Here is a 43,633-nt window from a genome sequence, read left to right as displayed (position 1 = left end):
CGCCGGAGCCGCTTTCCTCCTCGTCTCCGCCGCTCTCTTCCTCGTCGCCGGAGCCGCTTTCCTCCTCGTCTCCGCCACTCTCTTCCTCGTCGCCGGAGCCGCTTTCCTCCTCGTCTCCGCCGCTCTCTTCCTCGTCGCCGGAGCCGCTTTCCTCTTCGTCTCCGCCGCTCTCTTCCTCTTCGCCCGCGCCGCTCTCGTCCTCCTCGCCGAACTCGTCGTCGCTGAGTTCGCTCTCGTCCTCTTCGAGCGCATTGCCGCTGGCGTTGCGCTCGGGCCCGGGGTCTTCCTCGTCCTCGCCGCCGCCCGCGCCCTCCTCGTCCTGGCGGTTGGCGTTGATACGGAGCCGGGCGGCCTCGGTCTGGATCTGGGTGGCGAATTCGGCGTTCACGCCGCCGAAGATCTTCAGCTGGGTCAGGACAGCGCTGGTGGAGGTGGTGTTGTTGCTGACGCTGCGGGCGGTCAAACCCATGTCCACGCCGCGCAGGGCAATGCTGGCCTTGGTGTTCGACAGCCCGATATTGGCGATGTTCACATTGAGCATCGCACCGCCGAGGACATCGGTGGTGTAGATCGCGCCGACATAGGCCCAGGCGATCAGGCCGGTGTCGAGATAGACGTTCGTGTCGTAGTAGTAGGTATAGGCAGCTTCCACCGCGATGCCGAAATACATCGTCGCGGTGACGCCATAGCTGTCTTTTTCGGTCGTCCAGGTGACGAGTGAATTTGGATCGGCCATTGCATGCCCTGCCCGGGTGACGTCGGCGACGGTTTCGGCGGAAGCCGCGGCCTCATGCGGAGATATCGATACCCGGTATCAGCGAGGCCATGGCGGCCTTGTTCTGCGCCGTCAGGACGAGGACGTTCTTGCTGGCGATCGCTTCGGTTCCGGCCGCGCCTTCGCTGGCGCTGCTGAGCGTGCAGCCCACCCCGACACCCGTCGCCCCCAGGCTTGTGGTGCCCCAGGACCAGGAGGCGTTGATGTTGGTGCTGGCGGTGCAGATCGCGGAGGTCGTCGGGAACAGCGCCAGGCCGCCCAGGGTCACGTTCACAACCGGCCCGGCGGTATAGACGCTGAAGGCTTCCTGCACCTGGGAGATCATGCCGACATTGGCCTTGAATCCCGCCCCCAGGGCGATCGCCTTGGAAGACTGGTAGCTGCTGTCCTGCGGCTTCTCGACCGTGGCGAAATGCTGGCCGAACCAGTCGCCGATATCGTCCTTCGCGTTATCCCACCACTCGGTCAGGGCCTTGAAGCTGCTGTTGTCCGACGCCATGCCACGTCTCCATCCTGACAGATATCCCGCGCAGGCCGCCCGGACACGCGAAACCGATCGCGCGCAGCGTAGCGCAGTCCGGGTCCGGCGCAAGCCTGGACCGGTGCGGGGGCCGCGCGCCTGTATCGCTCTGCAGGGCGAGCCGCTGACTGTAGGAATGGCGGTCGAATGAAGTGCTGCGGCGGCGCCCTCATGTCGGCATGTGACGATCATGTGACATGCGCCCGCGCGCCGGATCGCGGCGGGCCCGGCTTCGCCGGTGCCGGTTCAGGAGATGCTGGGTGCGGCGAGGCGCGTGCCGGTGATCTCCGCCCTGTCGAGGACGTTGTCTTTCAGGACCGCTTTCAGGGTGTTGGCGCCGTAAAGATTCGCCGCCCGCAGGTTGGTCCGCACCAGGACCGCGCGCAGCAGGTTGCCGTCCATCAGGTCGGTGCCTTCCAGGACGGCGTCGGTCAGGTTGCTGTGCATCAGCAGGCCGCCGCGCAGGAAGCTGCCGGACAGGTTCGCCCCGGTCAGGTCGGACTGCCAGAAATTGGCCCCCGGCATCTGCGCATCGGTGATATGGGCCCGCACCAGAGATGCGAAGCTCAGGTTGCAGGCGGGCAGGCTGGTGCCGCAGAAATCCGCCCTGTCCAGGACGGTCTTTCCCGCCACCGACAGGCGGTCGACTTTCGCGCCATGGAACTTCGCGCCGGCGGCCTGGCAGTTGATCAGCATCAGCCGTGCGCCGGAGATGCGCCGGAAGTCGGCATTGTCCAGCCGGCAGAAGACGAAGGCGGTCATCGCCACCGTGGCGCTGCGCAGGTCGACATGCTCGAAGCTGCACTGGTTGAAGGAGGCCTCGCTGAGGTCGGCACGGACGAAGCTGACCTTGCTCATGCGGCAGCCGCTGAACCGGGCGCCGACCAGTCTTGCCTGGCTGAAGGTCAGTCCGTGCGCCTGGATGTCGGCCAGCTGCATGCCGCTGAGGTCCGCCATGGCGAGGGAGGTGTCGTGCAGCACCGCGCGGTTGAGATTGGCGCCCTTCAGGTTGGCGCCGTTCAGGTTCGCGCGGGTCAGGTCGGCATGGGCAAGCCCGGCATCCTCCAGGTTCGTGCCCATCAGGGAGGCGCCGACCAGCTGTGCCCCGGTCAGGTCGACGCCGGAGAGGTCCATGCCGTCCAGCCTGCGGCCGGTCAGGTCGAGCCCGGCCAATGCCTTGTCCGGGGGCGCCTCGCCCGCCGCCAGCGCCTGGGCCAGCGCGCGGGCCTTTGACAATTGCCTGGAGCCGGGAAGCAGTTCCGGCTTCGGGAACAGGTGCGCGGCCTCTTTCTCGCACCGGGCCTGCGCCGTGGCCGTCTCCTGCATCATGCCCGCCAGCCGGCCTTCCAGGTCCTTCGGCATGCCGGCCTCCAGGCGTGCCTTCACATCGGGCGCCAGGCCTTCCTTCGATCGTTCGGCCAGGGCGGCGAGGCGGCTGGCCATCGCGTTGGGTTCGCCGCCCGCTTCGGCGCGGGACTGCGCGGTGAGTATCTCATAGTCATAGCCGAAGCGGTCGGCGAGGCGCCGTGCCTCGGCCTCCGTATCCGCCCATTTGCCGCGTCCCAGGCTCTCGATCCGGTCGGCGACGACCTGCATCTTCGCGCGGAATTCCTCCGCCTCGGCGAAGCTGGCGGGACGCATGTCCTTGACCTGGTCGATCGCGGCCAGGACCGCCTTCACCTCCGGCGGCTCGTCACTCCCCGCGGCCTCGCTGAGCGGGGTGGCCGCCGGCAGGCCCGCGGCCTTGCGTGCCTGCGCCGCCTCGCCCTTGACCCTGGCGATCAGGCCGGTCATGCGCGGCGGCAGGGCCGCGTCGTCACGCGGTGCGAACGGCTTGATCGTGGTCGCCGGCTCCAGGGTCGGTTCCACCCAGCCGATCGGGCAGAGATCCGCGGTTTCTACGACGGCGCGGGCCACCCTGGCCGGATCCAGCCGCTTTTCCATGGCCGCCTGCCAGTAGGCGGACGGGCGCGGTTTGTCCTCGAGCCATTCGAACCCGGCCACGAGATAGTTCAGGTCCAGCCCGTCGATCTCCTGCAGGGCGACGCTGCCATGGTGGATCAGGATCGCGCGCTCCAGGTCCGGGAACAGCAGCAATGTGTCGGGCCGCACGGGCACCTCGATGAAGCGGCCGCCCTCGGTCGTTCCGACCGGCCGGTCGGGTCGCTTCTGGTGGACGAAGCAGCGCGCCCGCAGGCCGGGAAGCTGGCCCGTCTGCTGCCTGTTGCGGGGATGCATGTTCTCGATGCGGAACACTTCCCCGCCATGGAAATAGCCCGGCAGGACCTGGTCCCGCGCCGCGGTCAGGAAGAAGTCCGGCTGGATGTCGCGGGCATAGCCGGGTTCGTGATGCTGCGCCCAATAGGCGTCGTGGGTACCCACCAGCTTCAGCCGCTCGGGATGGTCGACCGGGCGCGGCGCGAAGGCGGCCGGCGGCGGCCGGTCGTCCGGCAGGCGGATCCGCCGTTCGGGATATTCCAGATTCGGCAGCGGATAGCGGGCGGCGCCGTTCCGCCTCGGCCAGCCGCCGATCCCGGCCGGGTTCTCCGGATAGTCGGCGCCGCCGAAGGCGCGCTCCCATTCCAGCGGCATCGCCTGGAAGGGCAGGGGCGCCGTGGCCCGCAGCCGGCCGTGCCGGGACCGCACCCATTCCCGGTCGCCGGTCACCTGCAGAATCTTGTCGACGGCGCTGCCCAGCCGCAGGCGGACCGTGCCATGGCGGACCGTCTCGCCTTCGGGCGCATGAAAGGCGCCGTAGATGATCACCTCCCCCCGCGGCTTCGGATCGCAGGGGTCCAGGATCCGGTCGCCCAGAACGGGCATCACCTCGGTCCAGAGCTCCTGTTCCAGGCCGATCCGCCGCGGATCGTCGAAGGGGAAGTAGTGCAGCAGCGCCACCGACAGGCGGGGCCGGCCGGCATGGATCACGATGCGGCCCAGATAGCCGGTGCGCAGCGGCTTGAACAGCTTCATCGCGGCGCACCCGCGGCTGCCACCGGTCCGGCGCCCGGCATGTCAGGCCGTGGACTGCATGGTGGCGCCGTTGATCTTCACCGCGCCGGTGCGCGCCTTCAGCGCCTTGGTCAGGGTCTTGACCACATTGGCCTGGGTCTCGTTGATCTTGATGTCGATGCGCCAGCCCGTGCCGTGGGTTCGGGTCTTGATCGCGTTGTTGTCATAGATGACGACATTGGCCACCAGGCCGGAGAGCTCCAGGGCGACGGAGGCTGCCGACCAGTAAGTGACATTGGCGGTAAGGGAATTGCCGCTGATGTAGACCGATTTCTGCTGCGAATAGCTCTTCAGAAGCATGTAGAGGTCGAGTTCACCGGAACAATTGAATGAATACTGATAGCCGTAATATTTCGCTGTCGATGATTCGACAGTGATGAAATGATAGTCCTTGTTGAATGATTTATTCCATTCCGCCATCAGGTCATCCCGGTTGTCGCCGCATTGCCCCTTGCCCGTGTCTGCTGCGCCCTCCCGGGCCCCCCTAGTCCGACCGGTCGGTGATCTGGTCGCTGCCGACCTTGTTGCTGGTCTCGCTGCCAGCGGTGCTGGCACCGCCGCCACCTGCGCCGCCGCCGATACCGGACTTGGTGGGGGCCTCCATGCCGGACTTCGCCTTGTTCCAGGTACTGTCACCGCTGCCGGACCCCGAGCCGCTGGCCTCGGGCTCGCTGCCGGACCCGCTGGCTTCGGGCTCGCTGCCGGACCCGCTGGCTTCGGGCTCGCTGCCGGATCCGCTGGCTTCGGGCTCGCTGCCGGACCCGCTGGCTTCGGGCTCGCTGCCGGACCCGCTGGCTTCGGGCTCGCCGCCGGACCCGCTGGCTTCGGGCTCGCTGCCGGATCCGCTGGCCTCGGGCTCGCTGCCGGACCCGCTGGCTTCGGGCTCGCTGCCGGACCCGCTGGCTTCGGGCTCGCTGCCGGATCCGCTGGCTTCGGGCTCGCCGCCGGATCCGCTGGCCTCGGGCTCGCCGCCGGATCCGCTGGCCTCGGGCTCGGCGTCGGCGCCTTCGCCGGTCTCGCCGGCCTCTTCCAGTTCCGGCATGTCGCCGACCTCCAGGTCGCCCATGCTGTCGCCGGCGGCACCGGTGCCGCCGCCGCCGCTGGGGCCGGGGGCCCCGGTATCCGGGCCCGCCGCGACGGCGCTGCTGGTGGTCTGCTGGTGGCTGGCATCGGCATTGGCGACCGCGCCGTTGACCTCCGCCCGGGCGGGTTCGACCTTCGTCATGCCCATATGCACGTCGGTCCGCATGAGGAAGGTCTCCGCCTTCACGTCATTGCCGTCCTTGCCATACACCTTGAACTCGACCTCGACGCCGCGCGCCTTCAACTGAATCTTGTAGTACTTGTAGACGAAGGCAAGTATGTCCGGCTTTATGTAGGCGCCGGCCAGGACATCTGTCGAATAGATCGATGCCACATAGACCGATGCCAGAAGTCCTCCCGCCCCCTTGATGTATGTGTCATAGTAGTATTTGTACGAGGCGCCGACAGTGATGCCGAAATAGGCATTGGCGGTGACGGAATAGTCGTCGCAGGTCGACGCCCATTGGACGATCTGGTAGGCCTTCTGTGCCATTGTGCCGTGCGCCGTTCCGGCCTGCCCGGCTGTGGCCTAGACCTGGACCTGGATGGCTGGAATCGCGGCCTTCACGCCGGAGGTGTCCTGGCGGGTCAGCAGCACCGCATTGTGGATGCCGATCACGCCGGTCTTGCTGGCAATCTCCTCCTTGCCGCCCAGCTTGCACTTCACCGCCACGCCGCTGACCTGCATTTCGGCAACGCCGCGGGCGTATTGCAGGCCGGCCGACAGCTTTGCCACGCAAAGCAGGGTCACGTCGGACTTCAGCGCCAGCGCCGACAGGGTGCCGTAGAACAGGGGACCGTAGAACTTGATAAAGGTCGCTTCGTTCACTTGTGAACTGATTCCTACCGCGCCCTTGAACCCCGCCGTCAGGGCGATCGACTTGGAGGCCTGCTTGGTTGAGGATTCGGGCTTGTTGTAAGTCGCGAAATGATCGGACACCCAATCGGTCCAGGAGGAGTTGGAACTGGAAGCGGCACTGTTGCCGGACTGCTCCGTCAGGCTCTTGAACCCGGTCGTGTCTGACGATGTCATGGCCCGTTACTCCGATGCCGGAAGGCTTGAGGGCCGCCGGGGTGGTCGAGATGTTTATAACTACTCAAAAAATTTGATGTTTTTGTTGCAGGGAAAACGTTTCCTCGCCCGGTCGGTGCCCTGGTGCCGCGGTCGCCGGGCGCACCGTGCCCCGGCCTGCGCCGTGCCCCGGGGGCGCGGCGATGCGCCTTTTGTCAAATCCCGGCGCTTTTGCCATAACCGGCGTCCCAGGCGCTGTACGCCCGAACTCCGACACCGTGCCGCAGCCCGCATTTCGATCTGAGGTTCATGCTCGACTGGCTCTTTCTGCTCGCCAAGGGAACGGCGGTGGGTTTCGCGATTGCCGCTCCCGTCGGCCCGGTGGGCGTCCTCTGCGTGCGGCGCACCCTGATGTTCGGCCGGGTGTCGGGGCTGGTCTCCGGCTTCGGGGCGGCGGTCGCGGACGCACTCTACGGCTGTGTCGCCGCCTTCGGTCTGACCCTGATCTCCGGCTGGCTGCTGGACCACCGAGTGGCGATCCAGTTGATCGGCGGTACCTTCCTGCTGTTCCTGGCCTGGCGCATCCTGGCGATGGGGCAGGGGGAGCGCGGCGGCGCGGCGGCGGCGACCGACAACGACAGCTCGGTGCTGCATTCCTTCGGCTCCACCTTCGCGCTGACCCTGACGAATCCGATCACGATCCTGGCCTTCCTCGGCATCTTCACGGCTGTCGGCATCGCCGAGGTCTCGCACGACCGCTGGCTGGCGGCGGCGCTGGTGGCGGGGGTGTTCATCGGCTCGATGGCCTGGTGGCTGTTCCTGGCGGCCGGCGCCGGCTATTTCCGGCGCCACCTGCAGGGCGGCGGCCTGCGCTGGGTCAACCGGATCTCCGGCTTCCTGATGCTCGCCTTCGGCCTCTATGCGCTGGTGGAACTGGCGATCAACCTGACGAAGGGGCCATGATCGCAGGGCCGTCGGCAACGATCCTGGTGGTGGCCGCGGACCCCCGCATCGGGGCCGCCGCTGCGGGCTTCCTGGAGCCGGCGGGCCATCCGGTCCGCAGCATCGGCCCCGCGGACGACCCCGCTGCCATACTCCCAGCGGGCGCGGCGGCGGTGCTGCTGGTCGACTGGTCCCTGACCGGCGCGGGCGGCCTGCATCTGGGCACGGGGTTGCGCCGGGCCATGCCGTCGGCCTGGATTGTCGCGCTGGTACCGGTGGACAGCCGGCAGGCGGAGCCGGCCGGCTGGGATGCGGTCGCCACCCTGCCCCTGGCACGGGATTCGCTTGTGCGGGCCCTGGAAGGCCGGCTGCCCCGCAATGGGACGTCGCCGGCGGCTATGTGAACGGCTGTGTCAACGAACTGGGGGGCGGCGGCGCCGGGGGCGATGCGATGGCCCGGCGGCACCGGAAAGGCTGCAATGGGCGAAATCGATGCGGAGGTGCTGGACATCTCCCAACTGCGTCAGTTCACCGCCGGGGAACCGGCCCTGGAACTGGAGATTGCCGAACTGTTCGCCGAGACCAGCGCCGGCTATGTCGCGGCGATGGTGCCGGACGCCAGCGACAAGGCATGGCACGAGGCCGCCCACTCGCTGAAAGGCTCTGCGCGCGGTATCGGTGCGGGCCGGGTGGCGCAGCTGGCCGCGTCGGCAGAGAATCTGGTCGGCGCCGAGGCGGTGCCCGAGCGGCGTGCGGAAGCCCAGGCGGCACTGTCGCAGGCGGTGGCGGATGTCGTTGCGGCATTAGGCCGCTTGACCGAAGGCGCCCGCGGCTGATCCTCTTTTACCCGCTGGGCGCGTATGCCGGTACCGTCCCGGATGGGGGCGCGTGCCGCAGGACAGGCGCCATAGGGAGGAGGCAGTCATGAAAGACATTCTTCTGCATGTCGCAGACGATCGCCGGGTAGAGGAGCGGGCGAAGATCGCCATCCGCCTTGCCCAGAAGTTCGACGCCCACATCACCGCCCTGTTCACCATCCCGCAGGCGCAGGTACCCGCCTACGTGATGGGCTATGTCCCGGTCGAGGTGACGCAGCGGATCGAAAAGGAAGCCGAAGAGCGCGGCCGCCAGGCCCAGGCGGTGTTCGAGGAGCGCTGCCGCAAGGAAGGCGTCGCCGCGGAATGGCGGATGGCCCGCGGCATGCCCGGCAATGCCGTCACCCTGCACGGCCGCTATGCGGACATGACGGTGCTGGCGCAGCCCGACGAGAGCGAGAGCGACCTGCCGGCGGAGATCCTGGAACTGCCGCACGACGTGGTGATGGAGGTCGGCGGCCCGGTGCTCTGCGTGCCCTATGCCGGCCGCTTCGACAGCATGGGCAAGACCGTGATGATCGGCTGGAACGGCACCAGGGAGGCGGTGCGCGCGGTGCGCGACGCGATGCCGTTCCTGCAGCAGGCCGAGAAGGTGTACGTGTTCAGCGTCAATGCCGAGGGCGGCCATCACTATCCCGGCGCGGACCTGGCCACCCATCTGGCGCGTCACAATGTGCGGGCCGAGGCGAGCTCGACCGTCGCGCGCGACATCGAGGTGGGCGACGCGATCCTGGCCGCCCTGTCCGACAACAGCTGCGACATGCTGGTGATGGGCGCCTACGGCCATTCCCGCATGCGCGAATGGGCGTTCGGCGGCGTCACCCGCAAGATCTTCAACGAGATGACCGTCCCGGTCCTGATGAGTCACTGACGGACGGTCCGGCCGGCATTGCCGCGGCGGCGGTCGTCCGACCGCTGCCGCCAAAGGTATACGGTCGCCGCCGCACGGTGTGCATTCCGCGCCGGGCTGGTTACTCTGTCGGCTCGGGCCAACCGGCAGCCGCGTCCCGCCACCCACATGCTCTGGCACAGGCTCTGGCACAGGCTCTGGCACAGGCACCGGCCGACAGGCCGGCCGCCGGTGGGGAATGGGCGCGCGCGGGAGCGACTGCATGAGTTTCAAGGTCAAGTTCTGGGGTGTGCGCGGCAGCATCGCCACCCCGTCGCCGCGCCATATCGCCTTCGGCGGCAACACCTCCTGCGTGGAGGTGTCGGTGGGCGGACGCCGGATCGTGCTGGATGCGGGCACCGGCATCCGCAATCTCGGCCACTGGTTCCTGCGCAAGGATGTCCACCACGCCTATCTGCTGCTGTCCCATACCCACTGGGACCATATCAACGGCTTCCCGTTCTTCTCCCCCGCCTTCCGCAAGGACCGGCATTTCCAGATCATGGCCGGGCATCTGACCGAGTGCGGCGGGATCCGGCCGATCCTGTCCAACCAGATGACCCAGCCCTGGTTTCCGGTGCCGATCGACGTGATGTCGGCGCGGCTGGAATATGAGGATTTTCGCCAGGGCGACAGCTTCACCCTGGGGCGCGGCATCCAGATCCGCACCGCCGCCCTGAACCATCCCAACGGCGCCACCGGCTATCGCATCGAACATGCCGGCAAGTCGCTCTGCTATGTCACCGATACCGAGCATGTGCCCGGCCGGCCGGACCAGAACGTCCTGGGACTGATCGAGGGCGCCGACCTGGTGATCTACGACTGCACCTATACCGACAAGGAGTTCGAGGGAAAGATCGGCTGGGGCCATTCGACCTGGCAGGAAGGCATCCGCCTGTGCCAGCAGGCCAACGTGAAGACCCTCGCGATCTTCCACCACGATCCCGACCATGAGGACCATTTCATGGAACGGCTGGAGGCCGATGCCCGCAGCCTGTGGACCGGCGCGATCGTCGCGCGGGAGAACATGCGCATCAACCTGGCCTGAGCAACGTCGAACCACCCCATACGCCGAGGCGGCAATCCCATGACCCATCTCTATCTCGTCCGCCACGGCAGGGCGGCCGCCGGCTTCGACGCCCACCTGGACCCGGGCCTGGACGCGACCGGGCAGGCGCAGGCCGATCGCTTCGCCCGCGACTTCGCCGCCGCGCGGCAGGCCGCCGGCGCCGCGGCGCTGCCGATCCTGACCTCGCCCCTGCGGCGCACGCAGGAGACCGCGGCGCCGCTGGCGGCGCTCTGGTCCGCAGCCCCGCGCATCGAGCCGCGGGTGGCGGAACTGCCGAGCCCGGAGGGGATCGGCCTGGCGGCGCGCGGCCCCTGGATCCGCGACTTCCTGCAAGGGCGCTGGAGCGACGCCGATGCCGGCCTGCTGGCCTGGCGCGACGCGCTGCTCGCGGCATTGGCCGCGATGCCGGAGGACAGCGTGATCTTCACCCATTTCATCGCCATCAACGTGGCGGTCGGTGCGGCCGCCGGCGCCGCGGAGGTCATGGTCAGCCAACCGGACCATTGCTCCTGCACCGAGATCGCCGTCGACGGCGGCAGGCTGACCCTGCTGGCGGAGGGGCGGCAGCTGGAAACGCAGGTGCTCTGAGCCCATAGCCGCATTTGCAGGGCGGGGCCTTTGCAGAGTGGCGGCCGGGCTGTTGCCCGGCGCAGGATCGGAACATATAACGAACATATGTCCTCCGTTCCGCCCACCGCCGCCGTCGCGGCACTGCGCCAGACATTGCGCATCCAGGAAGCGCGGCGGCTTCTCGCTGCCGTCACCGACCCCACGCGCGCCTCCGGCGGCCCTGCCGCCATGGCGCAGCAGCCCGGGGCGCAGCAGCCCAGGGCGCAGCAGTCCGGGGCGGTCGCCCTCGGCCTGCCGGCCGTCGATGCGGCCCTGCCCTGGCACGGCCTGCCGGCCGGCGGGCTGCACGAGATCTGTGCCGTCTCTGCCGGCGGCAGCGGCGGGGAGACGGCGGCGATCGCCTTTGCCGCCTTCCTGGCCGGCCGCTTCCAGCAGGCGGCCGGCCAGCAGGCAGCCAGGGGGGCGGGGGCACCGGTGATCTGGTGCCGCCTGCTGCCGCGGCGGCAGGAGGACGGGCTGCCCTACGGCCCGGGGCTGCGGGCCTGCGGCCTGGCGACCGAGAGCCTGGTCCTGGCGGAGGCGCGGCGGGAGGAGGACCTGTTCTGGGCGCTGGAGGAGGCGCTGCGGGACAGCCCTGCCGCCGCCGTCGTGGGAGAGGTCGCGCGCGTCGGCGCGGCCCTGCCGGATGTCGCGTTGCGGCGCCTGCAGCTGGCGGCGGAACGCTCCGGGCGGCCGCTGCTCCTGCTGCGGCCGGATCCCGGTGCGGCGGGGCGCAGCTGCCCCTCGCTCACCCGCTGGCGGATCGCGGCCCGGCCGTCGGTTCGGCAGGCCGGCGAAGGCACGGGAGCTGGCCGGGAAACGGCGGAAATCGAGGCGGCGGAAATCGAGGCCCCGGAAATCGAGGTGGCGGGCATCCTGCCGCCCCCCTGCTGGGACCTGGACCTGCTGCGTTGCCGGGGCGGACGGCCCGGCCGCTGGCGGCTGCACGGCACCTTCGATGCCGCAAGCGGGGCTTCGACAGTCCCGGATGCGGGCCCGGATGCGGACGACGGGCCGGCGGATGACGGGCCGGCGGATGACGGAAAAATGGCGGGTGACCGGAACGACGGTCATCCAGGCCGCGGCGCATAAAAGGAGGCAGTCCATAGTGCCGCTGCCTCTTCGTCGGAGCTTGCGGCACCATGGCTCCTGCCGATCCCGCGCCGAAAGTGTCGGGCGAGGGACCAGGGGATCGGTCGGGCCCGGCCGGCGGTTCGCCGGCCGCTGCTGTCGGCCCTACTGCCAGCCCCGGGGTCAGCGCTTGCCGAGGGAATCCTTCAGCGCCTTCGCCGGCCGGAAACGGACCGACTTGCTGGCCTTGATCTTGATCTTTTCGCCGGTCTGCGGATTGCGGCCGGTACGGGCGGCGCGCTTGGTGACCTTGAAGCCGCCGAAGCCGGCGATGCTGAGGGCACCGTCCTTCTTCAGGTTCTTCGCCATGGAATCGAACAGCGCATCGACGGCACTGGTGGCCGCGGCCTTCGTCGAATTCGTCTGCTCACGCACGATGTTGATCATGTCGGCCTTGTTCAAGTTGCTCTCCCTTGTCGCGGAACATCGGAAGTCCCCGAAGGAAGCACCCCGAAGGTAGCCCCCGGAAATCCTTCCCTGGGAAAACCCTCTCCCGGAACCCGTCCGGAAGCGGCCCGATGACCGATGGCCATTTGGGCGTCAGCCCGGTTGCGACGCGCCGCAGCTCCGCACGTCACGATCAGCTGCATACCATATTTTGTGGTTGCCAAAAATCGGAGGCGGATATATGAGCCCGAAAATCCGCGAAAAAACGCGCTTTTTGCTCCTCCGGCATCCTGCCGGGCCTGTCGCGACGGGGTTCCGGGGCCCTCTGCGACGAAAAACCCCTTTCATCCGGGGCGAATCGGACGATATGGTGGGGATACGGGCGGCCGATGCCGCCACAGGCAGAATGCTGACACGACGGAAGCCGATATGAATATCGCCAGCACCGCAAACGCCACCCAGGCGGCCCTGAAGGCCCTGAGCCAGGCGCAGCAGGGTGCGGCCCGTGCCGCCGAGCGTATCGTGACCGGGCGGACCGTGCAGGCCGCCGATGTCGTCGACCTGATCGCCGCGCAGACCCAGTTCGAGGCCGGTGCCGCCACCCTGAAGACGGCGGACCAGATGACCGGCGCGCTGCTCGACATCAAGACCTGAGCCGCTCCAGCTCCATCCCCTTCGAACACGGCCCGGCCACCGGCGCCTGAACCGTCCCGGCGTGCCTGCACTGCCCGCGCAAACCTGTTCTGCGGGCCTGATTTGCAGGCGCCTCGCTTTACACCCCTCCTGACAGACCGCATTCTTCCCGCGCGCATCACTGTGCCAACGGACCTGCGGCTTGACCGCAGACCGCCTGCCGCACCGGGCCGGTCCTCACCGGACCGGCCTGGAAACGGGGCAGGCAAGTGCTAGGGAGGAATGAAGAATGACCGCAGATCGCAGGATCACTGCGTTTGCCGCCGCCGGCATCCTGGCCATCGGGCTGGGCCTTGCCGCATCCGCAGACGCCCCCGCGCAGGCCGCTGACGGCGTCCCCAACCAGATGATGTGGTCGGCCTACGATGTCGGCTCCACCGGCCATGCGGAAGCCTCCGCCGTGGCCGACGCGCTGATGAAGAACCACGACACGCGGATCCGCATCCTGCCCTCGGGCACCTCCATCGGCCGCCTGCTGCCGCTGAAGACCGGCCGGGTCAGCCAGGGCTGGCTGGCCAACGAGGTGTTCTTCGCGACCGAGGCGATCCACGACTTCGCCGCCCAGGAATGGGGGCCGCAGGACCTGCGGGTGGTGATGGGCCGGCCGGCCAGCTACGGCCTGGCCACCGCCAAGGATGCCAACATCAAGACCCTGGCCGACCTGAAGGGCAAGCGGATCGCCTATATCAAGGCGAACCCGTCGATCAACACCAAGAACGACGCGATCCTGGCCTTCGCCGGCCTGACCCGCGACGATGTCGAGGTGGTGGAGACGCCGTCCTACGCCGCCGCGGTGCGCTCGGTGATCGAAGGCCGCGCCGATGCTGCCGGCGGGGTGCCGACCTCCGCCCTGTTCCGCGAGCTGGAGGCCAGCCCGCACGGCATCTTCTGGCCCGACATCCCGGCCGACGACGCCAAGGGCTGGGAAAATCTGCGCGCCATCGCGCCGTTCTTCGCGCCGAATACCGAGACCCTGGGCGCCGGCCTGTCGGAGGAGCAGCCGGCGGAGCTGATCGCCTATCGCTATCCGATGGTCACGGTCTATGCCGACCAGTCCGAGGACGAGGTCTATGCCCTGACCAAGGCGATCGCGGAAAGCTTCGACGACTATAAGGGCGCCACCAAGGTGATGCCGCTCTGGTCGGTGAACCAGGCCGGCGTGCCGCCGGCCGACGCGCCCTTCCATCCCGGCGCCGTCCGCTACCTGAAGGAAGCCGGCGTCTGGACCGATGCCCATGACACCTGGAACGCCAAGCGGCTGGAGCGGATGAAGGCGGTGCAGGCCGCCTGGGACGCCGCCACCGACGAGGCGCTGGACAAGGGCCTGCCCGGCAAGGAATGGGAAGCCTTCTGGGAGCAGTACCGCAAGGACCATCTGGGCGGCTGAGGCAAAGGCGCTTCGCCCAGCCCATTCACTTTTTCCGTCATCCTCGGGCTTGACCCGAGGATCCATTCCGCAATCGGTGACGTCCGGCAAGGCCGGCGGAATGGGTTCCCGGGTCAAGCCCGGGAACGACGGCAGGGGTGAATGAACGGGCAGGGCGGCTCCGACCATGCCCCCGTCGAACATGACCCAGACCGATCAGGACCAGCCGCCCGCCGCCGACGCGCCCGCCCGCGGCGGCCCCGTCGTGCGCCTCATCGTCGGCCTGCTCTGCGGCATCGGCCTCGCCATGGCGCTGAACCAGGTGATGAACCTGGGCGCCTTCGGCTTCAGGCCGATCTCCACCGGCTACTACTACTGGATTGCGGCGGCCTTTTTCCCGATCGCCTTCCTGATGCTGCCGGCGCGCGCCGCCGACCGGTACCGGCTGCCCTGGTACGACATCGTCCTGAGCGTCCTGTCGCTGGCCGTCGGTGTCTGGCTGGCCCTGAACGCGGAAGAGATCATCACCCGCGGCTGGGACCTGCAGGCGCCGGCTTTGCCGACCCTGGTGGCGGCGGTTCTGGTGGTGCTGTCCCTGGAGGGGCTGCGCCGCGCCGGCGGCCTGTCGCTGTTCCTGATCTGCCTGTTCTTCGCCACCTATCCGCTCTATGCCGGGTCCATGCCCGGCGTCTTCTTCGGCTTCCAGTTCACGCCGGAGGAACTGGTCCGCGCCCATGCGCTGGGCAGCGAGAGCATCATCGGCATCCCGATGCGGGTGGTGACGGAGCTACTGATCGGCTTCCTGCTGTTCGGCGTGGCGCTGACCCAGTTCGGCGGCGGCGCCTTCTTCATGAACCTGGCCACCGCCCTGATGGGCCGCTATCGCGGCGGCCCGGCGAAGGTGGCGATCCTGTCCTCGGGCTTCTTCGGCTCGCTGTCGGGCTCGGTGATCTCCAACGTGATCTCCACCGGCGCGATGACGATCCCGACCATGAAGCGCTGCGGCTATCCCGCCCGCTATGCCGGCGCGATCGAGGCCTGCGCCTCCACCGGCGGCGCGCTGATGCCGCCGGTGATGGGGGTGGTCGCCTTCATCATGGCCAACTTCCTGAACGTGTCCTATGCGGAGGTGATGCTGGCCGCCGCCGCGCCGGCGGTCCTGTTCTATGCCGCTTTGCTGTTCCAGGCCGACGCCTATGCCGCGCGCGCCGGCCTCGCCACCTTGCCGAAGGAGGAGGTGCCGTCGGTCTGGCGCATCCTGCTGGGCGGGTGGAGCTTCCTGGCCAGCTTCGTGGTGCTGATCTGGCTGATCGTCGCGGAGCGGATGGAGGGGCTGGCCCCCTTCGTCGCCACCGCCCTGGTGGTCGCGGTCGGCGCGGCGACGACCCTGCTGAAGGAGGGGCCCGTCGCGATGCTGCGGCAGCTGGGCGGCCTGTTCTTCGCCGGCGGCCGCAACATCGCGCAGCTGGTGGTGCTGCTGGCCGGCATCGGCCTGATCATCGGCGCGCTGTCGATCACCGGGGTCGGCACCGCCTTCAGCCGCGAGCTGCTGCAATATGCCGGGCAGAGCATCGTCCTGCTGCTGCTGCTGGGCGCGCTGACCAGCTTCATCCTGGGCATGGGGATGACCGCCAGCGCCTGCTACATCTTCCTGGCGATCATCCTGGGGCCGCCGCTGGAGGAGGCGGGGCTGAACCCGATGGCCAGCCACCTGTTCATCCTCTACTGGGGCATGCTGTCCTTCATCACCCCGCCGGTGGCGCTGGCGGCCGTGGCCGCGGCCGGCATCGCCGGCTCCAGCCCGGTGGCGACCGGCGTGGTGGCGGTGCGATTCGGCCTGGTGCTGTTCTTCCTGCCCTTCCTGTTCGTGCTGAACCCGGCCCTGATCCTGCATGGCACGGTGGCGGAGGTGGTGCTGGCCTGCGGCACGGCCCTCGCCTCCGTCTGGCTGTTCTCCGCCGGGGTGGAGCGCTGGCTCTACGGCGTCGGGCGGATCTCCTGGCCGCTGGCGGTGCTGGCGCTCGCCGCCTCCGTCACCCTGCTGATCCCGGAGCACAACACCGACCTGATCGGTGCCGCCCTGGTGGCCGTGCTGTACGGTGCCGCCTTCCTGCTGCGGCGCAGGCCGGCCAGCGCGTGAGCGCCAAGTCTGGACTACGCCGGTAACGGCGCCATCATCATGCGGGCCCCTGGGTGGGCAGCTTGAAAGCACGGAAACGGGAGTGGGCGATGAGCCTGGACGCAGGCGAAAGCCGCCGGCTGGCGGCGCTGCAGCGCAAGGTGCTGTGGCTGGCGACCTGGATGATCCACAACGCCAACCATCTGCGCGACACCGGCGACGGGCTGAAGGTGGGTGGCCACCAGGCTTCCTCCGCCTCCCTGGCGACGATCATGACGGCGCTCTATTTCGCCGTGCTGCGGCCACAGGACCGGGTCGCGGTGAAGCCCCATGCCAGCCCGGTCTTCCATGCCATCCAGTACCTGTTGGGCCATCAGGATCGCGCGAAGATGGAAGCGTTCCGCGGCTTCGGCGGCGCGCAGTCCTATCCGTCGCGCACCAAGGACGGCGACGATGTCGACTTCTCCACCGGCTCCGTCGGCCTGGGCGCCGGCGTGACTGTGTTCGCCAGCCTGGTGCAGGACTATCTGGCCGCCCATGGCCGGCTCGACCGGCCGGAGGGGCGGATGATCGCGCTCGTCGGCGATGCGGAGCTGGACGAGGGCAATATCTTCGAATGCCTGCTGGAGGGCTGGAAGCACGGCCTGCGGAACTGCTGGTGGGTGATCGACTATAACCGCCAGAGCCTGGACGCGGTGGTGCGCGAGGGGCTGTACGACCGCATCTCCGCCCTGTTCACCGCGATGGACTGGGAGGTCCGTGTGCTGAAATACGGCCGCCTGCTGGAGGCGGCCTTCGCCGAGCCCGGCGGCGACGCGCTTCGCGACTGGATCGACCGCTGCCCGAACCAGCTCTACTCCGCGCTGACCTTCCAGGGCGGCGCCGCCTGGCGGAAGCGGCTGATGGACGAGATCGGCGACCAGGGCGATGTCACCGCGCTGCTGGAGCGCCGCTCCGACGACCAGCTGGCCGCCCTGATGACCAACCTGGCCGGCCACGACCTGGAGAGCCTGGTCGACGCCTTCGAGAGCGCGCCGACCGACCGGCCGGTCTGCTTCCTGGCCTATACGGTGAAGGGCTACGGCCTGCCTCTGGCCGGGCACAAGGACAATCATGCCGGCCTGATGACCCCGGACCAGATGTCCGCCTTCCGCCAGGCGATGAAGGTGCGGGAAGGGCATGAATGGGAGCCGTTCGAGGGGCTGGACCTGCCGGCGGGCGAGCTGCGCGATTTCCTCGACGGCGTGCCGTTCAATGCCGAGGGCACCCGCCGCCATGCCGCGCCGGCGGTGCCGGTGCCCGACACCCTGCCGGCCGACGTGCCGGCGGTGACCTCCACCCAGTTCGGCTTCGGCAAGATCCTGGACAACCTGGCGAAGTCCGGCGGGCCGCTGGCCGACGCGATCCTCACCACCTCGCCCGACGTCACCGTCTCCACCAACCTGGGCCCCTGGGTGAACCGCCGCGGCCTGTTCGCGCGCCAGGCGATGGCCGACCTGTTCCGCGAGGAACGCATCGCCTCGGCGCAGAAATGGGCGGCCGGGCCGAAGGGCCAGCACCTGGAACTGGGCATCGCGGAGATGAACCTGTTCCTGACCCTGGCCGCGGCTGGCCTGTCGCATTCCCTGTTCGGGGCGCGGGTCCTGCCGGTCGGCACCCTCTACGACCCGTTCATCGCCCGCGGCCTGGATGCGCTGAACTATGCCTGCTACCAGGATGCCCGCTTCCTGCTGGTGGCGACCCCGTCCGGCGTCACCCTGGCGCCGGAGGGCGGCGCCCACCAGTCGATCGGCACGCCGCTGATCGGCATGGCACAGGACGGGCTGGCGGCGTTCGAACCCGCCTTCGTCGACGAGCTGGCGGTGATCCTGCGCTTCGCCTTCGACTATCTGCAGCGCGACGGCGAGGGCCAGCCGGCGGAACGCACCTGGCTGCGCGACGAGACCGGGGGTTCGGTCTACCTGCGGCTCTCCACCCGGCCGGTGGAGCAGATCCGGCGCGAGATGACGCCCGACCTGGCGCGCGACATCGTCGACGGCGCCTACTGGCTCCGCCGGCCCGGCCCGAATGCCGAGGCCATCGTCGCCTTCACCGGCGCGGTGGCGCCGGAGGCAATCGCGGCCACCGGGCTGATGGCGGAGGACCGCCGCGATGTCGGCCTGCTGGCGGTGACCTCGGCCGACCGGCTGAACGCCGGCTGGACCGCGGCGGCCCGCGCCCGCGAACGCGGCCTGGTGCATGCCCGGTCGCATGTGGAGCGGCTGCTGGCGGAGGCGCCGGCCCATTGCGGCCTGGTTACCGTGCTGGACGGCCATCCCGCCACCCTGGGCTGGCTGGGCGCCGTGCAGGGCCATCGCACCCGCGCGCTGGGGGTGGAGCATTTCGGCCAGACCGGCACCATCGCCGAGCTCTACCGCCACCACGGCATTGACGCCCAGGCGATCCTGGCGGCGGCACAGGGCCTGTCGCCCGGCCGGCCGATCCGGCACCTGCGCGGTTTGGGTTAGGGGAGGAAGCGCAATGTCCGGCCAGCGTTCGATCGACCATCCGGTGCTCGCAGTGCGCAACCTGGATGAAGCGGCGGCGGCGTGGGAGGGGCTCGGCTTCACCCTGACGCCGCGCGCCAGTCATCCCGACCATATGGGCACCGCCAACCGGCTGGTGCAGTTCGCCAACCGGGTGTTCCTGGAATTGCTGGAGGTCGACCGGCCGGCGACGGTCGCCCCGCATGGGCCGGAGGAGGTGCCGCCGCGCTTCAGCTTCGGCGCGCATAACCGCGACGTCCTGCAGGACGGGCCGGGCCTGTCCATGCTGGCGTTGACCACCGCCGATGCCCACGCCGACCTGGAGGCGCTGGCGGCACGCGGGGTGCGGACCTTCGCTCCGTTCGCGTTCGAGCGCCAGACGACCCTGCCGGACGGCAGTCAGGCGTTGGTCGGCTTCAGCCTGGGCTTCGCGACCCTGCCGGGCTTTCCCGGCAGCATCTTCTTCCTGTGCCAGCACAAGGCGCCGCAGCATTTCTGGAAGGAGCGGTTCCAGACCCATGCCAACGGCGCCGTGGCGCTGGAGGCGGTCTATCTGCGCTCGGCGCAGCCGGCGGAGGATGCCGCCGCACTGGCGGTCCTCACCGGCGGCGTGGTGCGTGCGGTCGAGGACGGGGTCGAGGTCGGCTGCGGCGGTCAGGCCCTGGTCGTCGCCACGCCGGCGCAGCTGGCCCGCCTGGCCCCCAACGCGGAGCAGGGGCCGCCGGGCCTGGCCGGCATCGCGATCGCGGCGCGGAACCCGCCGGTGGCGCCGGCAACGGTGCTGGACGGGATATTCATCGCCTGGCGACAGGCCGCCTGACCCGCCATATCCGCCAGTCATCGAGCTGCGGCGCTACGCCGCCCGCTCTCTGCCTGGCGCGGTCTGGTTGAACCTGGGGCGGCGCTGCTACGATCCCGGTCATAAAGGTTCGATCCGGGAGGTGAGCATGCGCTTTCCGCGAAGCCCGATCCGCCGCGCAGCCCTCGCCTGTGCCGCCGCGGCCGTTATGTCCGGTCCCGCCGTCGCGCAGGACGCGCAGGGCGACCCCGTGGCCGGGGCCGCCATCGCGCGCGATGTCTGCGCGTCCTGCCATGCCGTGGCGCCGGGGGAAATGGACGCCCCGATGGTGGAGGCACCGCCGTTCCAGGCGGTCGCCGATGCCCCCGGCATGACGGAGATGGCGCTCTATGCCTGGATGACCTCGTCGCATCCGACGATGCCCAACATCATGCTGGACCGCGGGGCATTGCGCGATGTCGTCGCCTATGTCCTGAGCCTGCGCACGGAAGGAGAGGGAGGATGATCGAACTGCGGCTCCGCTGCCAGGGACCGGCCGCGGTCCTGTCCGCTGCCGTCTTCGCTGCGGGCGTCCTGCTGGGCGCCGCGTCGGCGCCGGCCGCGGCCCAGCAACTGCAGCCCGGCGATTCCGATATCGGCCGCGGCATCGCGATGCGCTGGTGCGCGGCCTGCCATGTGGTGCGCGGGGCGCAGGCCAGCGGCGGCGATGTCGGCCCGACCTTCGATCAGATCGCCGGCAAGGGGCAGGGGCTGGACTGGCTGGACGCCTTCCTGGCCGACCCGCATCCGCCGATGCCGGACATGAGCCTGACCCGCCAGGAGATCCGCGACCTGCGCGCCTATATCGAGAGCCTGCGGGCCGCGCGGTAGCGGCTGCCTAAGCCGCCTTTTGGGGCGCCTTACGGGCCGTCATGGCATAGCTCAGCGGCATGTTGGCGCCGTTCGGGCTCTCGTAAATGGCGAACTGCGCCGAGGAGATGTTGATCGGGTATTCCTGCAGGCTCTCCAGCCGCAGGCCGGCATCGAGGGCGGCGGTGACCACCGCGGACAGCGGGTGGGTGAACCAGTAGTTCACCGGCACCTTTGCCGGCGCCGCGCCGTCATAGACGATCGCCGCTTCGCCGGCATAGGGCCGATCCGCGAAATACGGATCGGCGATTTCGAACGGCCTGTCGGCGTCCGGCAGGAACATGTCCAGCACCGGATGCTGCTCCGCCACCAGCAGGGCGCCGCCGGGCCGCAGCAGCCGGGCGGCGGTGCGCGCGAAGGCCGGCAGGTCCGGCATCCAGCCCAGCGCGCCGCAGGTCACCAGGACGATGTCGTAGGCCCCGTCATAGGCGCTGGGCAGGGCATAGACATCGCCGGCCACCAGTTCGACCTCCTGTCCGGCAATGCGGGCCAGCTCCCGGCCCTGGCCGAGGAAGGCCGCCGACTGGTCGAAGCCGGTGCAGCGCGCGGCGCCCATGTTCCGCAGCGACAGAAGCTCGCAGGCATTGTTGCAGCACAGATGCGCGATATCCCGCCCGGCCACCCCACCGCTCCGTTCCACCAGACCGGCAAGCACGGGGTCCAGGCAGGTGAAACCGGGCCGCGAAAAGCCCTCGCTCAGCTCCTGCCAGCGCGCCGCCTCCAGGTGCTGCGGCGCAGTGGCGTCCCAGGCGGCCCTGTTGGCTGCCACATACGCATCGCGATTCATGTCCCGCGCTCCCCGCCCGATGCACCCGGGCCCGGCCCCGGATGACGATCCCGACACCGATACCAGACGCCGCTCAGCTGTGCGGCAGCAGCTGCCTCGTCTCGATCAGGCGGCTGTCCGCCAGGGCCGCGGCGCGGATCGGCGCGATCGCCTGGTAGTCCGGGTCGTTGAGCATCTCGACGAACTGCCGCCTGGTCGGATAGCGGACGAGGATGACCAGGTCCCAGGCCTCGCCACCGATGAGGGACCGGCTGGGCCGGCCCATCCAGACCGGCTCGCCGCCGAAACGCGGATGCAGGCACGCGAACCGTCGGCCGTAGACCTCGTAGGCCTGGCGGCCGCTCAGGCCGTCTACCCCGTGGCCCGGTTGCGCGGTCTCCCGGTAGCGCAGCAGGTTGAGCATGACCACCGGTTCGTCCGGGTCGCCGCCCGCCATCGCCTCCAGTGCGTCCGCATCGACATCGATCGGTGCCATTGCCTGCTCCCCCATGTCCGTCACCTCGGCCCGGCCGGCGCCAGGATATCAGGTTTGTCGGGACCTCGACCCGGTGTCAGCGCTCTGCCTGTGCCGGCGGGTTCAGGAGCCGGTCGATCTCCGCCGCCAGTTCGGACTGCTGGTAGGGCTTCGACAGGCGCGGCAGGTCGGCCTCGGCGTCGGTCAGGGCATCGGCATAGCCGGTGGCGAGCAGGATCGGCAGAAGCGGATGGCTGCGGTGGACGACCTCCGCCAGTTCCATGCCGGTCATGCCGGGCATCGCATGGTCGGTCATGATCATGTCGACCTGTGCCCCGGCCTCGAGGATCTCCAGCGCGCGGGTGGCGGACTCCGCCTCGATCACCTGGTGGCCCAGATCCTCCAGCATGTCGACCGTGCTCATGGCGATCAGCGGATCGTCGTCGACCACCAGGATCCGGGCGACCGCCTGGCGGGAGGCCGGGGCGGGCGCCGGCGCTGCCGGCAGGACCACGGGTTCGGTGGCCACGGGCAGCCAGAGGGTCGCGGTGGTGCCGCGCCCGACCTCGCTGGACAGCTCCAGCAGCCCGCCCAGCTGCACCGCCAGGCCATGCACCATGGACAGGCCCAGGCCGGTACCCTTTCCGGTCGGCTTGGTGGAGAAGAACGGTTCGACCGCGCGGGCCAGGGTGGCGGCATCCATGCCCGCCCCGTCGTCGGTGACGGTCACGCAGAGATAGTCGCGGTCGGGCAGCCCCTTGCCGGGCTCGTGCGCGCGCCGGTCGACGGCGATGGCGATCCGGCCGCGCTCGGGCATCGCGTCGCGGGCGTTGATCGCCAGGTTCAGGATCGCCAGCTCGACCTGGTTGGCGTCGACCCGGGCCGGCGGCAGACCCTCCGCGACGTCGATCTGCAGCGCCACCTGCGGTCCCAGGGTGCGCTTCAGCATGTCGCGCATGCCTTCCAGCAGCTCGGCGAGGTCGGCGGAGGTGGTCCGCAGGTCCTGTTGCCGGGCGAAGGCCAGCATTCTCTGCGTCAGCGCCGCGCCGCGCCTTGCGCCCTGCATCGCGCCGTCGATCAGGCGCTGCGCCCGCGCATCGTCCGGCAGCCGCTTGCCCAGCAGTTCCAGGTTGCTGATCACGGCGGTGAGCAGGTTGTTGAAATCGTGCGCGACGCCGCCGGTCAGCTGGCCGATGCTCTCCATCTTCTGCGCCTGCACCAGCTGTTCCTGCGCCTTCTCCTTCGCCGCGACCTCCGCCATCAGCTCGCCGCTGCGCTGCCGCACCCGCTCCTCCAGAGTGGCGGTCAGGTCCGACAATGCGGCCCGTTCCGCGGCAAGCGCCTCCAGCAGGCGCTCGCGCTCAAGCTCCGCGCGCTTCCGGAAGCTGATGTCCGACGAGACGCCGACGAACTGCGCGACCCTCTGGTCCGCGCTGCGCACCGCACGGGCCCGCAGGTCGACCCAGTGGGTGCTGCCGTCGGGCCAGAGAATGCGATATTCGATGGCCAGGTCGCTGCCGCTGCGCTGGCTGGCGGCGAAGGCGGCGCGCAGGCGCGCCCGGTCCTGCGGATGGGCGGCGCCGCGGAAGGCGGCGAAATCCAGTTCCTCTTCCGGGGCGCGGCCGAAATGGGCGCGGCAGGTCTCGGAAGTCCAGAAGGCGCCGCCCTTCAGGTCGAGCATCCAGGAACCCAGATGGCCGGCCCAGAGGGCGGTCTGCAGCCGCTGCTCGCCCTCCTGCAGGGCTTCCAGCTGGCTGCGCGCCTGGTACTGGCGGCGGCGGCCGCGCAGCGCGGTGCGGACCACGCTGGCCAGGGTGGTGGGATGGAAGGGGCGCTCCAGGAAGGTGACATTGCCCAGCACCTCCGCCAGGCGCGCCGCCGCCGGGTTGCGCTCCAGGCCGCCGCCGCGATGGGTGAGCAGGACGACCGGCAGGTCCGACCAGGACGGCTGCCCGGCCAGGAAAGCCGCCAGCGGCCGCAGGTCGGCATGGCGCACCGCCTCGTCGGTCACGATCGCCAGGCCGGCGCCCTTCTCCAGTTCCTGCGACAGCTCGGCCAGGGTGGAACGGATATCGGCGCTGAAGCCGGCCTCGTGCAGGATCATCGCCGCGATCTGCGCGTCCCGGCCCTGCGGTGCCAGGATCAGCACCCGCTCGGACAGCGGATCGGCCGCGCTCACGCGCCGGGATCCGTGAGCAGCGGCGTTTCCGTCCCGGCATAGGTCGGCACGCCGCGCAGGACGCCCTGGAAGCTGTGCAGCGGTTCCCCCACCGACAGGCCGCCAGGGTCGATGCGGAACTCGCGGATCGCCGTCTCGTGCGTGCCGGAGCGCTTCTTGATCACCGAGATCGCGCGCCGGACCTTCCCCGCCGCCTCGAAATAGCGGAGCAGGATGACGGAATCCGCCATGTAGGTGATGTCGACCGGGGCGGCCATGTCGCCCACCAGGCCGTGCTGCGCGACGGTCATGAAGGTCGCCGCCCCCTGCCGGTTCAGGTATTGCAGCAACTCGTGCATGTGGAGGATCAGGGCATTCTCCGCCGGCATCGCCGCCTGGTAGCCGTTCAGGCTGTCGATCACCACGGTCTTGATGTCCCGCGCGTCGACGGCGCTGCGGACCCGGTGCGCGAACTCGCCCGGCGACAGCTCGGCGGCATCGACCTGGTCGAGGAACAGGGTCCCGTCGCGCTGCAGGGCCTGCAGGTCGATGCCCATGCCCTGCATCCGGTCGATCAGCAGGCCCAGCTCCTCGTCGAAGACGAACATCGCCGCCTTCTCGCCGCGGGCGATTGCGGCCAGCGCGAAGGTCAGCGAGATCAGGGTCTTGCCGGTGCCGGCCGGGCCGAGGACCAGGGTGCTGGAGCCGCCCTCCAGCCCGCCGCCCAGCAGGGCGTCGAGCGCGGCGATGCCGGAGGTGATGCGGCCGCGCCGCCGGCCGCCCCGATACTCTGCGGCGACCAGTCGGGGAAAGACGTTGATCCCGCCGGTGGTGATGGTGAAGTCGTGATAGCCGCCGCGATACTTGCGGCCGCGATACTTCAGGATCCGCACCCGGCGCCGTTCGGCGCCGTAGTCGGGCGCCATCTCCTCCAGCCGGATCACGCCCTGGGTGACGCTGTGCACGGTCTTGTCCGCGGCCTCCGCCGTCAGGTCGTCGAGCAGCATCACCGTGCTGTCATGGCGGGTGAAGTAGTGCTTGATGGCCAGGATCTGGCGCCGGTAGCGCAGCGAGCTCTGTGCCAGCAGGCGGATTTCCGACAGGCTGTCCAGCACCACCCGGCGGGGCTTCACCCGCTCCACGGCGCCGAAGATCTGCTTCGTGGTCTCGCCCAGCTCCAGGTCGGAGGAATAGAGCAGGCTCTGCTGCTGGTCCTCGTCGAGCAGGCTCTCCGGCGGGATCAGCTCGAAGATCTCGATCCCCTCGCCCAGGGTCCAGCCATGCGTGGCGGCGCCCTGGCGGAGTTCCCGTTCCGTCTCCGACAGGGTGATGTAGAGGCCGCGCTCGCCGCGCCGCGCGCCTTCCAGCAGGAACTGCAGCGCCACCGTCGTCTTGCCGGCACCGGGCTCGCCCTCGACCAGGAACATGCTGCCGCGGGACAGCCCCCCGCACATGATCCCGTCGAGGCCCGCGATCCCCGTATGGGCTTCGCCGTTGCCGGCGTCACTCTTCGTGCCGGTCACGGTTTCCGCGCCGACGCCGTTCTCTCGCTCGATCATTCTCGCTCCGCTGCGCCTCTCCTTGCCGCTGCATCTGCCCGCACCGGGTTGCCGGTTCGCTAGGGCGGAAAGAGAACGGTTCGCAGGGCGAACCGGTTCCGCTTGTGCTGCCGGGCAAAATGTTCCTATTATGTTCCCGTTTTCGCATTCCGGCCGTTCTGCCTGCCGTTCTGCCTGCCGCTCTGGAGGTCCCGTCATGAAGCGCTTCCTTGCCCTCTGGCTGCCCTACTGGCCCACCGACCGCCTGTCGCCGACCGGGGATGGTGGTGGCGATGGCGGCGGCGACAGCACATCATCCGCCGCCTGGGCCCTGACGGAGAGCGTGCAGGGCGGGGTGCGGCTGTTCGCCGTGGACCGCCGCGCCGCCGCGCTGGGGCTGCGGCCCGGGATGAGCGCGGCGGATGCCCGCGCCCTGCTGCCGGAGCTGCGCTGCCGGGAGGCCGACCGCGCCGCCGACGATGCGGCGCTGCAGCGGCTGGTGCGCTGGTGCGGCCGCTACAGCCCCTGGGTGGCGGCGGACGGGGCGGACGGGGTGCGCATGGACATCAGCGGCTGCGCCCACCTGTTCGGCGGCGAGGCGGCGATGGCCTGCGACCTGGCCGGGCGGCTGCGCGCGCGCGGCCTGGTGGTGCGCCTGGCGATCGCCGACAGCGCCGCCGCCGCCTGGGCGCTGGCCCGGTTCGCCGCTGGGGAGCGGGATGGCGGGGATGCGGCCGAGATGCCGGAGGAGGAGGGCATCCTGATCGCCCCGCCGGGGGAGCGGGAGGCGCCGCTGCGGCCGCTGCCGCTGGCGGCGCTGCGGCTGGAGCCGGCGCGGCTGGAGGCGCTGAACCGGGTCGGCCTGCGCCGCATCGGCGACCTGATCGGCCTGCCGCGGGCCAGCCTGGCGCGGCGCTTCGGCGCCGACCTGCTGGAGCGGCTGGATGCCGCCCTGGCGCGGGCGGAGCGGCCGCTCTCCCCCGCCATGCCGGTGCCGGACTGGCGGGTGCGGCTGACCTTCCCGGAACCGGTGGCCCTGCGCGGCGACCTGGATGCCGGCTGCCTGCGCCTGCTGCAGGCGCTCTGTGCCCGGCTGGAACGCGACGGCCGCGGTGCCCGCCGGCTCACCTTGACCCTCTATCGCAGCGACGGCGACAGCCAGGACCTGCAGATCGGCACCGCCCGCCCGGTCCGCGACCCCGGCCATCTGATGCGGCTGTTCGCGGAGCGGCTGGGGGAGGCGGCGCCCGGCTTCGGCATCGACGTGATGATCCTGTCGGCGCCGGTCACCGAATGGCTGCCGGCGGAACAGGCCGGCGCGCCGGCGGCGGTGCTGGCGCCCCCGGAACCCGTACCGGAGGGGCCGGTTTCGGGCGGGCCGGCCCCGGCCGGGTCGGTTCCGGCTGGGGGGGGCGACCATACCGCCCCGCAGGGGCGGGCGCATGGCTTCGAGGCCGCACTGGCGCCGCTCCTGGACCGGCTGACGGTGCGGCTCGGCGCGGCGCAGGTGCGCTGCCTGCTGGCGGTGGAGGCGCATCTGCCGGAACTGGCGGAACGATACCTGCCGGCGCTGGAGGCGGCGGGCAGCCGCAGCCCGGCGGGCAGCGGGGCAGGGAGGTGGGACCCGGCCGCGCCGCCGCGGCCGGTCAGCCTGCTGCCGCGGCCGGAGCCGGTGGCGGTGGAGGCCGTCGCCGCCGGGGATGCGCCGCCACTCCTCTTCCGCTGGCGGCGGGTGCTGCACCGGGTGGTGGCCGCGGAAGGGCCGGAGCGCATCGCCCCGCCCTGGTGGCAGGCGCTGAGCGTGACCGAGGCGCCGCTGCCGCCGGCCCGCGACTATTACCGGGTGGAGGATGCGGAGGGGCGGCGCTTCTGGCTGTTCCGCCTCTGTCATGCGCAGGGGGGCACGGCGCAGGGGAGTGGGGCGCAGGGGAGTGGGGCGCAGGGGACGGATGAAGGCTGGTTCCTGCATGGCCTCTGCACCTGAGATCGTCGCGCCCGCCTATGCAGAGCTGCAGGTCACCAGCAATTTCAGCTTCCTGCGCGGCGCCTCCCATCCGGAGGAACTGGTCGTCGCCGCGGCCGCGCTCGGCCATCGCGCCATCGCGCTGACCGACCGCAACAGCCTGGCCGGGGTGGTGCGTGCCCACGCGGCGGCGAAGAGCCACGGCATCCGCTTCCTGCCCGGCGCGCGGCTGGTCTTCCGCGACGCGCCGGACCTGCTCTGCCTGCCCACCGACCGGGCGGCCTATGCCCGGCTCTGCCGCCTGCTGACCCTGGGCAAGCGCCGGGCGGAGAAGGGCGCCTGCGACCTGTCCTTCGCCGACTTCCTGGACCATGCCGCGGGCCAGGCGGTGCTCGCTTTGCTGCCCGAAGAAGGTGGGGCGGACGGGGACGGGACGGACGGGGGCGGGACGGAGATGGCGGAGGAGGCGCTGCGCCGCCACCTGCAGGCGGTGAAGGCCGCCTGCGGCGACACCGCCTGGCTGCTGGCGCACAACCTGTATCGCGGCGACGATGCCCGGCGGCTGGCGCGCGCCGCCGCATGGGCAACCGACAGCGGCCTGGACCTGGTCGCCGGCAACGACGTGCACTACCACAGCCCAGGCCGGCGGCCGCTGCAGGACGTGCTGACCTGCATCCGCGAGGGCTGCACCCTGGCCACGGCCGGCCGCCGGCTGTTCGCCAATGCCGAACGCCACCTGAAGCCGGCGGCGGAGATGGCGGCCCTGTTCCGCCGCCATCCGGAGGCCGTGGCGCGCACCTGCGCGGTGGCGGAAAGCTGCCGCTTCTCCCTGGACGAACTGGCCTACGAATATCCGCGCGAGGCGGGGCCGGCGGGCGAGCCGCCGCAGGCGGCGCTGCAGCGGCTGACCTGGGAGGGCGCGCGGGCGCGCTATCCCGACGGCGTGCCGCAGAAGATCCGCCGGGTGCTGGCGCACGAACTGACCTTGATCGGCAGCCTGAACTACGCCCCCTATTTCCTGACCGTGCACGACATCGTGCGCTTCGCGCGGTCGCGCGGAATCCTCTGCCAGGGCCGCGGCTCGGCGGCCAATTCCGCGGTCTGCTACTGCCTGGGCATCACCGCGGTCGACCCGGATGCGGTGGACCTGCTGTTCGAGCGCTTCGTCTCTGCCGAGCGCAACGAGCCGCCGGACATCGACGTCGATTTCGAGCATGAGCGCCGCGAGGAGGTGATCCAGTACATCTACGACAAGTACGGCCGCGACCGTGCCGCCCTGGCGGCGACGGTGATCTGCTATCGCGGCCGCAGCGCGATCCGCGACGTGGGCAAGGCGCTGGGCCTGTCGCAGGACGCCGTCGGCGTGCTGGCGCGCACCGTCTGGGGCTTCGGCCGCGAGGGGGTGGAGGAGGATCACATTCGCCAGGGCGGGCTGGACCCGTCGGACCCGCTGCTCGCCACCGCGATCCGGCTGGCGCAGGACCTGACCGGCTTTCCCCGCCACCTGTCGCAGCATGTCGGCGGCTTCGTCATCACCGCCGGCCCGCTGTCGGAGATGGTGCCGATCGAGAATGCGGCGATGGAGGACCGCACCGTCATCGAATGGGACAAGGACGACCTGGACGCGGTCGGCATGCTGAAGATCGACGTGCTGGCGCTGGGCATGCTGACCTGCATCGCCAAGGCCTTCGACCTGATCGCCGCCCATCACGGCCGCCGGCTGGACCTGGCGAGCCTGCCGCCCGACGACCCGCGGGTCTACGACATGCTCTGCCGGGCGGATTCCATCGGCGTCTTCCAGGTGGAAAGCCGGGCGCAGATGACCATGCTGCCGCGGCTGAAGCCGCGCAACTTCTACGACCTGGTGATCGAGGTGGCGATCGTCCGCCCGGGGCCGATCCAGGGCGACATGGTGCATCCCTATCTGCGCCGCCGCCATGGCGAGGAACGGGTGACCTATCCCTCCAAGGCGCTGGAGGCGGTGCTGGGCAAGACCCTTGGCGTGCCGCTGTTCCAGGAGCAGGCGATGAAGATCGCCATCGTCGCCGCCGGCTTCACCCCGTCGGAAGCCGACCGGCTGCGCCGCGCCATGGCGACCTTCCGCAAGGTCGGCACGATCCACGAATTCCAGCGCAAGCTGGTGGAGGGGATGGTGGCGCGGGGCTATGAGCGCGACTTCGCCGAACGCTGCTTCCAGCAGATCGAGGGCTTCGGCGAATACGGCTTCCCGGAAAGCCATGCCGCCAGCTTCGCGCTGCTGGTCTATGTCTCCGCCTGGCTGAAACGGCACTATCCGGCGGTCTTCGCCTGCGCGATCCTGAACGCCCAGCCGATGGGCTTCTACGCCCCGGCGCAGCTGGTGCGCGACGCCCGCGACCATGGCGTGCAGGTGCGCCCCGTCGACGTGAACCACAGCGGCTGGGACTGCACCCTGGAACCGCTCGGCAGCTCAAGGGGGCCGGGAAAAGGCGGGGGGCCGCTGCCGGCGGACGGTGCCGCCCTGCGGCTCGGCTTCCGCCAGGTGAAGGGCGCGCGGGAGATCGACATCGCCCGCCTGATCGCCGCCCGCCGGGACGGCCCGTTCCGCGACATGGCGGACCTGCACCGCCGCAGCGGGCTGGGGGCGCAGGTGCTGCAGGGGCTGGCCGCGGCGGATGCCTTCCGCTCCGTCGGCCTGGACCGCCGCCGCGCGGAATGGCAGGCGGCGGCGCTGCGCGAAGGCCCGCTGCCGCTGTTCGCCCATGCCGAGGCGGCGGAGCGGGCGGCCATCGGCGGCCGCGGCAGCAACCGCCCGGCGCTGGACGGCGGCGCGGAGCCGGAGGTGGCGCTGCCGCCGATGGCGCTGGGCGAACATGTGCTGCACGACTATGCGCAGCTGCGGCTGTCGCTGAAGGCGCATCCGATGCAGCTTCTGCGGCCGGTGCTGGGCGGCGCGGGCGGCAGCATTCCCGACCTGAGGCCCGCGTCCTGGCTGGCGCAGGCGAAGGACGAATCCCGCGTCGCGGTGGCCGGCCTGGTGCTGGTGCGGCAGCGGCCGGGCACCGCCAGCGGGGTGATCTTCGCCACCCTGGAGGACGAGACCGGGGTGGCGAACGTGGTGATCTGGCCCGCCATGTTCGAACGCTTCCGCCGCGACGTGATGGGCGCCCGGCTGCTGCTGGTGCGGGGCAGGCTGCAGCGCGAGGGGCTGGTGATCCACGTCATCGCGGACCAGCTGCAGGACCTCTCCGACCGCCTGGCCTGGCTGGCGGAGCTGGACGGTCCGGCACCGCCGCCGGCGGAGGAGACGGCGCCGCGGACGGTCGACATGCCCGGCTTCGAAAAGCCCGGCTTCGATATGACGGGCTTCGATGGGGCGATGGCGCGGGCCGACGAGCCGCGGCGGCCGCCCAACGCCAAGGTCGTCGCCGCGCTGCGCAGCCGCCAGAAGCGCCATCCTGCACGCCCGCCGGAGGTGCTGGCCCCGGCGCGGCCTGGCCCGGATGCGGGCAGCCCGGCGGTCAAAGTGGACTTTCCCGACGGCCGCAACTTCCGCTGATCGACTCCGTCGCGGCCTCAGGCGGCGTCCGCCGCCGCCATCGCCCTGCCGCGGATCAGGTCCGCGGCCTTCTCGGCGATCATGATCACCGGCGCGTTGGTATTGCCGCCGACGATGGACGGCATCACCGAGGCATCGACCACCCGCAGCCCGTCCAGCCCGCGCAGCCGCAGCTCGTCGTCGACGACGGCCAGCGCATCGCTGCCCATCCGGCAGGTGCCGACCGGATGGTAGATGGTTTCCGCCGTGCGCCGGCAATAGGCCTGCAGCTCCGCGTCCGACAGGCCCGGGCCGGGGGCGAACTCCTCCCCCAGCAGGCCCGCGAAGGCCGGCGCCGCCAGCACCTCCTGCGCCTTGCGCAGGCCGCGCACCAGGGTCTCCAGGTCCTGCCGCTCGGCCAGGTAGTTCGGGTCGATCGCCGGTGGCGCCAGCGGATCGGCGCTGGCCAGGCGCACCTCGCCGCGGCTCTCCGGCCGCAGGGCGCAGACATGCAGCGAGACGCCGCGGCCCGGATGCTTCACCCGGCCATGGTCGATGACGATGGCGGGGATGAAGTGGAATTGCACGTCCGGCGCCGCCAGCGCCGGGTCGGTGCGGACGAAGGCGCCGCCCTCCGCCAGCACCGAGGCGCCGGGCCCGCTGCGCCGGGTGTAGTACTGCAGGGCGGTGCGCAGCATCGGCCAGAGCCTGGTCAGCCCGTCATATGTGCGGCCGCCGGTGGCCAGGCGGTGGACGTCGACATTGACATGGTCCTGCAGGTTCCGGCCCACCCCCGGCAGGTCGTGGCGCACGGCGATGCCATGCGCGGCGATCCCTTCGGCCGGGCCGATGCCCGACAGCAGCAGGAGCTGCGGCGACTGGAAGGCGCCGGCGCAGAGCAGCACCTCGCGCTCCGCCCGCAGCTGCGCGACGACGCCGCGGCCGGCATATTCCACGCCGGTCGCGCGGCGCTGCTCGACCAGGATGCGCAGCGCCCTTGCCCCGGTCATCACGGTCAGGTTCGGCCGCCGCATCGCGGGATGCAGATAGGCCACGGCAGCGCTGCAGCGGCGGACACGGCGATGGGTGACCTGGTACAGCCCCGCGCCCTCCTGTTCCGCGCCGTTGAAGTCGGGGTTGGCCGGGATGCCCGCCTCGGTGCAGGCCTGTACGAAGCGCAGCGACAGGTCCAGCGGGCCGGTCTGTTCCGCCACCCCCAGCGGGCCGTCGGCGCCATGCAGCGGGTCGGCGCCGCGGACATTGCCCTCCGCCCTGCGGAAATAGGGCAGCACGTCGTCGAAGCCCCAGCCGCGATTGCCCATCTGTCGCCACAGGTCGTAGTCCAGGCGGTGGCCGCGGATGTAGAGCTGCGCGTTGATTGAGCTGGAGCCGCCCAGGGTGCGGCCGCGCGGCTGGAACATGGTACGGCCGTCGCAATGCGGCTGCGGCACCGTGTCGAACTGCCAGTTCAGCTCCGAGTCGACCAGCTGGGCGAAGCCGGCCGGCATGTGGATTTTCGGATCGCGGTCCCGCGGCCCGGCCTCCAGCAGGCAGACCTTGACCTGCGGATCCTCGGTCAGACGCGCGGCGAGCACGCAGCCCGCCGAGCCGGCGCCCACGATGACATAGTCGTACATCTGCCCCCTCTCCCTGACGCGGCACCGGTCTTCCGCCGACGGCCGCACATCACTTTAGGAGAGCGCCGGTCGCAGCGCCAATGCCGGAGCGCCGGGAGGCGCCGCCTCCTATTCCGCAGCGTTGCTCAGCCCGTCCTCTGCGGCCTCCCCGGCGACGGCCCCCGCATCGTCATCCCGCGGGCGGTCCTGGACGCCCAGGAAGGCGCGGGCCTCCGCCAGTACCCAGTCGCGGAAATGCCGGATCTTGGGCTGCTGCGCGCGGGCCTGCGGATAGACGATGTTGTAGGAGAACTCGGTCTCCATCTGCGCGACCTCGGCGAAGGGGCGGACCAGCCGGCCGGAGGCCAGGTCGTCCTCCACCAGGCTGCTCTCCACCAGCGCCACGCCCTGGCCGGCGACCGCCGCCTCCAGCGCCAGGGTATGGGCGGAGAAGCGCGGCCCCCGCGTGCCGTCGACCCCTTCCACCCCGGCGGCGCGCAGCCACATCGCCCAGGCCGGGTCGGCATCGCTCAACTGCGGCTTCTGGTAGTGGATCAGGTGATGGTGGCGCAGATCCTCCGGCAGCCGCAGCGGATGCGCGCCCTTCAGCAGCGCCGGGCTGCAGACCGGGAACAGGCGGTCGGCGAACAGCCGCTCCACCACCAGTCCGGGATAGCCGCCGGGGCCGAAGCGCAGGGCCATGTCCACCGTGTCGCGTTCGAAATCCACCAGCCGGTCGGCAGCGTCGATCAGCACGTCGATATCGGGATGCGCGGCCTGGAACCGCGACAGCCGCGGCACCAGCCATTTCGCGCCGAAGGAGGGCGCGACGCTGACCGTCAGCACGCTCTGCCGCGTGTCGCTGGACAGGATCTCCGCGGCATCGGCCAGATGGTCGAAACCGGCGCGCAGGGCGGGCAGGGCCAGCTGCGCCGTCTCGGTCAGCACCAGGGCGCGGGTCAGCCGGCGGAACAGGGCGGCGCCGACATGTTCCTCCAGCAGCTTCACCTGCTGGCTGACGGCGGCCGGCGTGACGCCCAGTTCGTCGGCGGCATCCTTGAAGCTCAGATGGCGGGCGGCGGCCTCGAAGGCCCGCAGGGCGTTCAGCGGCGGCAGGCGGCGCGGCATCGCCGGCTCCTTTCGCGGCAATGGCCGGTGCAGCGGTGCGGACCGGCCGTCGCATAAGATTCTCTAATCCGTCGCGGCAGGATAAGTCGTTTGTCGCGACCGGTTCTCATCACCATTCTCCCGGTTGTCGAACGGAATCGCAATCTCGTGACGCGGACAGGCATCCAGAAAATCTTATCCGCGCCCCGATCGGGAGAAGAGAGATGGGACCCTATTACTACTGGCTCAGCAGCGACGCGCGCTTCCAGGAGATCCAGCGCGGCCACAACGAGGCGCGGGTCGCCGCCATGGCGGAGACGATGGACCGGATCGCTGCTGCGGCCGGCACCGTCCTGGCCGCTGCGGCCGTGCCGGCGCGTGCCCTGCACCGGCTGTACCGCCGGGCGGCCACCGTGCGCCAGCTGAACGCCCTGGACGACCGCCTGCTGCACGATATCGGCCTGTCCCGCGCGGCGATCCGAGAGGCGGCGCGCCAGCCCGAGCAGTTCCGGCCGCGGCTCGATGTGGGGCCGGCGGCCGCCGACATCCATGTCCTGGTGCCGAGACCCGATCCGCGCCTGCCGGATGCGGTCGCGCGGATTCCGGATCGGACGACGGGCGGCCGCAGCGCCGCCTGAGCGGCGCGGGTGATGCGTCAGCCCTCGCCCTGGATGCAGCCGCCGGCAGGGCCTGCCGGTTGCCGCCGGCGGAATGCGGAGGCTACCGTCTGTGGCGGCCAGCTTCGATGCCGGCCGGCATCCGTGAGCGGAGGAAGGCAAGGTGACGGTTCGCGATCTGTCGGTTGCGGTGGTCGGTGGCGGCATCGGCGGGCTGGCGGCGGCGCTGTCGCTGCTGGATGCGGGCATCGACGCGCATGTCTATGAGCAGGCGGCGGACCTCCGGGAAGTCGGCGCCGGCATCCAGGTGGCGCCGAACGCGTCGCGCATCCTGCACCGCATCGGCCTGGAGCCGGTGCTGGCGCGTATCGGCGTGCGCCCGGGCCATTGGCATCAGCGCCGCTGGGACGACGGCCGGACCCTGCTGCGCACCGACCTGGGCGATGCCGCGATCGAGGCCTTCGGCGCGCCCTACTACCATGTCCATCGCGCCGACCTGCTGGCGGCCCTGGCCGCGCAGTTGCCGACCGAGCGCCTGCATCTGGGCCACCGGCTGACCGCGGTCGCGACCCATGACGACCGGGCCGAGGCGCGGTTCGCCAACGGCACGACCGTCACGGCGGATGCAGTGGTCGGCGCCGACGGCATCCGCTCCGCCGTGCGGGCGGCTTTGTTCGACCGGGACCGGCCGCAATTCACCGGCTGCATCGCCTATCGCGGCCTGGTGCCGGCGGACCGGCTGGCGCATCTGGACCTGCCGGTGGAGGCGGTGGCCTGGCTCGGCCCGGGCAACCATTTCGTGCACTACTATGTGCGCGGCGGTGCGCTGTTCAATTTCGTCTCGGTGATCGACCGCGACACCTGGACCGCGGAATCCTGGACCGAGCCCGGCGCGGTGGCCGACGTGCTGGCCGCCTTCGAGGGCTGGCACCCGCTGGTGCGGGAAATCATCGGCTCGGTCGACGAGACCTTCGTGTGGGGATTGTTCGACCATCCGCCGATGGCGCGGTGGAGCGATGGCCGGGTCACCCTGCTAGGCGATTCCTGCCATGCCATGCTGCCCTTCATCGCGCAGGGCGCCGCGCAGGCGATCGAGGACGGCGCCTGCCTGGCCGCCTGCCTGGCGGCGGCGCCGGACGACGTGCCGGCGGCGCTGCTGCGCTACGAGCGCATCCGCCTGCCGCGCACCAGCCATGTCCAGGGCCTGGCGACCACGAACAAGCAGCGCTTCCACCTGCCCGACGGGCCGGCCCAGGCCGCCCGCGACGCGGAGATGGCGCAGGGCTCCACCGACTGGTCGTTCAAGGCGATTGCGCCGATCTTCGGCCATGACGCCGCGGTGCTGCCGGAGACCTGAGCCGGCGGCCGTCGCGGCCTGCCGCGCAACCTTCCGCCTCGCTTGCGTGTTGTAGCCGCGCAGATAGCAAGGAGGCAGGAAGATGCGGAACGATGGACCGACAGCCCGCCCGGGCCTGACGATGGCGATTCTGGCGACGGCGGTGCTGTTCACCGGCCAGGCGATCGCGGCAGACCCCGGCGGCAGCGCGGTGCGGTATCTGGAGGTCGACAATGACGACCTGACGGTCCCCGGCATCGAGCTGCGGGTGGAGCAGGTCGAGGGGATGGAGATCGTGAACGCCCAGGGCGAGGTGATCGGCACGGTCGACGACATCCTGTCCGGTGCGGACGGCCAGATCGTCGCGATCTCCACCGAGGTCGGCGGCTTCCTGGGCATCGGCGACCGGGAGGTGATCCTGGGCCTGGACCAGATCACCTTGCGCGACGGCCGCCTGGCGACGCAGCTGACCAACGAGCAGCTGGAGAAGCTGCCGCACTGGGACTGATTCAGGGAAACTGGGATTGATTCAGGTGACCTGACCCGTCCCGTTCCCGCTGCCCGGCCGGGCCTTGCAGTCCCGGCCGGGCTGTGGATCACTGGCCGCTCTCAGATTCCGGGTCAGGAGCGGTCCCATGTCCTTCGATCTTTGGCTGGCCTTCGCGCTGGCCGCCGGCGCCCTGCTGGTGCTGCCCGGACCGACCGTGCTGCTGGTCGTCTCCTATGCCCTGGCGCATGGCCGGCGGGCGGCCCTGTCGGTTGTGGCCGGCGTGGCGCTGGGCGATTTCGTCGCGATGACCGCCTCCCTGGCGGGCCTCGGCGCATTGCTCGCCACCTCGGCGATGCTGTTCACCGTGCTGAAATGGCTCGGCGCGGCCTATCTGGTCTGGCTGGGGATCAAGCTGTGGCGCGCGCCGGTCGGCGACCCGGCGCAACTGGCGCTGCCGGACTTCAACCGCCGCCGCATGTTCGGCCATGCCTTCCTCGTCACCGCGCTGAACCCGAAGGGAATCGTCTTCTTCGTCGCTTTCCTGCCGCAGTTCCTGGAGGCGGGGCGGCCGCTGCTGCCGCAGTTCGCGGTCATGGAGGCGACCTTCGTCGGCCTCGCCACCCTGAACGCGCTGGGCTTCGCGCTGCTGGCCTCCGGCGCCCGGCGCACCATCCGGCGGCCGGAAGTGCAGCGGACGGTGAACCGGGTCGGCGGCAGCCTGCTGGTCGCGGCCGGAGTGACGACCGCCCTTTGGCGACGGGCGACCGCCTGACAACGGCCTGCCGCGCTACGGGATCTCCGGTGTCACGAGCAGGGCGAGTTTCTGCAGCGAATCCTGCCAGCCCAGATGACAGGCCTCGACCGGGATGAGGTCGGGGATCCCCTGCTGCTCGACATGCAGCTCGGTACCGACCGACACCGCCTTCAGGGTCACCGTGACTGTCATCTCGCCGGGCAGGTCCGGATCGTCGAACCTGTCCGTGTAGACGAGGCGTTCCCCCGGGACGAGCTCGAGATAGGTGCCGCCGAAGGAATGGCTCTCGCCCGTGCTGAAGTTCCGGAACGACATCCTGTGCGTGCCGCCGGCCTTCGCCTCCAGTTCGTGGACAGTGCAGACGAAGCCGTATGGCGGCAGCCAGCTCGCCATCGCATCCGCCTCGACGAAGGCGCGATAGAGCTTTTCCGGCTTTGCGGCGAAGACGCGGTGAAGGCGGATCGTGTTGGGCATGCTGTGCTCCCGGCTGCCGTTTCAATTCGCCGGTACGACGCACCGCGCGGCCGGCATCCGACAGTCCGGGCAGTGGTTTCCGGATGCCGGAAACCTCAACGGCATCCGGTGCGTTGGCGTCAGCTGCGGCCCAGCAGTACCTTCGCCTTGTCGGACCAGAGCCCGTCCAGGCTGGCGAAGGGGAGCTTCACCTCCTGCAGGCCGATATAGCCGGCGCCGACCTGGTACTGGTCGAACAGCAGGATCAGGGAATCCTCGCCGATCGCGAAGTTCTGGAAATTCTCCGCCGTCGGGCCGGCGCCCTTGGCGATCCAGTCGGCATCGGCCGCCTCGCCCAGGGTCTTCTTCAGCGCCGCGATGGCGCCTTCCGACAGGACCGGCAGCGCCTTGTCCATGTCGGCGAACAGATCGGCCAGGGCGATCTCCTTGTTGTCGTCCTTGCCGTAGCTCTTCGTATGGAAGGCGGAGATGCCGTGCGCGCCGCCGGTATACTGGTAGTCGACGAAGATGTAGGAGGCGATCTCCGGCCCGTTGCGGGGCACCCAGCAGGACAGCATGAAGGTGTATTGCTGGATCGAGCTGTCGGGGGGCGGCGGGTTCTCGGTGCCTTCCTTCACCGCAGCCTCGCGCAGGCCGCGGACGAAGGCGGCGAGCTGCGTGTCGATCTTCGGGTCGCCGCTCTTCGGCGTGACGAAGTCGTATTCGGCCTTGCCCTCGGTGACCTTGTAGTCGCTCTGCAGCTCGGTGCAGTCGGGCCCGAAGGAAGGGCCCTTGTCCTTGTCGTCGCTGTCCGCCGCGCCCGCCGCGGCCGCCAGGAAGGGCAGGGCGGCCGCCAGGGCCGCCGCCAGGATGATCGTGCGCCGCATGGCCGTCGCTCCCTAGCGGGTCAGTTCCCGCATCGCATTGTCCAGCCCCTCCAGGGTCAGCGGGTACATGCGGTCGTTCATCAGCTGCCGCATGATCTGGATCGAGGGGGTGTATTCCCAGTACTTCTCCGCCACCGGGTTGATCCAGGCCGCCTTGGAATAGATGCCCAGCATCCGCTCCATCCAGACCTGCCCGGCCTCCTCGTTCCAATGCTCCACGCTGCCGCCGGGATAGACGATCTCGTAGGGGCTCATCGAGGCGTCGCCCACGAAGATCAGCTTGTAGTCGGCGGCATAGGTGTGCAGCACGTCCCAGGTCGGCAGGAATTCCGCATGGCGGCGGCGGTTGTCCTTCCACAGCTTCTCGTACACGCAGTTGTGGAAATAGTAGTATTCCAGGTGCTTGAACTCGGTGCGGACGGCGGAGAACAGCTCCTCGCAGGTGCGGACATGGTCGTCCATCGAGCCGCCGATATCGAACAGGATCAGCACCTTCACCGCATTGTGCCGCTCCGGCACCATCTTCAGGTCCAGATAGCCGGCATTGTTCGCCGTGGCCTTGATGGTGTTGGGCAGGTCCAGTTCCATGTCCGCGCCGGAACGGGCGAACTGGCGCAGGCGCCGCAGCGCCATCTTGATGTTGCGGGTGCCCAGTTCGACGCTGTCGTCGAGATTCTTGAATTCCCGCTTGTCCCAGACCTTCACCGCCCGGCGGTGGCGGCTCTTGTCCTGGCCGATGCGGATGCCTTCCGGGTTGTAGCCATAGGCGCCGAAGGGGGAGGTGCCGGCGGTGCCGATCCACTTCGAGCCGCCCTGGTGCCGGCCCTTCTGCTCCTCGAGCCGCTTCTTCAGCGTCTCCATCAGCTTTTCCCAGCCGCCGAGCGCCTCGATCTCCGCCTTCTCCTCCTCGGTCAGGTATTTCTCCGCCATCTTGCGGAGCCATTCCTCGGGGATCTCGGCGGTCACCTCCTCGGCACCGAACTCCAGCCCGTTGAAGCATTTGCCGAACACCCGGTCGAACTTGTCCAGGTTGCGCTCGTCCTTCACCAGGCAGGCGCGGGAGAGATAGTAGAAATCCTCCACCGAATATTCGGCGAGGCCCTTCTCCGTCGCTTCCAGCAGGGTCAGGTATTCCCGCAAGGATGCGGGCACCTGCGCGGCACGCAGCTCCAGGAAGAAATTGACGAACATGGCGCTCTCTCCTGCGGGGGCGGTTTCTGGTCGACTGCTTGCCGTCGTCCCCGGGCCTGACCCGGGGACCCATTCCGCCGGCCTTGCGGCGCCGCACCGCTTGCGGAATGGATCCCGGCTCAAGGCCGGGATGACACGGGCATGAATGCCGCTGTCAGTTCTTCCGGTCGCGCTTGGCGATGAAGGCCAGGCGCTCGAACAGGTGCACGTCCTGCTCGTTCTTCAGAAGGGCGCCGGCCATCGGCGGGATCAGCTTGTTGGGGTCCTTGCTCTTCAGCACCTCCAGCGGCAGCTCCTCCGCCATCAGGAGCTTCAGCCAGTCCAGCAGCTCGGAGGTGGAGGGCTTCTTCTTCAGGCCCGGCGTCTCGCGGATGTCGTAGAAGATGTTCAGCGCCTCGCGCACCAGCATCGACTGGATGTCCGGATAGTGGACATCGATGATCGCTTGCATCGTGTCCCTGTCGGGGAACTGGATGTAGTGGAAGAAGCAGCGGCGCAGGAAGGCGTCCGGCAGCTCCTTCTCGTTGTTGGAGGTGATGATGACGATCGGCCGCTGCGCCGCCTTCACTGTCTCCTGCGTCTCGTAGACGTAGAACTCCATGCGGTCGAGCTCGAGCAGCAGGTCGTTCGGGAACTCGATATCCGCCTTGTCGATCTCGTCGATCAGCAGCACCGGCCGCTGGTCGGCGACGAAGCTGTCCCACAGCTTGCCGCGGACGATGTAGTTGCGGATGTCGTTCACCTTCTCGTCGCCCAGCTGGCTGTCGCGCAGGCGGGAGACGGCGTCGTACTCGTAGAGGCCCTGCTGCGCCTTGCTGGTCGACTTGATGTGCCAGGTGATCAGCGGCGCGTTCACCGCCGCCGCCACCTCCTGCGCCAGCACGGTCTTGCCGGTGCCGGGCTCGCCCTTGATCAGGAGCGGCCGCTCCAGGGTGATCGCCGCATTCACGGCGATCCGCAGGTCTTCGGTCGCCACATAGCTTTCGGTGCCTTCGAAACGCATGTTCTTCCTGATCCCTCAAACCGTCTGCCCGGCCTGCCGCTGGCTTGCGGCGGCCGGCTTTCTGCGGCGCAAGGTAGGACGCCCGGGCGGGCGGTTCAACTTCGCCGCCGCAGGCCGGGCGCGGCGGGCGGCCGCCGTCGCTTTTGCAGCGCAGCATACCGGTTGACGCGGACTGCGCCCCCTCCGACACTTCTTCTTTCCGGCCGTGGCTTCGGGCCCGGGGGCCGGCGCAGCCAAGGGAGAGGGCGATGACCGTGCGCAATGGTGGACGCAAGGATGGACACGGACGAGCCGGCGGCTTCTCGCGCCGGGGGTTCCTGGAGGCGGCGCTGTTCGCCTTCGCCGCGGTCGGCGTGGGCCTGGCCATGGGCGCGCCGGACGCCCATGCGGAGACGGTGCGCATCGGCACCGAGGGCGCCTATGCCCCGTTCAACTACACCACCGACGACGGCAAGCTCGCCGGCTTCGACATCGATATCGCCAATGCCCTCTGCGCCGAGATGAAGGTGGAGTGCAGCTTCGTCGCGCAGGACTGGGACGGCATCATCCCGGCCCTGATCGCCGGCCGCTACGACGCCATCATCGCCTCGATGTCGATCACCCCGGACCGGGAGGAGGTGGTGCTGTTCACCGATCCCTATTACCGCAGCCCGGCGGCCTTCCTGACCCTGGAGGAGGGCGGCGTGACCGACACCTCGCCCGCCGCCCTGGCGGACAAGACGATCGGCGTGCAGGCGGCCGCCACCCACGCCAAGTATGTCGAGGACAAGCATCCGGACTCCGACCAGAAGCAGTACCGCACCCTGGACGATGCCGTGCTGGACCTGCAGTCGGGCCGGGTCGACGTGGTGATGGGCGACAAGCTGGCGCTGCACGACTGGGCCAACGACAAGGCGAAGGGCCTGAAGTTCGTCGGCGAGGACATCACCGCGGTGGAGTATTTCGGACCCGGCATCGGCATCGCGCTCCGCAAGGAGGATGCCGCCCTCAAGGACAAGTTCAACGCCGCCCTGAAGGCGATCATCGCCGACGGCACCTACGAGAAGATCAACGCCAAGTACTTCCCCTTCAGCATCCGCTGAGGGGGCGGCCGCCGGTCGCGCCGCATCCGCCGCTTCCGGCATAGCGGATGATCGAACAGCTGGCCCTGGTCCTGGGGTGGAGCGACGCCCTCCTGCTGGGCGCGCTCCACACCCTGGCGGTCGGTGTCTGCGCCTTCGTCCTGGGCTGCGGGCTGGGGCTGGTCCTGCTCGCCGCCTACCGCAGCGACCGGCGCTGGCTGCGGGTCCTGGCGCAGGGCTATGTCGCCCTGGTCCGCGGCGTGCCGGAGCTGCTCGCCGTGCTGGTGGTGTTCTTCGGCGGCGGCATCCTCTACCGGGCGGTCACCGGCGGCGATCTCAGCCCCTTCGTCGCCGGCTTCGTCGCGCTGGGCCTGATCGCCGCGGCCTTCGCGGTCGAGGTGCTGCGCGGCGCCTGGAATGCCGTGCCGAAGGGGCAGTGGGACGGCGCGGCGTCGCTGGCCCTGCCGCGCCGTGTCGTGCTGCTGCAGGTGATCGGGCCGCAGGCGCTCCGCCTGGCCCTGCCGGGCCTCACCAACCTCTGGCTGATCGTGCTGAAGGACACCGCCCTGGTCTCGGTCATCGCGGTGCATGACATCCTGCGGGTCGCCACCGTCGCCTCCCAGTCCAGCCGGGAACCCTTCACCTTCTACCTTGCCGCCTGCCTGCTCTACCTGGTGCTGACGGTGGCCAGCCTGCAGCTGCAGCGCTTCCTGCCCGATCGCACCGGTACTGGCCGGACCGGTGCCGACCGCGCCGGGGCAGGCCAGGCGGGGCGGGCCTGAGCGGCGATGTCGGTCGGCTTCCTCCTGGAGCATCTGCCGCGCCTGCTGGGCGGGCTCTGGCTCACGCTGCAGCTGCTGGCGCTGGCGCTGGCCGCCGGAGGAATCATCGCCCTGCTCTGCGCGCTGGCCTGGCGCAGCCCGCTGCTGCCGCTGCGCTGGCTGGTGCGCGGCTATACCTTCTTCTTCCGCGGCACGCCGCTGATCGCGCAGATCTTCCTGGTCTACTACGGCGCCGGCCAGTTCAGCGGCGAGCTGCGGGAGCTCGGCCTCTGGACCGTCCTGCGGGAGGCCTATTGGTGCGCCATCATCACCTTCGCCCTGAACACCGGCGCCTATACCGCGGTGATCGTGCGCGGGGCGCTGGATGCGATTCCCCGCGGCCAGATCGAGGCGGGGCGGTCGCTGGGCTTCACCCGCTGGCAGGTGGTGCGGCTGGTGCTCTGGCCGCAGGCGCTGCGGGTCGGCCTGCCGGCCTATGGCAACGAGGTGATCTACATGCTGAAGGGCACGGCGGTGGCCAGCACCATCACCCTGTTCGACCTGATGGGGGTCGCCCGGACGATCTATGCCTCGAGCTTCCAGTTCGACGTCTACCTGGCCGCCGCCATCCTCTATGTCGCCGTCGCCGCCCTGATCACCTGGGGCCTGCGGCGGCTGGAGGCACGGCTGCAGGTGCCGGGACTTTAGGTTGCCGGGCTGTAGCGCCGGCCGCAAAGGAGAGGACGGCCATGCCGGTCACCTATGTCTCGACAGCGGAAGCAATCGCCCGCGATGGCCTGCGGATGGTGGTTGTGCCCGGCGTGCCCAGCCCCTGGGGGGAGGCCGCGAAGGGCATCCTGCATGTGAAGGGGATCGACTGGGTCGCCGTGCGGCTGGCCTATGACGATCCGGCGCTGAAGGACTGGGCCGGCAGCCGCAGCGGCCCGGTCGCGGTCTTTGCCCAGGAACCGCCCCGCGCCGGCTGGGCGGAGATCCTCTTGCTGGCGGAACGGCTGGCACCGGACCCGGCGCTGCTGCCGGCGGATGCGGCCGCGCGCGCGCTGGCCTTCGGCCTGGCGCACGAGATTTGCGGCGAACAGGGCCTGGGCTGGTCGCGCCGGCTGCAGCTGATCCATCTCGGCCAGCAGGGCGCCGGCGGCTTCCACCCCAAGGCCGCCGCCTATCTGGGGCGCAAGTACGGCTACACGCCGGCGGCGGGTGCCGC

The 43,633-nt window shown here is 70.1% G+C and carries 41 protein-coding genes; 24 read left to right on the top strand and 17 right to left on the bottom strand.

Annotated elements, in window-relative coordinates; translation table 11 throughout:
- The 6 genes from ACFOGJ_RS26570 to ACFOGJ_RS26545 all read right to left on the bottom strand — a co-directional run.
- The coding region (locus tag ACFOGJ_RS26570; RefSeq protein WP_379906294.1) for a hypothetical protein at window positions 1-736 on the bottom strand (736 nt) is incomplete at its 3' end.
- Window positions 737-788: 52 nt separating this feature from the next.
- Window positions 789-1,274, bottom strand: a complete 486-nt coding sequence (locus ACFOGJ_RS26565) for a hypothetical protein (protein WP_379906293.1) — start codon at window positions 1,272-1,274, stop codon at window positions 789-791.
- Between the two features lie 267 nt (window positions 1,275-1,541).
- Window positions 1,542-4,268 (bottom strand): DUF2169 family type VI secretion system accessory protein, encoded by a 2,727-nt coding sequence (locus tag ACFOGJ_RS26560; protein WP_379906292.1) that lies wholly within the window; start codon window positions 4,266-4,268, stop codon window positions 1,542-1,544.
- Between the two features lie 42 nt (window positions 4,269-4,310).
- The gene (locus ACFOGJ_RS26555) at window positions 4,311-4,727 is read right to left on the bottom strand and encodes a hypothetical protein (protein ID WP_379906291.1); all 417 of its coding nucleotides are present in this window, start codon (window positions 4,725-4,727) and stop codon (window positions 4,311-4,313) included.
- Window positions 4,728-4,791: 64 nt separating this feature from the next.
- Window positions 4,792-5,883 carry a hypothetical protein gene (locus ACFOGJ_RS26550; protein WP_379906289.1) on the bottom strand — a complete coding sequence of 364 codons (1,092 nt, stop codon included), beginning with the start codon at window positions 5,881-5,883 and terminating at the stop codon, window positions 4,792-4,794.
- A gap of 36 nt (window positions 5,884-5,919) precedes the next feature.
- Window positions 5,920-6,423 (bottom strand): hypothetical protein, encoded by a 504-nt coding sequence (locus ACFOGJ_RS26545; protein ID WP_379906288.1) that lies wholly within the window; start codon window positions 6,421-6,423, stop codon window positions 5,920-5,922.
- A gap of 288 nt (window positions 6,424-6,711) precedes the next feature.
- On the opposite strand from ACFOGJ_RS26545, the gene ACFOGJ_RS26540 reads away from it, so the two are divergent.
- From ACFOGJ_RS26540 to ACFOGJ_RS26510, 7 genes are all read left to right on the top strand, one after another.
- Complete coding sequence (locus tag ACFOGJ_RS26540; protein WP_379906287.1) at window positions 6,712-7,365, top strand: LysE family translocator; 654 nt, start codon at window positions 6,712-6,714, stop codon at window positions 7,363-7,365.
- Window positions 7,362-7,748 (top strand): hypothetical protein, encoded by a 387-nt coding sequence (locus ACFOGJ_RS26535; protein WP_379906286.1) that lies wholly within the window; start codon window positions 7,362-7,364, stop codon window positions 7,746-7,748. The genes ACFOGJ_RS26540 and ACFOGJ_RS26535 overlap by 4 nt, the downstream gene beginning before the upstream one ends.
- Before the next feature lie 75 nt (window positions 7,749-7,823).
- On the top strand, window positions 7,824-8,180 hold the full coding sequence (locus ACFOGJ_RS26530; RefSeq protein WP_379906285.1) for an Hpt domain-containing protein: 357 nt from the start codon (window positions 7,824-7,826) through the stop codon (window positions 8,178-8,180).
- Between the two features lie 88 nt (window positions 8,181-8,268).
- Window positions 8,269-9,090 (top strand): universal stress protein, encoded by an 822-nt coding sequence (locus tag ACFOGJ_RS26525; protein ID WP_379906284.1) that lies wholly within the window; start codon window positions 8,269-8,271, stop codon window positions 9,088-9,090.
- A gap of 241 nt (window positions 9,091-9,331) precedes the next feature.
- Complete coding sequence (locus ACFOGJ_RS26520) at window positions 9,332-10,156, top strand: MBL fold metallo-hydrolase (RefSeq protein WP_379906283.1); 825 nt, start codon at window positions 9,332-9,334, stop codon at window positions 10,154-10,156.
- 39 nt (window positions 10,157-10,195) lie between these two features.
- Window positions 10,196-10,765 (top strand): histidine phosphatase family protein, encoded by a 570-nt coding sequence (locus ACFOGJ_RS26515; RefSeq protein ID WP_379906282.1) that lies wholly within the window; start codon window positions 10,196-10,198, stop codon window positions 10,763-10,765.
- A gap of 87 nt (window positions 10,766-10,852) precedes the next feature.
- On the top strand, window positions 10,853-11,878 hold the full coding sequence (locus tag ACFOGJ_RS26510) for an ImuA family protein (RefSeq protein WP_379906281.1): 1,026 nt from the start codon (window positions 10,853-10,855) through the stop codon (window positions 11,876-11,878).
- Window positions 11,879-12,040: 162 nt separating this feature from the next.
- Here the strand turns inward: ACFOGJ_RS26510 and ACFOGJ_RS26505 are convergent, their stop codons facing one another.
- Window positions 12,041-12,388: an HU family DNA-binding protein gene (locus ACFOGJ_RS26505; RefSeq protein WP_379906295.1), complete on the bottom strand. Its 348-nt coding sequence runs from the start codon at window positions 12,386-12,388 to the stop codon at window positions 12,041-12,043.
- Window positions 12,389-12,733: 345 nt separating this feature from the next.
- On the opposite strand from ACFOGJ_RS26505, the gene ACFOGJ_RS26500 reads away from it, so the two are divergent.
- The 7 genes from ACFOGJ_RS26500 (at window position 12,734) to ACFOGJ_RS26470 (ending at window position 20,676) form a co-directional block, all read left to right on the top strand.
- Entirely contained in the window at window positions 12,734-12,958 is a 225-nt protein-coding gene (locus ACFOGJ_RS26500; RefSeq protein WP_379906280.1) for a flagellar basal body rod C-terminal domain-containing protein, read from the top strand.
- 268 nt (window positions 12,959-13,226) lie between these two features.
- Window positions 13,227-14,384, top strand: a complete 1,158-nt coding sequence (locus ACFOGJ_RS26495; protein ID WP_379906279.1) for a TAXI family TRAP transporter solute-binding subunit — start codon at window positions 13,227-13,229, stop codon at window positions 14,382-14,384.
- A 166-nt stretch (window positions 14,385-14,550) separates the two neighbouring features.
- Window positions 14,551-16,503, top strand: coding sequence for a TRAP transporter permease (locus tag ACFOGJ_RS26490; RefSeq protein WP_379906278.1), 1,953 nt, complete (start codon window positions 14,551-14,553; stop codon window positions 16,501-16,503).
- 89 nt (window positions 16,504-16,592) lie between these two features.
- A complete protein-coding gene (locus ACFOGJ_RS26485; protein ID WP_379906277.1) occupies window positions 16,593-18,989 on the top strand; it encodes a transketolase in 2,397 nt (798 codons plus the stop codon).
- Window positions 18,990-19,002: 13 nt separating this feature from the next.
- Complete coding sequence (locus ACFOGJ_RS26480; RefSeq protein WP_379906276.1) at window positions 19,003-19,827, top strand: VOC family protein; 825 nt, start codon at window positions 19,003-19,005, stop codon at window positions 19,825-19,827.
- Between the two features lie 127 nt (window positions 19,828-19,954).
- Complete coding sequence (locus ACFOGJ_RS26475) at window positions 19,955-20,311, top strand: hypothetical protein (protein ID WP_379906275.1); 357 nt, start codon at window positions 19,955-19,957, stop codon at window positions 20,309-20,311.
- Window positions 20,308-20,676, top strand: coding sequence for a c-type cytochrome (locus ACFOGJ_RS26470; protein ID WP_379906274.1), 369 nt, complete (start codon window positions 20,308-20,310; stop codon window positions 20,674-20,676). Before ACFOGJ_RS26475 ends, ACFOGJ_RS26470 begins: the two co-directional genes overlap by 4 nt.
- A gap of 7 nt (window positions 20,677-20,683) precedes the next feature.
- Here ACFOGJ_RS26470 and ACFOGJ_RS26465 read toward each other — a convergent pair whose 3' ends face one another.
- From ACFOGJ_RS26465 to ACFOGJ_RS26450, 4 genes are all read right to left on the bottom strand, one after another.
- Window positions 20,684-21,502 (bottom strand): class I SAM-dependent methyltransferase, encoded by an 819-nt coding sequence (locus ACFOGJ_RS26465; protein WP_379906273.1) that lies wholly within the window; start codon window positions 21,500-21,502, stop codon window positions 20,684-20,686.
- 73 nt (window positions 21,503-21,575) lie between these two features.
- The gene (locus ACFOGJ_RS26460; protein WP_379906272.1) at window positions 21,576-21,977 is read right to left on the bottom strand and encodes a DUF1330 domain-containing protein; all 402 of its coding nucleotides are present in this window, start codon (window positions 21,975-21,977) and stop codon (window positions 21,576-21,578) included.
- 76 nt (window positions 21,978-22,053) lie between these two features.
- Window positions 22,054-24,135, bottom strand: coding sequence for an ATP-binding protein (locus tag ACFOGJ_RS26455; protein ID WP_379906271.1), 2,082 nt, complete (start codon window positions 24,133-24,135; stop codon window positions 22,054-22,056).
- On the bottom strand, window positions 24,132-25,673 hold the full coding sequence (locus ACFOGJ_RS26450) for an ATPase domain-containing protein (protein WP_379906270.1): 1,542 nt from the start codon (window positions 25,671-25,673) through the stop codon (window positions 24,132-24,134). The genes ACFOGJ_RS26455 and ACFOGJ_RS26450 overlap by 4 nt, the downstream gene beginning before the upstream one ends.
- A 196-nt stretch (window positions 25,674-25,869) precedes the next feature.
- Between ACFOGJ_RS26450 and ACFOGJ_RS26445 the strand changes: the two genes are divergently transcribed.
- Both ACFOGJ_RS26445 and ACFOGJ_RS26440 read left to right on the top strand, forming a co-directional pair.
- Window positions 25,870-27,636, top strand: a complete 1,767-nt coding sequence (locus tag ACFOGJ_RS26445) for a Y-family DNA polymerase (protein ID WP_379906269.1) — start codon at window positions 25,870-25,872, stop codon at window positions 27,634-27,636.
- A complete protein-coding gene (locus ACFOGJ_RS26440) occupies window positions 27,620-31,153 on the top strand; it encodes an error-prone DNA polymerase (protein ID WP_379906268.1) in 3,534 nt (1,177 codons plus the stop codon). Before ACFOGJ_RS26445 ends, ACFOGJ_RS26440 begins: the two co-directional genes overlap by 17 nt.
- A 17-nt stretch (window positions 31,154-31,170) precedes the next feature.
- Here ACFOGJ_RS26440 and ACFOGJ_RS26435 read toward each other — a convergent pair whose 3' ends face one another.
- Window positions 31,171-32,769, bottom strand: coding sequence for a GMC family oxidoreductase (locus ACFOGJ_RS26435; protein WP_379906267.1), 1,599 nt, complete (start codon window positions 32,767-32,769; stop codon window positions 31,171-31,173).
- A 108-nt stretch (window positions 32,770-32,877) separates the two neighbouring features.
- Window positions 32,878-33,876 (bottom strand): transcriptional regulator GcvA, encoded by a 999-nt coding sequence (locus ACFOGJ_RS26430; protein ID WP_379906266.1) that lies wholly within the window; start codon window positions 33,874-33,876, stop codon window positions 32,878-32,880.
- A gap of 203 nt (window positions 33,877-34,079) precedes the next feature.
- Here ACFOGJ_RS26430 and ACFOGJ_RS26425 point away from each other — a divergent pair, with 203 nt between their 5' ends.
- The 4 genes from ACFOGJ_RS26425 (at window position 34,080) to ACFOGJ_RS26410 (ending at window position 37,070) form a co-directional block, all read left to right on the top strand.
- Window positions 34,080-34,493, top strand: coding sequence for a DUF1127 domain-containing protein (locus tag ACFOGJ_RS26425; RefSeq protein ID WP_379906265.1), 414 nt, complete (start codon window positions 34,080-34,082; stop codon window positions 34,491-34,493).
- A 142-nt stretch (window positions 34,494-34,635) separates the two neighbouring features.
- The gene (locus ACFOGJ_RS26420) at window positions 34,636-35,829 is read left to right on the top strand and encodes an FAD-dependent monooxygenase (protein WP_379906264.1); all 1,194 of its coding nucleotides are present in this window, start codon (window positions 34,636-34,638) and stop codon (window positions 35,827-35,829) included.
- 82 nt (window positions 35,830-35,911) lie between these two features.
- Window positions 35,912-36,316 (top strand): PRC-barrel domain-containing protein, encoded by a 405-nt coding sequence (locus tag ACFOGJ_RS26415; protein ID WP_379906263.1) that lies wholly within the window; start codon window positions 35,912-35,914, stop codon window positions 36,314-36,316.
- Window positions 36,317-36,443: 127 nt separating this feature from the next.
- Complete coding sequence (locus ACFOGJ_RS26410; RefSeq protein ID WP_379906262.1) at window positions 36,444-37,070, top strand: LysE family translocator; 627 nt, start codon at window positions 36,444-36,446, stop codon at window positions 37,068-37,070.
- A gap of 15 nt (window positions 37,071-37,085) precedes the next feature.
- Here ACFOGJ_RS26410 and ACFOGJ_RS26405 read toward each other — a convergent pair whose 3' ends face one another.
- The 4 genes from ACFOGJ_RS26405 to ACFOGJ_RS26390 all read right to left on the bottom strand — a co-directional run bounded on the left by ACFOGJ_RS26405 (window position 37,086) and on the right by ACFOGJ_RS26390 (window position 40,586).
- Window positions 37,086-37,526: an SRPBCC family protein gene (locus ACFOGJ_RS26405; RefSeq protein ID WP_379906261.1), complete on the bottom strand. Its 441-nt coding sequence runs from the start codon at window positions 37,524-37,526 to the stop codon at window positions 37,086-37,088.
- Between the two features lie 119 nt (window positions 37,527-37,645).
- Window positions 37,646-38,392 (bottom strand): DUF3298 and DUF4163 domain-containing protein, encoded by a 747-nt coding sequence (locus ACFOGJ_RS26400; RefSeq protein ID WP_379906260.1) that lies wholly within the window; start codon window positions 38,390-38,392, stop codon window positions 37,646-37,648.
- 12 nt (window positions 38,393-38,404) lie between these two features.
- The gene (locus tag ACFOGJ_RS26395) at window positions 38,405-39,583 is read right to left on the bottom strand and encodes a vWA domain-containing protein (RefSeq protein WP_379906259.1); all 1,179 of its coding nucleotides are present in this window, start codon (window positions 39,581-39,583) and stop codon (window positions 38,405-38,407) included.
- A 154-nt stretch (window positions 39,584-39,737) separates the two neighbouring features.
- Window positions 39,738-40,586: an AAA family ATPase gene (locus tag ACFOGJ_RS26390; RefSeq protein ID WP_379906257.1), complete on the bottom strand. Its 849-nt coding sequence runs from the start codon at window positions 40,584-40,586 to the stop codon at window positions 39,738-39,740.
- Between the two features lie 248 nt (window positions 40,587-40,834).
- Between ACFOGJ_RS26390 and ACFOGJ_RS26385 the strand changes: the two genes are divergently transcribed.
- From ACFOGJ_RS26385 to ACFOGJ_RS26370, 4 genes are all read left to right on the top strand, one after another.
- Window positions 40,835-41,668, top strand: a complete 834-nt coding sequence (locus ACFOGJ_RS26385; protein ID WP_379906256.1) for a lysine/arginine/ornithine ABC transporter substrate-binding protein — start codon at window positions 40,835-40,837, stop codon at window positions 41,666-41,668.
- 47 nt (window positions 41,669-41,715) lie between these two features.
- Window positions 41,716-42,429, top strand: a complete 714-nt coding sequence (locus ACFOGJ_RS26380; RefSeq protein WP_379906255.1) for an ABC transporter permease subunit — start codon at window positions 41,716-41,718, stop codon at window positions 42,427-42,429.
- A gap of 6 nt (window positions 42,430-42,435) precedes the next feature.
- Window positions 42,436-43,116: an ABC transporter permease gene (locus tag ACFOGJ_RS26375; protein ID WP_379906254.1), complete on the top strand. Its 681-nt coding sequence runs from the start codon at window positions 42,436-42,438 to the stop codon at window positions 43,114-43,116.
- Between the two features lie 41 nt (window positions 43,117-43,157).
- Window positions 43,158-43,633, top strand: a 476-nt coding sequence (locus tag ACFOGJ_RS26370; protein ID WP_379906253.1) for a hypothetical protein, incomplete at its 3' end; no start/stop codon positions are given.

The organism is Marinibaculum pumilum, from assembly GCF_042646425.1.
In the GTDB taxonomy this organism is placed as follows: domain Bacteria; phylum Pseudomonadota; class Alphaproteobacteria; order Ferrovibrionales; family Ferrovibrionaceae; genus Marinibaculum; species Marinibaculum pumilum.
The sequence above is the reverse complement of the archived record's forward strand: the minus strand, read 5'-3'. Positions and strand labels throughout refer to the sequence as shown.

Excerpts from the sequence above, each read along its gene's own strand:
- ACFOGJ_RS26540 (WP_379906287.1), top strand. The coding sequence starts at position 6,712 with ATGCTCGACTGGCTCTTTCTGCTCGCCAAGGGAACGGCGGTGGGTTTC.
- ACFOGJ_RS26385 (WP_379906256.1), top strand. The coding sequence starts at position 40,835 with ATGACCGTGCGCAATGGTGGACGCAAGGATGGACACGGACGAGCCGGC.
- ACFOGJ_RS26430 (WP_379906266.1), bottom strand. The coding sequence starts at position 33,876 with ATGCCGCGCCGCCTGCCGCCGCTGAACGCCCTGCGGGCCTTCGAGGCC.
- ACFOGJ_RS26470 (WP_379906274.1), top strand. The coding sequence starts at position 20,308 with ATGATCGAACTGCGGCTCCGCTGCCAGGGACCGGCCGCGGTCCTGTCC.
- ACFOGJ_RS26440 (WP_379906268.1), top strand. The coding sequence starts at position 27,620 with ATGGCCTCTGCACCTGAGATCGTCGCGCCCGCCTATGCAGAGCTGCAG.
- ACFOGJ_RS26380 (WP_379906255.1), top strand. The coding sequence starts at position 41,716 with ATGATCGAACAGCTGGCCCTGGTCCTGGGGTGGAGCGACGCCCTCCTG.
- ACFOGJ_RS26515 (WP_379906282.1), top strand. The coding sequence starts at position 10,196 with ATGACCCATCTCTATCTCGTCCGCCACGGCAGGGCGGCCGCCGGCTTC.
- ACFOGJ_RS26410 (WP_379906262.1), top strand. The coding sequence starts at position 36,444 with ATGTCCTTCGATCTTTGGCTGGCCTTCGCGCTGGCCGCCGGCGCCCTG.
- ACFOGJ_RS26465 (WP_379906273.1), bottom strand. The coding sequence starts at position 21,502 with ATGAATCGCGATGCGTATGTGGCAGCCAACAGGGCCGCCTGGGACGCC.
- ACFOGJ_RS26525 (WP_379906284.1), top strand. The coding sequence starts at position 8,269 with ATGAAAGACATTCTTCTGCATGTCGCAGACGATCGCCGGGTAGAGGAG.
- ACFOGJ_RS26500 (WP_379906280.1), top strand. The coding sequence starts at position 12,734 with ATGAATATCGCCAGCACCGCAAACGCCACCCAGGCGGCCCTGAAGGCC.
- ACFOGJ_RS26510 (WP_379906281.1), top strand. The coding sequence starts at position 10,853 with ATGTCCTCCGTTCCGCCCACCGCCGCCGTCGCGGCACTGCGCCAGACA.
- ACFOGJ_RS26445 (WP_379906269.1), top strand. The coding sequence starts at position 25,870 with ATGAAGCGCTTCCTTGCCCTCTGGCTGCCCTACTGGCCCACCGACCGC.
- ACFOGJ_RS26490 (WP_379906278.1), top strand. The coding sequence starts at position 14,551 with ATGCCCCCGTCGAACATGACCCAGACCGATCAGGACCAGCCGCCCGCC.
- ACFOGJ_RS26415 (WP_379906263.1), top strand. The coding sequence starts at position 35,912 with ATGCGGAACGATGGACCGACAGCCCGCCCGGGCCTGACGATGGCGATT.
- ACFOGJ_RS26375 (WP_379906254.1), top strand. The coding sequence starts at position 42,436 with ATGTCGGTCGGCTTCCTCCTGGAGCATCTGCCGCGCCTGCTGGGCGGG.
- ACFOGJ_RS26520 (WP_379906283.1), top strand. The coding sequence starts at position 9,332 with ATGAGTTTCAAGGTCAAGTTCTGGGGTGTGCGCGGCAGCATCGCCACC.
- ACFOGJ_RS26495 (WP_379906279.1), top strand. The coding sequence starts at position 13,227 with ATGACCGCAGATCGCAGGATCACTGCGTTTGCCGCCGCCGGCATCCTG.
- ACFOGJ_RS26565 (WP_379906293.1), bottom strand. The coding sequence starts at position 1,274 with ATGGCGTCGGACAACAGCAGCTTCAAGGCCCTGACCGAGTGGTGGGAT.
- ACFOGJ_RS26435 (WP_379906267.1), bottom strand. The coding sequence starts at position 32,769 with ATGTACGACTATGTCATCGTGGGCGCCGGCTCGGCGGGCTGCGTGCTC.
- ACFOGJ_RS26530 (WP_379906285.1), top strand. The coding sequence starts at position 7,824 with ATGGGCGAAATCGATGCGGAGGTGCTGGACATCTCCCAACTGCGTCAG.
- ACFOGJ_RS26475 (WP_379906275.1), top strand. The coding sequence starts at position 19,955 with ATGCGCTTTCCGCGAAGCCCGATCCGCCGCGCAGCCCTCGCCTGTGCC.
- ACFOGJ_RS26560 (WP_379906292.1), bottom strand. The coding sequence starts at position 4,268 with ATGAAGCTGTTCAAGCCGCTGCGCACCGGCTATCTGGGCCGCATCGTG.
- ACFOGJ_RS26390 (WP_379906257.1), bottom strand. The coding sequence starts at position 40,586 with ATGCGTTTCGAAGGCACCGAAAGCTATGTGGCGACCGAAGACCTGCGG.
- ACFOGJ_RS26535 (WP_379906286.1), top strand. The coding sequence starts at position 7,362 with ATGATCGCAGGGCCGTCGGCAACGATCCTGGTGGTGGCCGCGGACCCC.
- ACFOGJ_RS26550 (WP_379906289.1), bottom strand. The coding sequence starts at position 5,883 with ATGGCACAGAAGGCCTACCAGATCGTCCAATGGGCGTCGACCTGCGAC.
- ACFOGJ_RS26450 (WP_379906270.1), bottom strand. The coding sequence starts at position 25,673 with ATGATCGAGCGAGAGAACGGCGTCGGCGCGGAAACCGTGACCGGCACG.
- ACFOGJ_RS26545 (WP_379906288.1), bottom strand. The coding sequence starts at position 6,423 with ATGACATCGTCAGACACGACCGGGTTCAAGAGCCTGACGGAGCAGTCC.
- ACFOGJ_RS26485 (WP_379906277.1), top strand. The coding sequence starts at position 16,593 with ATGAGCCTGGACGCAGGCGAAAGCCGCCGGCTGGCGGCGCTGCAGCGC.
- ACFOGJ_RS26425 (WP_379906265.1), top strand. The coding sequence starts at position 34,080 with ATGGGACCCTATTACTACTGGCTCAGCAGCGACGCGCGCTTCCAGGAG.
- ACFOGJ_RS26405 (WP_379906261.1), bottom strand. The coding sequence starts at position 37,526 with ATGCCCAACACGATCCGCCTTCACCGCGTCTTCGCCGCAAAGCCGGAA.
- ACFOGJ_RS26395 (WP_379906259.1), bottom strand. The coding sequence starts at position 39,583 with ATGTTCGTCAATTTCTTCCTGGAGCTGCGTGCCGCGCAGGTGCCCGCA.
- ACFOGJ_RS26460 (WP_379906272.1), bottom strand. The coding sequence starts at position 21,977 with ATGGCACCGATCGATGTCGATGCGGACGCACTGGAGGCGATGGCGGGC.
- ACFOGJ_RS26555 (WP_379906291.1), bottom strand. The coding sequence starts at position 4,727 with ATGGCGGAATGGAATAAATCATTCAACAAGGACTATCATTTCATCACT.
- ACFOGJ_RS26480 (WP_379906276.1), top strand. The coding sequence starts at position 19,003 with ATGTCCGGCCAGCGTTCGATCGACCATCCGGTGCTCGCAGTGCGCAAC.
- ACFOGJ_RS26400 (WP_379906260.1), bottom strand. The coding sequence starts at position 38,392 with ATGCGGCGCACGATCATCCTGGCGGCGGCCCTGGCGGCCGCCCTGCCC.